Annotated in this window: 46 protein-coding genes, 4 tRNA genes and 3 pseudogenes; 21 read left to right on the top strand and 32 right to left on the bottom strand. The window is 44.6% G+C overall.

Annotation, left to right across the window (positions count from 1 at the left end):
• From FTU82_RS10780 to FTU82_RS10750, 7 genes are all read right to left on the bottom strand, one after another.
• Positions 1–185 (bottom strand): transposase (locus FTU82_RS10780; protein WP_180101332.1); only part of this gene is annotated, 185 nt, incomplete at its 3' end.
• A gap of 72 nt (positions 186–257) precedes the next feature.
• Positions 258–1,451, bottom strand: coding sequence for a heme biosynthesis protein HemY (locus FTU82_RS10775; RefSeq protein WP_180101331.1), 1,194 nt, complete (start codon positions 1,449–1,451; stop codon positions 258–260).
• A 6-nt stretch (positions 1,452–1,457) separates the two neighbouring features.
• Entirely contained in the window at positions 1,458–2,294 is an 837-nt protein-coding gene (locus tag FTU82_RS10770; protein WP_180101330.1) for a hypothetical protein, read from the bottom strand.
• The gene (locus FTU82_RS10765) at positions 2,291–3,070 is read right to left on the bottom strand and encodes a uroporphyrinogen-III synthase (RefSeq protein WP_180101329.1); all 780 of its coding nucleotides are present in this window, start codon (positions 3,068–3,070) and stop codon (positions 2,291–2,293) included. The genes FTU82_RS10770 and FTU82_RS10765 overlap by 4 nt, the downstream gene beginning before the upstream one ends.
• Positions 3,070–3,993, bottom strand: coding sequence for a hydroxymethylbilane synthase (hemC, locus tag FTU82_RS10760; RefSeq protein ID WP_180101328.1), 924 nt, complete (start codon positions 3,991–3,993; stop codon positions 3,070–3,072). Before hemC ends, FTU82_RS10765 begins: the two co-directional genes overlap by 1 nt.
• Before the next feature lie 107 nt (positions 3,994–4,100).
• The gene (locus tag FTU82_RS10755) at positions 4,101–4,841 is read right to left on the bottom strand and encodes a LytTR family DNA-binding domain-containing protein (RefSeq protein ID WP_005095238.1); all 741 of its coding nucleotides are present in this window, start codon (positions 4,839–4,841) and stop codon (positions 4,101–4,103) included.
• 69 nt (positions 4,842–4,910) lie between these two features.
• Positions 4,911–6,065 carry a sensor histidine kinase gene (locus tag FTU82_RS10750; RefSeq protein WP_180101327.1) on the bottom strand — a complete coding sequence of 385 codons (1,155 nt, stop codon included), beginning with the start codon at positions 6,063–6,065 and terminating at the stop codon, positions 4,911–4,913.
• Here FTU82_RS10750 and argH point away from each other — a divergent pair.
• Positions 6,056–7,486: an argininosuccinate lyase gene (argH, locus tag FTU82_RS10745; protein ID WP_171255754.1), complete on the top strand. Its 1,431-nt coding sequence runs from the start codon at positions 6,056–6,058 to the stop codon at positions 7,484–7,486. The genes FTU82_RS10750 and argH overlap by 10 nt on opposite strands.
• 15 nt (positions 7,487–7,501) lie before the next feature.
• Positions 7,502–7,771: an oxidative damage protection protein gene (locus tag FTU82_RS10740; RefSeq protein WP_180101326.1), complete on the top strand. Its 270-nt coding sequence runs from the start codon at positions 7,502–7,504 to the stop codon at positions 7,769–7,771.
• 346 nt (positions 7,772–8,117) lie between these two features.
• Here the strand turns inward: FTU82_RS10740 and FTU82_RS10735 are convergent, their stop codons facing one another.
• The 4 genes from FTU82_RS10735 to uvrC form a co-directional block, all read right to left on the bottom strand.
• The gene (locus FTU82_RS10735; protein WP_180101325.1) at positions 8,118–8,393 is read right to left on the bottom strand and encodes a hypothetical protein; all 276 of its coding nucleotides are present in this window, start codon (positions 8,391–8,393) and stop codon (positions 8,118–8,120) included.
• 41 nt (positions 8,394–8,434) lie between these two features.
• Positions 8,435–9,022 (bottom strand): CDP-diacylglycerol--glycerol-3-phosphate 3-phosphatidyltransferase, encoded by a 588-nt coding sequence (gene pgsA / locus FTU82_RS10730; protein ID WP_180101324.1) that lies wholly within the window; start codon positions 9,020–9,022, stop codon positions 8,435–8,437.
• Positions 9,023–9,129: 107 nt separating this feature from the next.
• Entirely contained in the window at positions 9,130–9,924 is a 795-nt protein-coding gene (locus FTU82_RS10725) for a thioesterase family protein (RefSeq protein ID WP_180101323.1), read from the bottom strand.
• A gap of 115 nt (positions 9,925–10,039) precedes the next feature.
• The gene (gene uvrC / locus FTU82_RS10720; RefSeq protein ID WP_180101322.1) at positions 10,040–11,839 is read right to left on the bottom strand and encodes an excinuclease ABC subunit UvrC; all 1,800 of its coding nucleotides are present in this window, start codon (positions 11,837–11,839) and stop codon (positions 10,040–10,042) included.
• Between the two features lie 224 nt (positions 11,840–12,063).
• On the opposite strand from uvrC, the gene FTU82_RS10715 reads away from it, so the two are divergent.
• The gene (locus FTU82_RS10715; protein ID WP_100534497.1) at positions 12,064–13,125 is read left to right on the top strand and encodes an AAA family ATPase; all 1,062 of its coding nucleotides are present in this window, start codon (positions 12,064–12,066) and stop codon (positions 13,123–13,125) included.
• Between the two features lies 1 nt (position 13,126).
• Here the strand turns inward: FTU82_RS10715 and FTU82_RS10710 are convergent, their stop codons facing one another.
• A complete protein-coding gene (locus FTU82_RS10710; protein ID WP_100534748.1) occupies positions 13,127–13,555 on the bottom strand; it encodes a PH domain-containing protein in 429 nt (142 codons plus the stop codon).
• A gap of 583 nt (positions 13,556–14,138) precedes the next feature.
• Here FTU82_RS10710 and fadB point away from each other — a divergent pair.
• The 4 genes and pseudogenes from fadB to FTU82_RS10690 all read left to right on the top strand — a co-directional run bounded on the left by fadB (position 14,139) and on the right by FTU82_RS10690 (position 18,709).
• Positions 14,139–16,289 (top strand): fatty acid oxidation complex subunit alpha FadB, encoded by a 2,151-nt coding sequence (gene fadB / locus FTU82_RS10705; RefSeq protein WP_005173108.1) that lies wholly within the window; start codon positions 14,139–14,141, stop codon positions 16,287–16,289.
• 12 nt (positions 16,290–16,301) lie between these two features.
• A complete protein-coding gene (gene fadA, locus FTU82_RS10700; RefSeq protein WP_180001412.1) occupies positions 16,302–17,474 on the top strand; it encodes an acetyl-CoA C-acyltransferase FadA in 1,173 nt (390 codons plus the stop codon).
• A gap of 59 nt (positions 17,475–17,533) precedes the next feature.
• Positions 17,534–18,133 (top strand): annotated as a pseudogene (locus tag FTU82_RS16315) (ImmA/IrrE family metallo-endopeptidase); the annotation flags it as partial.
• A 150-nt stretch (positions 18,134–18,283) separates the two neighbouring features.
• Positions 18,284–18,709 (top strand): hypothetical protein, encoded by a 426-nt coding sequence (locus FTU82_RS10690; RefSeq protein WP_180001413.1) that lies wholly within the window; start codon positions 18,284–18,286, stop codon positions 18,707–18,709.
• A 95-nt stretch (positions 18,710–18,804) separates the two neighbouring features.
• On the opposite strand, the gene tehB is transcribed toward FTU82_RS10690, so the two are convergent.
• The 8 genes from tehB to FTU82_RS10650 all read right to left on the bottom strand — a co-directional run bounded on the left by tehB (position 18,805) and on the right by FTU82_RS10650 (position 23,594).
• Positions 18,805–19,671, bottom strand: a complete 867-nt coding sequence (gene tehB / locus FTU82_RS10685) for an SAM-dependent methyltransferase TehB (protein ID WP_180001414.1) — start codon at positions 19,669–19,671, stop codon at positions 18,805–18,807.
• Between the two features lie 213 nt (positions 19,672–19,884).
• A complete protein-coding gene (locus FTU82_RS10680) occupies positions 19,885–20,157 on the bottom strand; it encodes a hypothetical protein (protein WP_180001415.1) in 273 nt (90 codons plus the stop codon).
• Between the two features lie 110 nt (positions 20,158–20,267).
• Positions 20,268–21,017 carry a hypothetical protein gene (locus FTU82_RS10675; RefSeq protein ID WP_074383912.1) on the bottom strand — a complete coding sequence of 250 codons (750 nt, stop codon included), beginning with the start codon at positions 21,015–21,017 and terminating at the stop codon, positions 20,268–20,270.
• A 173-nt stretch (positions 21,018–21,190) separates the two neighbouring features.
• Positions 21,191–21,694 carry a hypothetical protein gene (locus tag FTU82_RS10670; protein WP_074383911.1) on the bottom strand — a complete coding sequence of 168 codons (504 nt, stop codon included), beginning with the start codon at positions 21,692–21,694 and terminating at the stop codon, positions 21,191–21,193.
• Positions 21,695–21,931: 237 nt separating this feature from the next.
• The gene (locus tag FTU82_RS10665) at positions 21,932–22,444 is read right to left on the bottom strand and encodes a hypothetical protein (RefSeq protein WP_225553284.1); all 513 of its coding nucleotides are present in this window, start codon (positions 22,442–22,444) and stop codon (positions 21,932–21,934) included.
• A gap of 283 nt (positions 22,445–22,727) precedes the next feature.
• Positions 22,728–22,803 (bottom strand) — tRNA-Phe (locus tag FTU82_RS10660).
• 136 nt (positions 22,804–22,939) lie between these two features.
• Positions 22,940–23,015, bottom strand: a tRNA-Phe gene (locus FTU82_RS10655).
• A 201-nt stretch (positions 23,016–23,216) separates the two neighbouring features.
• Positions 23,217–23,594, bottom strand: a complete 378-nt coding sequence (locus tag FTU82_RS10650; RefSeq protein WP_005095200.1) for a GNAT family N-acetyltransferase — start codon at positions 23,592–23,594, stop codon at positions 23,217–23,219.
• A 96-nt stretch (positions 23,595–23,690) separates the two neighbouring features.
• Here FTU82_RS10650 and hisB point away from each other — a divergent pair, with 96 nt between their 5' ends.
• The 6 genes from hisB (at position 23,691) to FTU82_RS10620 (ending at position 29,019) form a co-directional block, all read left to right on the top strand.
• Entirely contained in the window at positions 23,691–24,284 is a 594-nt protein-coding gene (hisB, locus tag FTU82_RS10645) for an imidazoleglycerol-phosphate dehydratase HisB (protein ID WP_005095198.1), read from the top strand.
• The gene (gene hisH / locus FTU82_RS10640; protein ID WP_180001416.1) at positions 24,284–24,901 is read left to right on the top strand and encodes an imidazole glycerol phosphate synthase subunit HisH; all 618 of its coding nucleotides are present in this window, start codon (positions 24,284–24,286) and stop codon (positions 24,899–24,901) included. The genes hisB and hisH overlap by 1 nt, the downstream gene beginning before the upstream one ends.
• A gap of 359 nt (positions 24,902–25,260) precedes the next feature.
• Positions 25,261–25,923 carry a 3'-5' exonuclease gene (locus FTU82_RS10635; RefSeq protein ID WP_074383908.1) on the top strand — a complete coding sequence of 221 codons (663 nt, stop codon included), beginning with the start codon at positions 25,261–25,263 and terminating at the stop codon, positions 25,921–25,923.
• A gap of 406 nt (positions 25,924–26,329) precedes the next feature.
• Entirely contained in the window at positions 26,330–27,100 is a 771-nt protein-coding gene (locus FTU82_RS10630; RefSeq protein WP_074383907.1) for a hypothetical protein, read from the top strand.
• A 199-nt stretch (positions 27,101–27,299) separates the two neighbouring features.
• Positions 27,300–28,034: a 1-(5-phosphoribosyl)-5-[(5-phosphoribosylamino)methylideneamino]imidazole-4-carboxamide isomerase gene (hisA, locus tag FTU82_RS10625; protein WP_074383906.1), complete on the top strand. Its 735-nt coding sequence runs from the start codon at positions 27,300–27,302 to the stop codon at positions 28,032–28,034.
• A 64-nt stretch (positions 28,035–28,098) separates the two neighbouring features.
• Positions 28,099–29,019 carry a DMT family transporter gene (locus tag FTU82_RS10620; protein ID WP_180101321.1) on the top strand — a complete coding sequence of 307 codons (921 nt, stop codon included), beginning with the start codon at positions 28,099–28,101 and terminating at the stop codon, positions 29,017–29,019.
• A 63-nt stretch (positions 29,020–29,082) separates the two neighbouring features.
• Here the strand turns inward: FTU82_RS10620 and FTU82_RS10615 are convergent.
• A pseudogene (locus FTU82_RS10615) lies at positions 29,083–30,489 on the bottom strand (NAD(P)/FAD-dependent oxidoreductase).
• Between the two features lie 40 nt (positions 30,490–30,529).
• Entirely contained in the window at positions 30,530–31,861 is a 1,332-nt protein-coding gene (locus tag FTU82_RS10610; RefSeq protein ID WP_074383903.1) for an APC family permease, read from the bottom strand.
• A 96-nt stretch (positions 31,862–31,957) separates the two neighbouring features.
• On the opposite strand from FTU82_RS10610, the gene FTU82_RS10605 reads away from it, so the two are divergent.
• Positions 31,958–32,317 carry a helix-turn-helix domain-containing protein gene (locus FTU82_RS10605; RefSeq protein ID WP_074383902.1) on the top strand — a complete coding sequence of 120 codons (360 nt, stop codon included), beginning with the start codon at positions 31,958–31,960 and terminating at the stop codon, positions 32,315–32,317.
• Between the two features lie 334 nt (positions 32,318–32,651).
• Here the strand turns inward: FTU82_RS10605 and FTU82_RS10600 are convergent, their stop codons facing one another.
• From FTU82_RS10600 to FTU82_RS10590, 3 genes are read right to left on the bottom strand one after another with little or no spacing between them, the layout of a single operon-like run.
• Positions 32,652–33,047, bottom strand: a complete 396-nt coding sequence (locus tag FTU82_RS10600; protein WP_005095179.1) for a hypothetical protein — start codon at positions 33,045–33,047, stop codon at positions 32,652–32,654.
• A 20-nt stretch (positions 33,048–33,067) separates the two neighbouring features.
• Positions 33,068–33,694, bottom strand: a complete 627-nt coding sequence (locus FTU82_RS10595) for a DUF1294 domain-containing protein (RefSeq protein WP_100329475.1) — start codon at positions 33,692–33,694, stop codon at positions 33,068–33,070.
• A gap of 36 nt (positions 33,695–33,730) precedes the next feature.
• Positions 33,731–34,678: a homoserine kinase gene (locus FTU82_RS10590; RefSeq protein ID WP_180001418.1), complete on the bottom strand. Its 948-nt coding sequence runs from the start codon at positions 34,676–34,678 to the stop codon at positions 33,731–33,733.
• A 113-nt stretch (positions 34,679–34,791) separates the two neighbouring features.
• Between FTU82_RS10590 and hisF the strand changes: the two genes are divergently transcribed.
• A complete protein-coding gene (gene hisF / locus FTU82_RS10585) occupies positions 34,792–35,550 on the top strand; it encodes an imidazole glycerol phosphate synthase subunit HisF (RefSeq protein ID WP_180001419.1) in 759 nt (252 codons plus the stop codon).
• A gap of 597 nt (positions 35,551–36,147) precedes the next feature.
• Here hisF and FTU82_RS10580 read toward each other — a convergent pair.
• A complete protein-coding gene (locus tag FTU82_RS10580; RefSeq protein WP_074383899.1) occupies positions 36,148–36,792 on the bottom strand; it encodes a hypothetical protein in 645 nt (214 codons plus the stop codon).
• A gap of 110 nt (positions 36,793–36,902) precedes the next feature.
• On the opposite strand from FTU82_RS10580, the gene FTU82_RS10575 reads away from it, so the two are divergent.
• On the top strand, positions 36,903–37,916 hold the full coding sequence (locus FTU82_RS10575; RefSeq protein ID WP_180001421.1) for an AraC family transcriptional regulator: 1,014 nt from the start codon (positions 36,903–36,905) through the stop codon (positions 37,914–37,916).
• A 101-nt stretch (positions 37,917–38,017) separates the two neighbouring features.
• On the opposite strand, the gene FTU82_RS10570 is transcribed toward FTU82_RS10575, so the two are convergent.
• Both FTU82_RS10570 and FTU82_RS10565 read right to left on the bottom strand, forming a co-directional pair.
• Complete coding sequence (locus tag FTU82_RS10570) at positions 38,018–38,263, bottom strand: hypothetical protein (RefSeq protein ID WP_005095167.1); 246 nt, start codon at positions 38,261–38,263, stop codon at positions 38,018–38,020.
• A 77-nt stretch (positions 38,264–38,340) separates the two neighbouring features.
• A complete protein-coding gene (locus FTU82_RS10565) occupies positions 38,341–39,423 on the bottom strand; it encodes a DNA/RNA non-specific endonuclease (protein WP_180001422.1) in 1,083 nt (360 codons plus the stop codon).
• 265 nt (positions 39,424–39,688) lie between these two features.
• Between FTU82_RS10565 and FTU82_RS10560 the strand changes: the two genes are divergently transcribed.
• Entirely contained in the window at positions 39,689–40,267 is a 579-nt protein-coding gene (locus tag FTU82_RS10560) for a hypothetical protein (RefSeq protein ID WP_180001423.1), read from the top strand.
• 78 nt (positions 40,268–40,345) lie between these two features.
• Here FTU82_RS10560 and FTU82_RS10555 read toward each other — a convergent pair whose 3' ends face one another.
• A complete protein-coding gene (locus FTU82_RS10555; RefSeq protein WP_005095159.1) occupies positions 40,346–42,226 on the bottom strand; it encodes a potassium transporter Kup in 1,881 nt (626 codons plus the stop codon).
• Positions 42,227–42,347: 121 nt separating this feature from the next.
• Between FTU82_RS10555 and FTU82_RS10550 the strand changes: the two genes are divergently transcribed.
• From FTU82_RS10550 to FTU82_RS10540, 3 genes are all read left to right on the top strand, one after another.
• A tRNA-Ser gene (locus FTU82_RS10550) sits at positions 42,348–42,438 on the top strand.
• A 366-nt stretch (positions 42,439–42,804) separates the two neighbouring features.
• Positions 42,805–43,032, top strand: a complete 228-nt coding sequence (locus tag FTU82_RS10545; RefSeq protein WP_005095157.1) for a hypothetical protein — start codon at positions 42,805–42,807, stop codon at positions 43,030–43,032.
• 203 nt (positions 43,033–43,235) lie between these two features.
• A tRNA-Thr gene (locus FTU82_RS10540) sits at positions 43,236–43,311 on the top strand.
• A 76-nt stretch (positions 43,312–43,387) separates the two neighbouring features.
• Here FTU82_RS10540 and FTU82_RS10535 read toward each other — a convergent pair.
• The 3 genes from FTU82_RS10535 to FTU82_RS10525 form a co-directional block, all read right to left on the bottom strand.
• Complete coding sequence (locus FTU82_RS10535; RefSeq protein WP_005173172.1) at positions 43,388–44,236, bottom strand: cyclopropane-fatty-acyl-phospholipid synthase family protein; 849 nt, start codon at positions 44,234–44,236, stop codon at positions 43,388–43,390.
• Positions 44,237–44,239: 3 nt separating this feature from the next.
• Positions 44,240–45,547, bottom strand: coding sequence for an FAD-dependent oxidoreductase (locus FTU82_RS10530; protein ID WP_159138368.1), 1,308 nt, complete (start codon positions 45,545–45,547; stop codon positions 44,240–44,242).
• Between the two features lie 414 nt (positions 45,548–45,961).
• Positions 45,962–46,840: a pirin family protein gene (locus FTU82_RS10525; protein WP_180101320.1), complete on the bottom strand. Its 879-nt coding sequence runs from the start codon at positions 46,838–46,840 to the stop codon at positions 45,962–45,964.
• 308 nt (positions 46,841–47,148) lie between these two features.
• Between FTU82_RS10525 and FTU82_RS10520 the strand changes: the two are divergent.
• A pseudogene (locus FTU82_RS10520) lies at positions 47,149–47,361 on the top strand (hydrolase); the annotation flags it as partial.
• Between the last annotated feature and the right edge of the window lie 127 nt (positions 47,362–47,488).

Here is a 47,488-nt window from a genome sequence, read left to right as displayed (position 1 = left end):
ATCATTAAGCAGCATTGGATGGCTGCGTCGGAGTAGGTTTGATTTCGCCCTTGTTTGCCTTTTGATGGCGCATACCATTGCGTAGCAGGATCAAACCAAATGGCAATATTTCCGCGACTCATGAGTGCTCGGTTATATGCGGGCCAATTGGTTGTGCGGTAGATTTTCTGTGTAGGCTTATTCATTTGGAAATTATATCGCTGAAAAAGCCTTTACAGATAGGTTTGTGCAACAAAGCCATTCTGACATGATGATTCTCAAATTTTAATTTCGATAAAGTTTACATTGGATTCAAATACTGCATTTAACTGCTGGAGCAAGTCTTCACGGTCTTGTAAGGCCGCTTTAATTCTCAAATAACTCATACGAATATCATCAGGATATAAGTCAAGCAAATGCTGGGCTTCCTCTGTATAACCGGTGGCCTGTAACACATGCCATTTTGCAAAACTCAAAATCGGTAATGCCGGATACTTGGTTTCCCAATGCGAAATCTGCTGTGCAATATGATCATAATCCGGGTTCTGCCGTAACAATTGCTGTTGAAACCACAAATAAAATACATCCTGATTAAATTGTTGCTCTAATAAATGAATTGCCATTGTTTCATGTTCGGCACTCATTTCAGGTATTCTGAATAATAATTTCAACCATAATAACTTGACTGTATAGTCACGATCAAATACTTGCTTTTTTAAATCTAAATAACGCTGTTGTAAATAAATTAAATCATCTTGTGTGGCTTGATCATAGGCCAATAATAATTGTTCAAGCCATATTTTTTTTACTTCTTGTTCTAAATGTCCATATTTAGTCGAGCGTAAATATAACCAGGGAAACTGTATGGCAAATACGCCCCATAATGTGGTGAGTCGCTGTTCATAGGCTGGTTTCACCTGTATTAACCATGGTGATAATTCATGCTGATTTAAAAATTCTAAATGAGTCAGTGCTTGCTCACCGTGCTGTTGCGATAAATAAATTTCAATTCGCTGCAATTCTGCCAACTCAAATGCCATCGGGTTAGACTGATTTAAAGCAGTCAAGGCATCTGTATATTGCTGTTGCCCCCAAGATAATCGTGCATCAATAATATGTTTAAGTAAGCCCGACTTGCTAAAAGACTGCTGAATAAAATCCCGTTGATCCTGAGCCGCATTTAATAACCAGATTACAGCCAGTTGTTCATAAGGATGTAAATGGGCAAAACTAAATACGGTTTCATTTTTACGCTGTTCACGGCTGCGATACTGTTTGATCGCGTACCAGAGGCAATGAATCAGAAAACTGAACGTGACCAGTGAGGCCGCCAAGAACCACAGGCTAGTTTGTAACTGCCACTCACGCCAATATAAATAGACATAGCCGGCCCCATGCCCATAACTCAGGATGCTCAGCCCCGCTATACCCAGTAGGCAGATAAATAAATAGGCCAGCAAAATCTGTTTCATAAGCAATTAGCCAACTAAGGTGCGTGTATTTAATAAAGGCGTCGGAGTGACCGGTGTGGCCTTGATTTGATGCAACTGCTGAATCCAGTGCTGACTACGTGCATCCGGCAATTGTTCCAAGACATCAATCACCGCATTCAACGCTTGCTGAAAGGCGACAGATTGATCTTGCTGCAACGTATTTTGTGCAATGAGCAAGCGCAACTGAGCTTCTTTCAATACCAGATGCCGTTGCATTAATACGGTACTCGGCTGCTCTGCAGCTTCGATCTGAATCCAGCGCTGCCAGAAAGAGCGTTGAGTTTCCAAACTTTGAAGATGCGGAGCCTGAATTTCTTTTTCAATTTCAGCATCCATCTGCATCAATACTTCTTTTAATTTATTTTGCTGCACCAAGCGACTATTGACGAATTTTTTCAGCATGTCCTGATCTTTCGCAATCACTTGCTGCAGACTACTGACCAAGGCGGGCGCCAAGACATACTCATCCAACTCATTCTGCAGGTGGTTTAGTTTTTCAATAGCGGTGGCATATTGTTGCTGTTGCAGTGCAAATTCAATCAGATCCAGCTGCTGTTGTACGAGAGTAATATCATTCTGCGTGTCAGCAGTTAGCACTGCAGCTGCTGCCTGAGCTGAGGGAGTGCCTGCATTTTGCTGCTGGGCGGTAAACTGGCGTTTTAATGCCACAAACTGATCATTGAGATTGGCATTTTGCTGCTGCAACTGTTTAACACCTTGATGAAGTCCAGTCTGCGCTGCATTGAGAACATAAAGGTCATAGCTGAGTTTGATGAGCCACACCACACTCAAAATGAAAAATACAATAAATAGTTTCTTCATGCGTTCCCTAGTATCAGTCTCATTTTTTGCAAGATCGTATTCGCCTCTAAATCATCAATTTGCACAAATTCAAACCCTGCCTGATGCTGTTGTTGATATTCCCCAAGAAGAGTGGCCAAACGCGGCCCCAAAACCAAATAACGGGCCTGATGCATTAAATCCGAGTTATCCTGCATTAATGTCAGCCAGTTTAACCAGCTTGCTTCACTGCTGATTAGCACGGCAAAGCGCTGCTGCGCTTCAAGCAATGCCAGGTTTTCTGCCAAAATCATTGCTGTGCTTGCGGGGCATTGCCGCCGATATAAAATAAAATTCAAAATTTTGATATTATTTGCACGCAGATAATCCATCATAAATTGACGACCACCTTCTCCGCGCCAGAAGGCCACAGCTGAGCCAGCAGGCAGTTGCCTTAACACGGGTAATTGCAACATGCCTTCCGAAGTTTCAAGTTCAGGCACATGACTTTGAATACCATAACCAGCTAGCGTCTGCTCAGTGGCTTTACCCACCGCCACCCATTGCACATCTGCCAAGCGCGATAAGGTAATTTCCGCCTGCTGCAAATATTGCATGCCAATCTGGGCGGCAGTCGGACTGACCACCACAATGATTTTGGCCTGATCCAGCTGGCGATACAAGCGTAACAGCTCGTCGGAATAAGGCTGTGCGTGCAATTCCAGCAAAGGCAATTCTAGTACAGAAATCTGCGCTGCCTGTAACTGCTGAGTCAAACTCGCAGCACGCTCACTCGGACGGGTATTAATCAGTAACATCAGTTTGAATAAAGTGCTTTCAGCAACTCGCCTGCACCTTGATCGAGTAAATTTTTGGCCAATTCCACCCCTAACTGTTCAGCTTCTGCAATTTTTCCAGTGTGCTGTGCACGCAGCAAAACCGTTCCATCAACACTGCCGACACGACCTTCGATTGAAATCACATCATTCTGGAACGTGGCATAGCCGGCAATCGGCACCTGACATCCGCCTTCCAGATAGGCATTAAAGGCACGCTCAGCACGCACGCAGGCATCCGTTTCTGCATGTAATAATGGCTGAATCAAGTCCAGTACCGCCTGATCATGGGTACGGCATTCCAGCCCCAGTGCACCTTGACCTACGGCCGGTAGACTGATTTCAGGAGTCAGAGTATGACGAATACGTTCTGCCAGACCTAAACGTTTCAAACCGGCACTGGCCAGAATAATCGCATCATACTGACCGGCATCCAGCTTGGACAAACGTGTACCAACATTACCGCGCAAATCAATGATTTCGAGATCAGGACGCTGTTTTAAAATCTGGGTTTTACGGCGCAAACTGGAAGTGCCCACTTTGGCGCCCTGTGGCAATTCATCAAAGCTGGCATAGGTATTCGAGACAAAGGCATCCAGTGGATCTTCACGCTCACAGATCACCGCAAGGCTCAGCCCTTCCGGCAATGCCATCGGTACATCCTTCATGGAATGTACGGCCAGATCGGCACGGCCATCGAGTAAAGCAGCTTCTAATTCTTTTACAAATAGACCTTTACCACCAATTTTGGCCAGCGGCGTATCTAGGATTTTATCGCCCTGTGTAACAAAAGTGACTAACTCGACCTGCAAACCAGCGTGCAAATCTTGTAGGCGCGCACGGATATGTTCCGCTTGCCAAAGCGCAAGTGGACTTTGTCGAGTTGCAATTTTTAGGGTCTTCATAAATTTCAATAACAGTAAATGAGAACAATAGTCTAAACTTAACCTGCTCACTTTAAAATGCAAGTGAATTTATACAAGTTTCAACTGAATGCTCTCATTGATTCCTGCTATAGCTTTTGAATCCGATCCCTTAAAAATGGCAAATGTCGCCGACTGACCGCTAAACGGTCGTCCAGCTCACGACAACGCACCTGATACTGACCTGAACTGACCACTTCCAGACCATCCAGATAATTCACCGAGATCAAGGCATTACGATGAATCCGGATAAACTGGTTCCCAAACTCCTGCTCTAGCTCCTTTAAGGTTTCATCAATCAGTACACTGCCGTTTTTATGACGTACAGTGACATATTTCTGATCCGCCAGAAAATAATAGATATTTTCAACTGGCACCAATTCGACACCACGATAGGTCTTTGCCGCAATCTGCTGGCGGCTGATATTGATTTCGTCCATATTTTCTTTTTGTTTTAGTTGGCTCATCTGAGCTTGGGTAAGTTTAGTTAAGTGCTCCAAAACCTGTGCCAATTCCTGTTGCATCACGGGTTTAAGCAAGTAGCCTTCGGCATTTGATTTAAATGCATCCAGCGCATGTTGGTCATAGGCCGTACAAAAGATAATTGCCGGCATCGGGTCCAGCTGACGCAAATACTGCGCACAAGCAAGGCCATTCATTTCAGGCATTTGAATATCTAATAGTATGACATCGGGTTCGTATTGGTGAGCCAGATCAATCGCTTGACGACCATGACTTGCAGTCGCCACCACATCATGCCCCAGCTGAGAGACTAAACGTGATAATCGCTCGACAGCCAAAGGCTCATCATCACAAATCAGGATGTCCATTGCTCCTCCTTACCCAGTTAACATGATCAAATACATGATAAAGCTAACTGCGATTTCTTTGATTTATTTTTATTTATATTGATATCGCACTACCGTCGTAAACATCCCTTCGCCGGCAAAGGTTTGAAAGGTCATACTGGGTCCGTAATAAGCTTGCAGACGCTGTCTGACATTTTCTATTGCAATACCATGCCCCTTTTTTAAAGTTTTATTATCCTGCGTATAAGGGTTAGTAATAATGATATTAATTTGATTTTGCAATATTTCAACCAATATGCTTATCGTACTCTTTGTGAGAATTTTTTCAACTCCATGGAAAATACTATTTTCTAACAAGGGTTGTAAAGTTAATAATGGGATTTGTACTTGTGAGTATAAGTCTTTGTTTTCTAACTTCCATTCGATTTGCAGGCGTTCACCCAAACGGATCTGCTCAATCTCCAGATAGCGCTGGCACAGATCAATTTCCTCTTGCAGACTGACCAGTTTCAACTCCTGAAAACTGGCACGAAATAAGCGGGACAGATTCAGCAGCATATGTTCGGCTTTATCCGGATCGATGCTGATCAGGCTAATCACACTGTTCATACTATTGAACAGAAAATGCGGTTGAATCCGCGCTTGCATGGCCTGAATCCGGGCATTCAGTTCACTATGCTGCTGCTGTTCCCATTGTTCACGCAAATACAGGTAGCGAAAACAAAACATACCGAGCAAAACACCCAAACTGAGATGTAACCCAACCTGATCCAGGGCAATTGCCAGGTTTAAGCCCTGAAAATTAAAATTCATTCCAAAATGTATCACAACATTCAGACTGATGGTGGTCAGCACCACAATGGCCTGTAGTAGCAAAAAACCGCAAATGAGCGCCAGCTTAATCCCCATATGCTGAAAGGCCTGATGGAATAATTCCACCAGTGCTGCAAAACATAACAGTACCCAGTTGATATACAGCATATATTGCAGCAGATGCATCGCATTTAAAGCTTGCCACGACTGTGCTTCTGCGAGCGCTAGAATCATGGCCAGAATATTGCCGCCGACAAACAGTTCCAGCAAATAGCGAAGATTGCCAATCTGGCTAAAAAAATAGGAACTTTGTGTTTGCCTGTTTATCGATGCGAAAGATTGAGCAGATGTGACTTCGGCAATAGGCTTTGAATTTGTTATACTCTTTTTCGTTCTACTGCTTTTAATCTGATTGAGCCGACATGACCACATCTTCTAATTCCTCTAATCCATCACAAGCCCAGACTTCGGGTATGTGGGGTGGTCGTTTCTCTGAAGCGACTGATGCTTTTGTTGCTGAATTTACAGCATCTGTTCAATTTGACCAACGTTTTTATAAACAGGATATTGCAGGCTCGATTGCCCATGCAACCATGCTGGCCAAAGTAGGCGTACTGACGGCACAGGAACGCGATGACATCATCGAAGGTCTGACTGCCATTCAAGCCGATATTGAAGCAGGTAAGTTCGAATGGCGCATTGACCTAGAAGATGTGCACATGAACATTGAGTCGCGCCTGACTCAACGTATTGGCATCACAGGCAAGAAATTACACACTGGCCGTAGCCGTAATGATCAGGTCGCAACTGACATTCGTCTTTATGTACGTGATGAAATTGATGCGATTTTAAAATTACTCGAAAAATTACAAAAAGGTATTTTAAGCCTGGCGGCTAAAAACACCGATACCATCATGCCGGGCTTCACCCATTTACAAACCGCTCAGCCGGTGACTTTTGGTCACCACTTAATGGCCTGGTTTGAAATGCTGGTACGCGACTCTGAGCGTCTGATTGATTGCCGTAAACGTGTCAACCGTATGCCACTGGGTTCTGCTGCACTTGCAGGAACCACCTACCCGATTGAGCGTGCTTACACCGCTGAGCTGTTAGGTTTTGAAGCCGTTGCTGAAAACTCTTTAGACGCAGTATCGGATCGTGACTTTGCAATTGAATTTAATGCTGCTGCATCGTTAATTATGATGCACTTGTCTCGTATGTCCGAAGAACTGATTCTATGGACATCTGCTCAGTTCAAATTCGTGAACATTCCAGATCGCTTCTGTACTGGTTCATCCATCATGCCGCAGAAGAAAAATCCGGATGTACCTGAACTGGTACGTGGTAAAACTGGTCGTGTCTATGGTGACCTGATGAGCCTGCTGACTTTAATGAAGGGCCAGCCACTAGCCTATAACAAAGACAACCAAGAAGATAAAGAGCCATTGTTCGATGCAATTGATACCGTTCGCGGTTCACTCATGGCATTTGCCGACATGATTCCTGCACTGGTTCCAAACATTGCTGAAATGCGCGAAGCAGCACTACGTGGTTTCTCAACTGCGACTGACCTGGCTGATTACTTGGTAAAAAACGGCGTTGCATTCCGTGATGCGCACGAGATTGTAGGTAAAGCGGTTGCACTCGGTGTACAAGAATCTAAAGACCTGTCTGAATTGACACTCGAACAGCTGCAACAGTTCTCTGACCTGATTCAAGCAGACGTATTTGAAAAAGCCTTAACTCTTGAAGCCTCGGTAAATGCACGTAACCACATTGGTGGCACCGCGCCTGCTCAAGTGAAAGCAGCCATTGAGCGCGCACATGCGCGTTTGGAACAACTTTACGCATAATTTTGGAGTATGGATATGTCTCGACAAGTATTTTGCCGTAAGTATCAGGCTGACATGGATGGTTTAGACTTTGCTCCATTTCCGGGACCAAAGGGTCAGGAATTGTTTGATACCGTGTCGAAACAGGCTTGGCAAGAATGGCTAAAACACCAAACCACGCTAATTAATGAAAAGCGTTTGAACGTGTTTGAAGCTGATGCGAAAAAGTTTCTAGAAGAACAGCGTGAAAAGTTCTTTAACAATGATGCATCTCTAGAAAAAGCCGAAGGGCTGAAGCCTGAGTAATTTTTAAAGCGTTACTTTAAAAATTATGCAAGACAAGCGCTGAAAGCGCGCTTAGGCTTAAATTAAAAAAGAATCTCCATTATTGGGGATTCTTTTTTTATGTATTGCTCTAAACATTACTCAAGACCAGCGAAGCGGGTAGTTTTGAATGTGAAGAGCTCCCAATGCAGGAACTTTTCACATTAAAGCCCTGCCTTTCTTTTTTACACAAAACAAGAATGAAGTCCGCGTAGGCATAAATCTATCCCCTATCTCAGGGGATTTTTTGACTAATTCTAGCAAATCTTACTAACTCACACTTAGAGCACAAAAACAGATTTTCACTTATTCTATTTCGTTTATCTAGTCAGCCACTATCCTGCTGAAAAACATTCAGATTTGTATCAAAATAATAGATTGTAAAAGCAATATACAGAGTAATCACAAAACACAACATTCTGCTACAAGAAGTCATATGATTTTGTAAAATGGTCTCTCTATAATGAGCTCTAAGAAGATGAGATATCTTTGAATAACTATAATAATAAGCAACAAATACCCCGATTTCATCCCAGTTCTTCCCCCAAAGGCTGGGTATTTTTTTGCCTGCAATTTGCCGATTGGCTTGATAATTTAAGCGCATAAAAAAAGCCCCCTTTCAAGGAGCTTCTCTTTTCATTTCGATTAAGGCTGTTTCAGATATGGCCAAGCCGCTTTCAGATAAATGAACATCGACCATAAAGTGAGTACCACTGCGGTGTATAGCAAGGCATACGCCAGCATTTCCAGTGGTGGCCAGTTCAGCAAAAACACGGTAATCGCAATCATCTGAAAAGCCGTTTTGTACTTACCCACGGTTGATACTGCAACATTGGTTCGTGCACCCAGTTCTGCCATCCATTCACGTAATGCTGAAACAGTAATTTCACGTGAAATAATCACAATCGCAGCAAAAGCCATCGACATCGAAGGTTGCCATTGCACCAATACAATCAGCGCAGCTGCGACCATCAATTTATCTGCAACCGGATCGAGAAAACGGCCAAAAGCAGAGGTCTGGTTTAAAGTTCGAGCCAGATAGCCATCAAACCAGTCCGTCACTGCAGCCACTACAAAAATCGTGGTCAAAATAATATGCCGTGTCATGTCAGAATGGTTGGCTTCAAAGCCCATTGCAGGCGGCCAGTAAGCCACCAATAAAAATACCGAAATAAGAGCGATACGCGCCAAGGTCAAGATATTTGGAATATTCAGGATACGACCTGTAGTCATAGACACCGCCAATTGTTCCCCTCATGTACGATGAAAATGCACACTTTTTTAGAGGTTTGATCCATCATTAATAGGCTTCACTTTATACGAATTGGCTGTCAGTGTCACTAGGCAAACACCGTCACTGTTTGTCTTGCCATCGCAATCAGGCGATTTTCTGCATCCCAGAGATAGGCATGCTCGGTTGCATAACCATCCGCAGCATGATCCGTAAACACTTTATATTTAAACCAATCATGCAGTTGATGCTGAAGCGGATGCACATAGGTCACGCTCCAGGTCAGACTACTCGCGGGTGCCATACTTTTAAACATCGGCAGTACACCAGGTGGCCAGATGTCGAAAATTGCCATCAGGTCAGCGATCAGGAATTCACGATTGCTATGCTTTTCAGGATGAAAACGGCACCAGCCGCCAAAGTCCGGACGTGAGCTGGCACTACAAGGCAGATTGACGTCCGCCCAGGCGATTTCAAAATGGTCATAACATTCTGGCAGGCCATAACCCGCAGGAATCTGAAACAGTTGCTCTGGCGCAGCATAGTCTGGTGCCTGGGCTTGTTGTTGCACTTCAATGCAGGAATCGCGGGAAATACCAAAACTGGCAATCAGAATACTTTGCACCACATCGTCCTGCCATAGCCGTACTTCGATCGTGGTCACCGACTTGCCTTCCCGCAGGATTTCAGCACTCAGTCGTACCTTGGCTTGCTGAATCGGGCCGACAAAAGTCACACTACAACTGAGTAAATGTTGAGCCGGATCATTAATCTGCATGACTGCCTTGTGCATCATCATCGCGGCAGCCAGACCGCCATACAGGGTACGTCCCTGTAACCATCCCTGTGGAAATTCCACCCATTCCTGTTCGGCAATTTGTGCATACAGCGCATGCAAAGACATGTTGACCCCTCGGTGAGTCTGTATCCTCAGTATATTGAGTCAAGCTCGCGCTGCTGTGAATGACCAATGACCCATGCGTCAATGCGCACTTTTGCCCTTGCATTGGCTTGGGAAATTACTCATGCAACACTTTATAAATCATTCGCGCCATGACTGAACCGAGTCCCGGCACCAGTTGCAGGTCTCGCTCTGACGCTTTCAGCACCCCCTGAATCCCGCCAAAATGGGTCAGCAAGTCGCGGCGGCGTTTTGGTCCCAGTCCCGGAATCACTTCCAGTACCGATGAACCGCGTTTTTTATCGCGTTTGGCCCGGTGCTTGGTAATCGCAAAACGGTGCGCTTCGTCCCGTACCTGTTGAATCAGATGCAGCGCCTTATGGTCTTCCGGCAACTGAATCTTGCTGCCATCGGTAAAATGCAGGGTTTCCAGACCGGGTTTACGTCCCTCGCCTTTGGACACCCCAACCATAAAGGCGTCCAGACCCAGTTCCTGCATCACTTCCATAGCCATATGCAGTTGCCCCTTCCCCCCATCAATCAGGAGTAAATCTGGCAACATGGCTTTTTTATAGCGACGGGTTAAGGCCTGACGCATGGCGGCATAGTCATCGCCCGCCTGAATGTCATGGATGGAAAACTGGCGATAATCTCGTTTACGTACCCCACCGCTGTCAAATACCACACAGGAAGCGATGGTGTCTTCACCCATGGTATGGGAAATGTCAAAACACTCGATCCGGTCTACCGGGCGGCCCACCACCTGTTCCAGCTGATGGAAACGTTCATTCAGTTCAAAATGATTGGCCAGCTTGCCCTGAATCGCATGCTGTACATTCATTTGTGCCAGTTCCAGCCATTCCGCGCGGGTTTCTCGTACCTTGGACTTGATCTGGATTTTCTTGTCAAAATGCTGCGACAAGGCCGCTTCCAGTTCCTTGCGATCGGCCACTTCGACATTGACAATCAGCTCGGCCGGAATTTCATCCGCCACCTGAAAATAGAAATTGGCAATAAAATCGGCAAGCATCTGCCCTAGATCATCACTGAGCATATCCGGGAAATAGCTTTTTCCGCCGAGCATTTTACCGTTGCGCACATGCATGATCTGCACACAGGTCACTCCGGCCTGATAAGCAATCGACAAAATATCGGCTTCGCCTTTGAGCTTATAAATCGCCTGCTGTGACTGCACATCTCTTAACAGTGCCATCCGGTCGCGATAGAACACGGCCTTTTCAAATTCCAGAGCTTCGGCTGCCGCTTCCATTTTTGCGATCAGTTCCTGATTCAGCTCCTTGGTATCGCCCTGTAAAAAGCGAATCGAGTTATCCACATCTGCTTTGTAGTCTTCCGGAGAGATAAATCCGACACAGGGCGCAGAACAGCGCTTGATCTGGTATTGCAGACAAGGACGGGTTCGGTTGGCAAAAAAGCTGTTTTCACAGGAACGCACATTAAACAGTTTTTGCAGCACCACCAAGGTATCCCGGGCGGTATAGGCACTCGGATAAGGCCCAAAAAACTTGCCGACCTGATGCTTGCCCTTGCCGCGCCCACTGGCCAGTCGTGGATAAGGTTTATCTGCGGAAACAAAGATATAGACATAAGATTTATCATCGCGCAGCATAATGTTATACGGCGGATGATGCAGCTTGATCAGGTTCTGTTCCAGCAACAAGGCTTCGGTTTCAGAGCGCACCACCAAGGTCTGAATATCATAAATCCGCGCCACCAAGGCCTGGGTTTTGGGATGATCCAGCGTTTTGACAAAATAGCTGGAGACCCGGTTTTTTAGATTTTTGGCTTTCCCCACATACAACAGTTCGCCGTCTTTGCCATACATCCGGTAGACCCCGGGCAGGCTGGTCATATTGGCCAGAATTTTCTCGATATGAGGACGTGCGTTTTCGTTCACCTAAAGCCTATTTTTTACATGCAATCTGCAGATATATGTGATGATTATTCGGTTATTTTCAAGCGAAAACACAAAATTCCCCTCAACTTGACACCCAATTTAAAACTATAGCTCAGCCATCTTTGCAATCTATAGCTTTCTCCGCATGATCTGATTGCTAAAAGCTCTAAATTTCAACCTTTAACTTTGCTATGCTCGAAGGGTCTAGTTTTGAGATGATTCGCATGACCATGCAGCAATCGGGCATCCATATTGTTCAACCATCCAGCTCCACCCATCACCCCTCTGAGCGTGATCGCCGGATTGGCAAACCGCGTTTTCATTTCGAGCCGAATCACGTGATGCAATTGCTGCGTGAACGGATGATTGGACAGGATGCCGCACTGAATGAAATTGAAAAAATGCTGCATGTGGTCAAGGCCGATTTCTCCAGTCCGGAGCGTCCACTCTCGGTCACCTTGATGCTCGGCCCAACCGGCGTGGGTAAAACTGAAACCGTGCGTCTGATTGCCGAAGCGATTTATGGTCGTCCGGATGCTTTCTGCCGGATTGACATGAACACTCTGGCACAGGAACATTATGCCGCGGCACTCACCGGTGCGCCGCCAGGTTATGTCGGTTCTAAAGAAGGTCACAGCCTGTTTGATGAAACGGCGATTGCCGGCAGCCATACCCGTCCCGGCATCATGCTGTTTGATGAACTGGAAAAAGCCAGTAACGAGGTGATTCGTGGTTTGATGAATGTGCTGGATACTGGCAGATTGACCCTGACAGCTGGAACCAAAACTATTGATTTCCGTAACTGCATGATCTTTATGACCAGTAATGTCGGCGCACAGGCGGCACAGCAATATCTGGAAAAACTCAGCTACCTGCCACAGCAAATACAGGCACTGTGCCTGAAACATGTACCCACCCAGCGCATTATTGAAAAAGTCATGCAGCGTAAATTCGATCCTGAATTTCTAAACCGGATTGACCGCAGCCTGCATTATCAGGCGGTACAGCATGATGCCCTGCCACGTCTGGTCGAAATTGAACTGGAAAAACTCAATAAACGCCTGCAACATCAAAACCGACAAGTACATTTATCGGATGCAGCCAAAGCCTATTTCTATCAGGGCTATGATATTCGTTACGGCGCCCGGCATTTGGGCCGCAAGCTGCGTACCGAACTGGAACCGGTTCTGGCGCTGTATTTTTTAAGCCAGCCCGAGCAGTTCAGTCTGCATCTGGACTGTGTCGATGGACAATTTGTGGTTCTGCCTGAGCAAGCAAAAGCTTAAATCATGCAGACTCACTATCCGTTTTATTTGCTTGAATTGCCTGTCTAAAAGCGGTCGGATCTGTAGGTGAAACCAATACAAATTTCTGCACGCCGTCTTCCCTATAGTCAATCCGCAGACGCTTTAAGGACAAGGCCGGTGCAATGATAGAGTGATCTGTCGGCTGGATGGACTGGATGGCGCTCAACGGAATCTGCCAGCTCAACCACAGGCTTTTAATACTCAGCACTCCATTTTCCAGCACATAGCGCGTACTCCACAGCGGCCACCACAGAATAATAATGGTCAGAATGTAGATGGCGGTGTGCAGTGGATATTGCTGCAGGGTACCTTTGGCCTGCATGGTCAGCAGCAGTTGCAGTAACAGGCCACTCATACAGATCAGAAAAGCGACCAGCCACCAGTCTTTTTTGGAACGAAATACCTGCATCGAGATCCCCATATCTATGTGCCTGATCATCATAAACAATTCTGTGCCAGATGACAGAGGTCATATTCAACAGAAGCACTGTTATTTCAGGCCTAGCATCAACATAGGCATGCTGGGGCTGAAATCCTCAGAAAACCCTCGACTAAAACAATCAACTGCAGTTTTATTGCGGCTGATCCGAAAATATCTATACATGCCTGCACGCCATGTACTGAGCGAGATTCAGCCCTGATTTTCCTTGTTCCACAGGCCGATAATTGACTGAATTGACCAAATAGCAGCAAAGCCTGCCCTTGAATATTGTCCACCCTGCTCCATATCAATCAGGCTAATCGATAAAAAATAATGAATTGAAACAGAATCTTTAGTTCAGGCTGTGGTCAAAAACGGCAACAAAAATACAGCGCAGATGGAATCGATTCGGCAAAAATTGATGACCCTTGCGTCACGGCTTGATACAACTTGTTATGTTCTTTTTGGATATAGTTATCGTAAGATTAGCGAAGTCTAAAAGTGCGCGGGATATGCGCATTTGCTTCACAACATCAACTTAGAAGTCCTCCAAAATAAAGGAGATCAGGGCATGATCCACGCTGGCAATGCCATTACCGTCCAAATGCTAGAGGACGGGATTGCAGAATTCCGCTTTGACTTACAAGGTGAGTCCGTTAACAAATTCAACCGTGCAACGATTGAAGATTTCAAGGCTGCTATTGAAGCCGTCTCCCATGCCGATATTCAAGGTCTGATTGTCACTTCAGGCAAATCTACATTTATTGTCGGTGCCGATATCACAGAATTCGGCGATAACTTTGCTCAGGGTGAACAAGCGATTGTTGACTGGGCGATGCCGGTACATGAAATTTTCAACAGCTTCGAAGATCTCGACATTCCTAAAGTGGCGGCCATTAATGGTATGGCACTGGGTGGTGGTTTTGAAATGTGTCTGGTGTGTGACTACCGTGTCATGTCAGAACAGGCGCAAGTCGGTCTGCCTGAAATCAAGCTGGGCATTTTCCCGGGCTTCGGTGGTACAGTGCGTTTAAGCCGTCTGATCGGTATCGACAACGCCGTAGAATGGATGGCCATGGCCAACCCGAAAAAGCCTGCTGCTGCACTAAAAGACGGTGCTGTAGATGCAGTGGTTGCTGCTGACAAACTTAAAGATGCTGCACTTGATCTGGTCAAACAGGCGATTCATGGCCGTTTAGACTGGAGAACCAAGCGTCAGGAAAAACTGGATCCGGTTAAACTCAGCCCGATTGAACAGATGATGGCGTTTAACTCATCGAAAGGCATGGTTTTGGCCAAGGCCAATCCGGCTCAATATCCGGCGCCAAAATTACTGCTTGATTCATTACAGGCCGGTGCGAGCCTGCATCGTGATGACGCGTTAAAAGTTGAAGCTGAAGGCTTTGCCAAAGCTGCAGTTACGCCACAAGCAGGTGCATTGATCGGTTTGTTCCTGAACGATCAGATCGTGAAAAAAACCTCGAAGCGCTACGAAAAAGGTGCGCATCCGGTAAACCAGGCGGCGGTACTTGGCGCTGGGATCATGGGTGGTGGTATTGCTTATCAGGCGGCGAGCAAAGGCACACCAATCATCATGAAAGATATTGGTAATCCACAGCTTGCATTGGGTATGTCTGAAGCGAACAAACTGTTGACCAAACAGGTTGAACGCAAAAAAATGACACCAGCGAAAATGGGTGAAACGCTTGCACGTATCCGTCCGACTTTAAGCCTGGAAGAGTTTAAAGAAGTGGATATCGTGATTGAAGCGGTAACTGAAAACCCTAAAATCAAAGCTGCTGTACTTGCTGATACTGAAAAATCAGTACGTGAGAACACCATCATTGCTTCAAATACGTCTACGATTTCGATCACGCGTCTGGCTGAAAGCCTGCAACGTCCTGAGAACTTCGTGGGGATGCACTTCTTTAACCCGGTACATATGATGCCTTTGGTTGAAGTGATCCGTGGCGCGAAGACCTCTGACGAAGCCATTGCAACGACTGTGGTACTTGCTCAGAAAATGGGTAAAACACCAATCGTGGTGAATGACTGCCCGGGCTTCCTGGTCAACCGCGTATTGTTCCCTTACTTCGGTGCATTTGACCTATTGCTTAAAGATGGCGCTGATTTCCAGCAAATCGATAAAGTGATGGAAAAATTCGGCTGGCCGATGGGCCCTGCTTACCTGATGGACGTGGTCGGTATTGATACTGGCGTGCATGGTGCAGAAGTGATGGCTGAAGGCTTCCCGGATCGTATGAAACCGGACTTCAAAGGTTCGATTCAAACCATGTATGAAAACAAACGTCTGGGTCAAAAGAACGACGTGGGTTTCTACAAGTATGAACTTGACCGTAAAGGCAAAAAAGCCAAAGTGGTTGATCCAACTGCATATGAGCTTGTGGCCTCTGTTGCAACTGTGGAAAAACGTGAATTTGACGCTCAGGAAATCATTGACCGTATGATGCTGGCTTTCTGTAACGAAACGGTTCGTTGCCTGGAAGACAACATTGTCGCGACTGCTTCTGAAGCAGATATGGCAATGATCATGGGTGTCGGTTTCCCTCCATTCCGTGGTGGTCCATGCCGTTACATCGATCAAACCGGTGTAGCTGAGTATGTTGCGCTTTGCAATAAGTATGCGCACCTTGGTAAAGCTTATGAAGCGCCAGAAATGTTGCGTGAAATGGCTGCTAACAACAAAAAATTCTACGGTTAAGGAGCAACGTGAATGGCTACTTTAAATCCACGTGACGTTGTCATCGTCGATGGCGTACGTTCAGCAATGGGTAAAACCAAAAACGGTATGTTCCGCAATGTACGTGCGGACAGCCTGTCTGCTGAACTTGTCCGTGCCCTGATGGTACGTAACGAATTCGACCCGAATGAAGTTGAAGACGTGATCTGGGGCTGTGTGAATCAGACCCTGGAACAAGGGATGAACATTGCCCGTAATATCGCATTACTGGCGGACTTGCCGAAAACTGTGGCTGGTCAAACTGTTAACCGTCTTTGTGGTTCATCTATGCAGTCTATTCATACTGCTGCGGCGCAAATTGCGACTAACCAAGGTGATATCTTCATCATTGGTGGTGTAGAGCACATGGGCCACGTAGGAATGATGCACGGCATCGACCTCAACCCAGAAGCATCTAAGCATTATGCCAAAGCGTCTAACATGATGGGCTTAACTGCTGAAATGTTGGGTCGTATGAACGGCATTACGCGTGAAGAACAAGATGCGTTTGGTGTGGAATCACATCGCCGCGCTTGGGCTGCAACGCAAGAAGGTCGTTTCAAAAACGAAATTATTGGTGTTGAAGGTCACGATGCAAACGGTTTTAAAATCCTATGCGACGTAGATGAAGTGATCCGTCCGGATGCCAACATCGAATCATTCCGTGCTTTACGTCCAGTGTTCGATCCGAAAGGCGGTACAGTGACTGCGGCAACCTCTTCAGCCTTGTCTGATGGTGCTTCTGCAATGTTGCTCATGTCTTATGAGCGTGCACAAGCCTTAGGTCTTAAGCCACGTGCCGTGATCCGCTCTATGGCAGTTGCAGGTTGTGATGCTGCGATCATGGGTTATGGCCCGGTTCCGGCAACGCAAAAAGCCTTGAAACGTGCTGGCCTTGCCATTTCTGATATTCAGACTTTTGAATTGAACGAAGCCTTTGCTGCACAAGGTCTGTCTGTTCTTAAAGGCTTAGGCATTTATGACAAACAGGACATCGTAAACCATAACGGTGGTGCGATTGCGTTGGGTCACCCACTCGGTTGTTCTGGTGCGCGTATTACCACGTCTTTGCTTAACGTGATGGAACAGCAAGATACGCAAATTGGTCTTGCGACCATGTGTATTGGTTTGGGTCAAGGTATTGCGACAATTATCGAACGTGTTTAATTCTTAAATACTCAGATAAAAATAAACCCCGCTTAGTGCGGGGTTTTTTTATACAAAAAAAAGAAATTGATGCCCTTTCTTTTTTTGATGATGAATCAGGCTCACCGTTTATTTTTTTGAATGATACAAAATCTGCCGAACGGGTAAGATTCGATTGTGCGCATGAATTAGGCCACACCGTTATGCACACACATAATAAATATGTCCGCAATGAAGTAGACAATCGCATTTTAGAAACTGAAGCAGATAAGTTTGCTTCAGAATTTTTAATGCCTACTGAAGGTTTTTTAAGTACAGTTCCTTCTTATTTAACGATTGAAAATATGATCGACTATAAGAAAGTATGACGAACATCTTTAAAGGCTATAAATTATAAATCGCATAAATTGCAACGTATAACAGATTGGTTTTATCGAAGTAACTCTATGAAAATTAATACCTTAGGTTATCACATTAATGAGCCTAACGAAACTCACCGTGATGAAAGCGTAATGCTTCCTAAATTAATTTTAACATTAGCTTCAGATCCAAAATTTAGTAAGCAGAAAATGCTCGATGAAATTCGTATATCTGAAAAAGACTTTAATGAACTAACATTTGATTCTTTAATTAAATATGAAGAATCTAAACCTCGACCAAAACTTTATGTCATTAGTTAAAGCTCTTCGGAGCTTTTTTATTTAAACTAGAATGTTATCCCTTTGTAAAATTGGTTTATTTTTCCACCATTAAAATCTTAATTATGAATCGCTTAAATTTTATCTGTGTATGATCAAGCCTCTTTTTTCCTACTTCCTTAAGGGGTTTATATGAACATGCTTAAAACAATGCTTGCGACTGCAATCGTAGCAACTTCTGCATCTGCAATGGCAACTGAAGCTCAAGTAGCACCTGCTGCTACAACCACTACAGTTCAAACTGTTGCTACAGAAGCGGTTGCGCCTGTGCAAGCAAAAGTTGAAGCTGCTCAAGCCACTGCTACAGATGCAAAACAAGCAACTGAAGCGAAAGTTGAAACAGTAAAAGCTGAAACAACTGCTCAAGTAGAAACTGCACAAGCAACCGCAGAACAACAAGTTGAAGCTGCAAAAACAGAAGTAGCAGAAGCAAAAGAAGCAACTGTTGAAACTGCTGCTGAAGTAAAAGAAGCGACTACTGAGAAAGCCGAAGCTGCTCAAGCAGACGTAAAAGCTGAGAAAAAAGGCTGGTTCTCTTGGTTCAAAAAAGCTGCTTAAGATTTTTTGAGCATAAAAAAGATGTCAGCCTGACATCTTTTTTTGTTTTGAACACTCTCATTTTAATTCAAGAGTTTAACAGCAGCTTAAAGCACTTATTCGACCTTTTGCGCTAACATGGTCGCAAAATGCTGTTTAATCCGTTGGCCCTGCGCATCCACCCGATGCAGCTCACCAATATTTTCATTGTATTTCACAATCTTCCAGTCCTCATAATAAGCCCGTAACTCGCCCGGCTTAAAGCTAAATGGAAAATCGGGCTGTACCGGAATCTCTGGCGTATCCATCGCACAGACAATCAGGTTATAACCACCCGGCACGGTGGCCTGCTGCATCTGCGCAATCAAGGGTGCAATGGTTTTGGCCTCGAGGAACATCATCACCACGGTGCAGTAAATGAAGTCATACTGGCCTGTAATACTGGTATCTGTGTTGAGATCACGGCGCTGGATCTGCACGTGATCAATGTGCTCCGTCTGCACAATCTGTCTTAAGGTCTGCAAACTGTTTTCATTGACATCCCAGGCTTCGACATTAAAACCATTCTGACTTAAATACAGTGCATTACGTCCTGTACCGCAACCGACGTCCAGCGCACGGCCACCCTTTAAATAGGGCATGGCCGCCAGCACTTCAGAATGGGTAGGATTCAACTGATATTTTTTGATGAAGTAATCTTCAGGCCGGCAATAAAAACGCAGCTGGCATTCGATATCCTCGCTGGCAGAAACAATCTTGTGCCAAGCCTCAGGTTCAATAAATGGCGGTTGCTGCGCTGGTGTAAACACATGTTCAGATTGCACCGCACCGGATGCTTCCAGCATGGCAAAATGCAACTCACCTTTAAGTAACGTCAGTTTGGCCCAAGTCCCTGCTTTGGTATTGTGCTGATTCTTGAAGCCCTGAGGAATACTCTTTTCTGTCCAGACCGGAAGTTGCTTATAACAAATCAGTTCTTGCATCAATATCGCCCTCCATCTCATGCATGCGCCGCCTGTCATGCTTATAGCGACGGTTTTATTCATTTCAGCATAGCTGGTTCAGGCCGGAATTGGAATCAGCGCTTATTTACGCTGTGCCAATACAGCAGCAAGATGCAGACCAAATCTGGAAAATAAAAAAGCTGCCTCGATCGACAGCTTGAGTTTAGCCAGAGAATGAATAGGGTGACTGGATTAATGCAGTAGTTCTGATTGTAGCCAGCGCATATAATTTTCCTGATCCATAAAATCCGGCGCGCCTCCCAGATCCAGACTGAAATACTGCTGATTAAACTGGATGACAATCTGTTCGGTATAGTGCCAGTCTTCTATCAGCTTGAAATATTGATTCAAGAAAAATCGGCTCCTGCCCTCATTATTCAGACTTTGTAGTTTTGGATCTGTTTTATTTGCGACAAACTCACCGTACATCTGCTGAATATCAGCAAAAACCTGAATTGTTTGCATGACTCACCTGCCTGAATGTTATGTCGTGATCTGTGCGACCCCTCCAACTTAGCAAGCGAGTTTGAACAGCAGATGACAGTCCTATGGCAATCCTGTGATCGCCTACAGGATTATAACTTGTTTTCAACCGCTTTCTGGTTTGCTGTCGCAATCTGTTGCATCTGTTTATTCAGATTTAATATTTCTTTATACAGCGCATTAAACTCTTTCACTGCTTTATCTTCATAAAACATGAAAGTTTTATTTTTCTTTTGCCATTTATGCTTTTTCAATACGGCAAATAAGGCATCTGCCTTGGCCAGACTTTGTTTCTCAATCTCAAAGATCGCATGGGCATTACTTTGCTGTTGATCGGCTTGCAGGTTCGCGGTCAGCTGCTGGCGATAACGGTTTTTAATATCCAGTTGCTGTGCCTTATTGATCAGCTCGGCATCACGCTGCTGAATTTGCTGCTGATAGCTGTTCACAATTTGATGCACTTGCTTGAGCATGGCTTCAGTTTCTTTATAGTCTTGTGCCTGATCTTTGGCCAGACGGTCGATATCCAGAAAATTCTGCCAGTTGGCCGCTTTTAAATCACGCAGGTACTGATTCCGCTCCTCGGCACTGTCGCGCAATTGACCCAGCATGAATTCAGCCATGATGGCATAGTCGCCATCCAGACGGTCATCTTCAAGCTCAAGCTCAATCGGCTTAGACCAGTCCTGTGCTTGCTGCGCAATGCTCTCGGTTTTTTCTTCAAGCACAGTTTCATATTCGAGCAAATCAGCCTGATGTTTTTTCTGGGCAGAGTTTTGATAAAACAGCCCGATAAAAATTGCCAGTGTCACAGCGGCTAAAATCATAAAAACACGCGGCATGCACATGCTCTCCTGCTGCAGGTTATGTATAGATTTCCTTTTTATCAATATGCTTATTTTTTAAACAAAAATCAATTCTTCTATACAAAACCTCTGCAAAGGCACGGACTGTTCCAAAAGGAAATTTGATCACCATTGCTGTTTTAAGCTCGCGCTGTATCGTTTGACTTTATCTAGCAACCATTCGCAGCACACCATTCATTCAGCAGCGTCCGGTCAATATTATTCAGGTTGAATTGTTCTCGGGCAGCCTGAACCGAAGTTGCATTACGGTTAATACCAAATGGCACCAGCATCAGATAAATACCATCACGTGGGTCAGCAGAGCGTAAACCATCCGCAATCGCCTGCACATACTGTTGCAGCCCCGGTGGCAGGCTATCCAGTCGTGCCGGATTGCTGCTAGGTAGAATGTCGAGATCACCCGCGAAATCAGCATTAACCGTGTAGTCCTGCAATTCGCGTTCAATCTTCAGCATCCGCATCTTTAACGCTTTTTTCTGGCTGGATTGTTGTTGCAGGGGAAGCATGAACTCTGTTTCTTCACGCAATTCACGGTCTGCCATCACGGTCAGTGTCGGTAAAGTGACAGATTCTGGTGCGGCATGTGCATTGACCAGATGCAGCACAGAAAACAGGCTTATTAATACAAGGAAAGTTGTGCTAAGGGGACGCATAAGGAAAACCTCCGCATCTTCATTTCAGGGGGAGATACCTTATTGTTCCTTAAACTTGTGTAAATATGATCAGTATTACTGTGAGGATTGATACACGGTCATGTCAGCCTGATCACTGGCGCATATTTCGAGCTGGTTTTAAGCGGGCGATTAGAAATTAATGCTCCTTTTACCGTAAATTTTAGCAATAAAAAATCCCCGACTGGCGGGGATGGATAGGTAGCATTGGACAGTATTTCAGGGCTGTTTCGGTAATTGTATGACAGCAGGTACATTAAGGTGATTTTCAAGCAGGTCGATATTCACCTTGTCCAGATTGATCTGGATTTTCATATTGCGATCTGGCTGCAGGCTGTTACTCCGATCAATGCCAAAATTCTCCAGAATGGTATACAGCCCTTGGGTTGGATCACTGGATTGCAGTCCCTGGGCAATGGTGAGCACGTACTGCTGTAGTGCCGGTGACAATGAATCTAAATCAGGTGCTTTTATGGGCTGGATCTCGAGGTTTGCCACCACATCAGGATTGACCATAAAATTCTCTGCATCCCGGGTACCACGAATCACCTGATGCTGTAAGGCACGCAGATTCTTTTCTTCCTGTACAAAAGGTACATAGCCGGTTTCATTACTCATTTCAGGTTCAGCCATCACGGTCAGGGTTGGTAGCGTCACCACCGCTTGCTCGTCCTCGGCTTGCGCTCCGATGCTGTAAACACCGAGCATGAGTCCGAATATAGACATTTTCATGATATTCATTGGTTTGCCTTTCCCCTATTATTGATGGCCCAAATACTGCAACTGACGATGATCCAGTCTATTTTCAATATTCTTATCTACTAGATTACATTGATTAATTGGATAACTCATGCTTGCTCAGATGAATGGCAACTCATGTGAATCATCCCGGAAATAGCAGAGCACAGACTCATCGTCTGAAAGCCGAATAGTGAGGCAAAACCACTGTTTTCAGCTGAAAGACAAAATGACAGGCGAAAAAAAACCTCAAACAATGTTTGAGGTTTTTTGAATATGGTGGCGAGACCCAGGATCGAACTGGGGACACACGGATTTTCAATCCGTTGCTCTACCTACTGAGCTATCACGCCGATGCGGTGTATTAAGCCGTATCTGGCTGCATTAGTCAATCAAAATTATAAAAAAAATAATTGAATGACTGAATTTTGGTCTAAAAAAAATCCCTGATGGGATCAGGGATTGAAAACTTTAAAATGTTTTAAAATATGGTGGCGAGACCCAGGATCGAACTGGGGACACACGGATTTTCAATCCGTTGCTCTACCTACTGAGCTATCACGCCGATGTCGCGTATTAAACAGTTTCAGCTTTAAATCGTCAAGAGCGCAGAGAATAATTTTCATCAAATGTTTACTTTTCCATCAACTCGCATCAATTTGAGTCATAAATTAAACAGTTTTTACCAAAGACTTCACCAATAAAACAAATCTGCGGTCTTATTTACAAAAAAGCAGCCCGAAGGCTGCGACTGCTTGATCTATTTTTAGATTTTTTCCAGATTGGCCAGACAACGATGGATGGCACCACACCCCGGCACAAAATTCTTGACCCCTTTTTCTTCTTCCATGCGGCAGACTTCACTGACCAGCCTTTCTGCAACGCCACGCCCGCGGTTGGCCGGATGCACCACGATATTTTCCAGAATCCGGCTTTCTCCCTGTCCGGTGCACCAGATTGCCCCGATAATCTTGGTATTAAATTCTGCACTATAAACTGAGGTATACTGTGTAAGGTTTTGCTCTAGTTGTTCCATGGCATCTGCCCCATCGCTAAATTCAGGGCTAGTGTCATACAGTCGCTCAAGCTGGCTGCGCACTTCATCATTTTCTAAAGAAGTATAAGCATGTACGGTAATAGGCATTGATAAACCCTCCTGAGCAATCTAATATGCAGTGACGTCGTCACGGCGAAAATATTTTCTACATCAATCATTTTGACGTATTTGAGGAACGTGTCTATGACAGATCGTATCAGTGAAGTGGTAAGAAATACCAACGAAACCAAAATTCGAGTTCGTTTGAATCTCGACGGTACTGGTCAAGGCACCTTAAACACGGGTATTCCATTTTTAGACCATATGATTGATCAAATCAAGCGTCATGGTTTGTTTGATATTGATATTCATTGTGAAGGCGATCTGGAAATTGATGACCATCATACCGTAGAAGACTGTGGTATTACCTTGGGTCAGGCTTTTGCACAAGCGCTGGGCGATAAAAAAGGCCTGAAACGCTACGGTCACTTTTATGCACCACTCGATGAATCTTTAAGCCGTGTTGTGGTGGATCTGTCCGGTCGTCCAGGCCTGTTTATGGATATTCCATTTACCCGTGCCATGATCGGCCGTTTTGATGTGGATTTATTCTCTGAATTCTTCCAGGGCTTTGTCAATCATTCATTGATGACCGTGCATATCGACAACCTGAAAGGCAAAAACAGCCATCACCAGATCGAAAGCGTATTTAAAGCTTTTGCGCGTGCGCTGCGTATGGCCTGTGAAGTGGATCCGCGTGCTGCGAACACGGTCGCTTCAACCAAAGGAACGCTGTAATGACCCGTATTGCCCTTCTTGATTATGGCATGGGAAATTTGCACTCTGCAGCAAAAGCACTCGAACATGTCGGTGCCACGGTTGATGTGACCAATGATCCCAAATTGATTGCGCAAGCAGACAAAATTGTCTTTCCGGGTGTAGGCGCCATGCGTGACTGTATGCAAGGTATGCATGAAGCAGGTATCGATGAAGTGGTACGCAATGCAGTGTTTAACAAACCGGTACTGGCAATCTGTGTCGGTATGCAGGCCTTGATGCAGCATTCTGAAGAGAATGGTGGCACAAATGCGCTGGGTATTTTCAAAGGTGCGGTCAAGCATTTCCCGGAAATGGCCGGTCTAAAAGTGCCACATATGGGCTGGAATCAGGTACATCAGGCCAATCCAGACCATCCGATGTGGAACAATATTGAACAGGATGCGCGGTTCTACTTTGTACATAGCTACTATGTCGAGCCACAAGATTCAGAGCTGGTAGCTGCCAGCTGTACCTATGGCATCGAGTTCTGTACCGCAATTCATAAAGAAAACCTGTTTGCGACCCAGTTCCATCCGGAAAAGAGCCATACCGCAGGTTTGCAATTACTGAAAAACTTTGTGGACTGGAAAATCTGATTTTCCTTTCACTTAAAAAGCTCGCAGATTGCGGGCTTTTTTATTCGTTCAGATTAATCTACCACCAGAATCATGACTATTTTTTAGTCACTAGAATTATTATTCTGCTTAGTCAAGCCCTTATATTTAAACAATAATTAAAGCATATGGGAATAAAATAATGTATCAATACTCTCACACTCGTGAATCAGCCTTAAACCCAAATGGATGTTTTGACCGCCTGTCTTATCTGGCTGGAACATGCTGATGACCTTGTCGCTCCTGATCCTCATTCCGCTGGTCAATCTAGGCTTTATTTTTGCTTAAACGTAGAAAAGTAATTAAGCTGAGTGCCCAAGCCCAGTGAACTATTGATAATTATGGAAGCGCTCCAGCCGACAATACTGCCGAGCAAAGAACAGATCCAGGCCTTTCCTGTATTTCAAAATCTTCCCATGCAGCAGATTCAACTTATTCATAGTCTAGAACAATGTCTGGCTGTTGAACAGGAGCTGAAAAGCTGTGCACTATTTGGCTTTGATTCTGAATCCAAACCGACCTTTAAAGTCGGTGAAATCTCTACCGGGCCACATCTAATTCAGCTGGCCACTCTAGACAAAGCCTATTTATTTCAAATGAACCCGGCCATCTGGGCTTTTCTTGCACCAATTTTTGCCAATCGTGATCAGATCAAGGTTGGTTTTGGCCTGAAAAATGATGCGCATCTGTTTCGTAAACGAGGCATAGAACTGAATAGCGTGATTGAGCTGTCGAAATGCTTCGGTCATTTTGGTCTAAAAAATCCGGTCGGACTGAAAAATGCCATCGCCCTGTTATTTGGACTAAATTTCCCTAAATCGAAACGGATTAGCACTTCCAATTGGGCCAGTAAAAACTTAAGTGCAGCCCAGATTGACTATGCAGCTGCAGATGCCTATGCGCCAGTGTTGGTATTTGAAGAATTGCTGCGCCGAAATCTACTCCCCAAAGAGATTCCGAATACATCACTGAAATTACGTCTACGCCCTTCGTCAAGGCTTTAATGTCTTCAGCACACCGCAACAATGTAACTTTGTGTAAATCAGATTCTGCCCCAAAAGTTGGCAATATTAAGACTGCTTAAATGCCCATCCCAAGTGAATTTAGCAACTTTCAGCGTCTCTTTAACTTGGAACTTAACTTCAGATAGAATCATGCCCAATCTTGAGGCATAAAATCTCAAAAAGCACCATAAAATTCAAATTAATTTACTGATTTTATTTACATTTTAAAACAATAACCATTTTCAAACTTAGCAATTTGAATATATTCAACTTTTTATAATTTCTTTATTTTTCATGATCTATTTGCAGTTTCTCCGTTCTGTTTTTTATTAAAAAATTTGCTAAAACATGAGCCATCTTATTCATCATCCGATCAGGATGTGCATGTTCTAGAGGGTTAATACACATGTTCAGTTTATTGAATGAAAAAATCAGTGGCGTGCTGAGTCTGGCACTGCAAGGGATTACGACAGCACTGGGTGTGCTGACTAAAACGGTGATCACCGTGGTAGATGAAGTGGTATCAACCGTATCGGATCTGACTGCGCCTCTTAGCGCTCAGCTCGGTGCACTGCCCGTTGTCGGAGATCTGCTATCGACCGTCCTGAATGTCAGCACTGGTCTGGTCAGTGGCGTCAGCGCAGGTGTACATGCCATCTCGGACCAGTGGATTGCAGGAGACTTAGCAGGCGGTGTTAATACTGCCTTGAATGGTACGACTGATCTGCTGGGTCAGGGTCTAGGGGGTGTATCTGACATTCTGGACAGTGTGCTTGCCGCTACGGCTCCATTGACTGCTCCATTGGCTAACTTACCGATCCTGGGTGATGTGGTGACCGCGATTGGGCAGACTGGCAGCAATCTAAGTGGTCTGGTCGATGAAACCGGACAATATGTGGCAGCAATCAATCCACTTGAGCTGATTAACAATACCCTAGAAAATCCGGTCGCCAGTGTCGGCGGCGTAATTCAGGATGTATCGGGCACACTGGATGCCCTGCTCAATGACCTGGTTCCGGTCACGGACGTCGCGACCAGCCTGCCAGTTGCAGGTACGGTGGTCGGTTTAGTGGGTGAAACTGTCAGTACAGTCAATCAGGGACTTTATGAGTTGGGAGCGCAGCTGGGCCAAGTCAATTCACTAGACCATCTGTCTCAAACTTATAGCTATGTCTAATCAGTGTGCCAGTGAAAATAAAGCAGATCGTATGCGCAGTCGCTGAATCATTAAAAGGATAAAAATAAATTACCTGACTGCGACCTGTCTTCGGACAGGTTTTCTTTATTGATACTGTTTAAGAGTTAGAAATTTCGACTTTATTTGCTAAGATGAACTCACTCAAATTCATTCTAAAGATTAAGCAAGGAGCGAAAGCATGCTGATCATCCCTGCAATTGACCTGAAAGATGGCAAATGTGTCCGTTTAAAACAAGGTCGTATGGAAGACGATACCGTATTTTCTGACGATCCGGTCGCAACAGCACAGCATTGGGTAAATGAAGGCGCTCGCCGCTTGCATTTAGTGGATTTAAACGGTGCTTTCGCAGGTACGCCTATCCATAAGCCAGTGGTTGAAGCCATTGCCAGAGCGCAGCCAGATTTACCGATCCAGATTGGCGGCGGTATCCGTTCGATGGAAACCATCGAGCATTATCTGCAAGCAGGCGTATCTTTTGTGATTATTGGTACCAAAGCAGTTCAGGATCCTGAATTTGTAGAAGAAGCATGCAAAAAATTCGCGGGTCATATCATTGTCGGCATTGATGCCATGAATGGCATGGTGGCAACCGATGGCTGGGCCAATGTGACGGATGTCAAAGCGACAGATCTGGCCAAGCGTTTTGCCGATGCAGGTGTATCCAGCATTGTCTATACTGATATTGCCCGTGATGGCATGATGCAGGGTGTGAATATTGAGCAAACCGTAAATCTGGCACAATATTCAGGTTTACCTGTGATTGCTTCAGGCGGCGTAACCAATATGGATGACGTCCGTAACCTGAAAGATCAGCCGGGCATTCTAGGTGCCATTACTGGTCGTGCCATTTACGAAGGTACATTAAGCCTGCGTGAAGCGCAGTTATTGCTAGATGAACAACAGGCGCTATAATTAAGCCTGCTGCACAAGAGGTCTTCGGGCCTCTTTTTTATTTGTTATTTTCCGATCTCCTGATATGTCGACCCTCATCTCCACTTTTCGCTCTCCCGCTCTGGCAGCCAAACTTCCGCAGCTTGCTTTAATTCTGATTACCCTGATCTGGGGCGGCAGTTTTATTACCGTACAATACGGGCTGAATTTTAGCAGTCCGATTATGTTTGTTGGGCTGCGTTTTGCTGCAGCTGCCATTGCCGTGACCCTGATCTCATTAAAATCTTTAAAAGGTATGACCCTCAAGGAGATTATTGCCGGCGCGGTGATTGGGATCATGATCGCCATCGGTTACGGCACCCAAACCGTGGGATTGCAAACGATTAGCAGCAGCGAGTCTGCTTTTTTAACCGCCTTGTATGTTCCACTGGTACCAATCCTGCTCTGGCTGCTGTTTGGTCAAAAACCACAGGTGATGACCTGGATCGGGGCATTGTTTGCCTTTATCGGGTTAGTGTTTTTGACTGGTAATGGCTTTGCAGCAATTCAGCTCAGTTTTGGACAAACTTTGACTTTACTTGGCTCCATTGCCATTGCCCTGGAGATTATTTTGATCAGTTATTTTGCTGAGCAGGTGAATGTACGCCGGGTCACAGTGCTGCAACTGATTTTTGCGTCCTTGTTCTGCTTTATGATTGCACCTGTTTTAGGTGAATCTCAGCTACCTGAATTTCACTGGCATCTGGCAGGCATTTTAGTCGGTTTAGGCATTGCCAGTGCGATGATTCAACTGGTCATGAACTGGGCACAACGTAGGGTAGATCCATCACAGGCAGCAATTATCTATGCCGGTGAACCGGTATGGGCAGCACTTTTTGGCCGACTTGCAGGAGAACGCTTACCTGCACTGGCACTGTTGGGCGGATTGATGGTGGTACTGGGCGTAATTGCCAGTGAATGGAAACCGAAGTTTTTAAAGCGGAAAGTAAAAGAACAAATCACTTAATTTCCTCTTTTTAATCCCCCCTAAATTCCCCTTTTAAGAAAGGGGAATTTTTTATATTTAATTTTAGAAAGATACCATCTTGCCCGGATTCACCAATGCTCCCAGTCCATAGGCAGTTTTGGCAATTGGAATCACCACAGGGGCAAGTGTGCGACCAAACAACATATCCTGATGCTAAATAGTGGTCAGCATATTGAAATCATCTGCCTTGCCACAGAAATCATCTGCAATCGCTTTACCGATACGCACCGTTTGCGCCACACCATGCCCACTCCAGCCTTGCACGGCATAAATCGGGAATTTATGGCCAAATTTACGGCTGTCGGCTGCACCATTCATGGTCAGATCCGTGGTTCCACTCCAGACAAAATCCAGCTCAACCTGTTTTAATTGTGGGAATACATGCTGAATTCGACCTAACAAATACTGATGGGTTTTTTCAGGACTCCAACACGAACCTGTCCCTTCACCACCAAATAAAATTCGGTTTTGAGACACACCCCGGTAATAATCAATCTGGAACTGGGTGTCGTAGACAGGCGCATCGGTTGGCAATAGCTCTTTTAAATTTACTTCTAAAGGCGCTGTGGTACATACATAAGTATAAAATGGAATTGTGGTTCGATTGTTCTTTTGCAGCAGTTTAAACGAAGCATGATGTACGCCCATGACCACACTCTTACGCGCTTTTATTACGCCACTTATGGTCGTGACATAAATCCCATCTTCACGCTCTTCTACTGACACCACTTCAGTTTGCTCAAACACCTGTCCACCGTTTTGGCAGAAGCCATAAACCAGTCCACGGTTCAGTGCGAGTGGATGGATATGTCCCCCCAGCGAGTCAATTAGACCACCACAATAATTCTCTGAAGCAATATGCTGTTTCAGCTCATGCTCACCGACAATTTTGGTGTGGTCTTCACCTAAAAATTTACGTGCATCTGCCCCTTGAGTTAAACCAACCAAGTGCCCTTCATGCACTGCTGCGGTAATATGTCCACGTTTACGCTGTAGCTCAAGTTGGTATTTTGCTGCAATGTCATCGATTAAAGACATCGCTTCAGTAGAGCTAAAGTGCCAGAGTTTTTTCGCATCTGCATAGCTGAAATGCTCAATCATTTCTGACGCTTCCCAACGCGCTAGCCCTGGTGTGAGCTGTCCACCATTACGTCCTGAAGCAGCGCCACCAATGCGATTTTTTTCTACCAAAATGGTATCTATGCCATGTTCAGACAGATGGAGTGCTGTCGATGCTCCAAGTAGCCCACCACCAATCACCACCACATCACATTCAAGATCGGCATTTAAACCTGGAAACGCATGCCCAGTTTCGAGTGAGCTTTCATAGTAATTGGCAGGATGTTCAAAATTGCCATGTTTGGGATTAATCCAGTTCCACTCTTTGCCACTCTGTGTATTAATACTGGCTTTAAACTCGACATCTTCAATAAATTTTGGCTTATTCATTTCATCTTCTCACTATTACTTCAATACAATTGATTCGATCTTAGTAAGCACTACTAATCACAATATTCTGTTTACGCAAACGCTTATACATATAGAGCAGCACACCTACTGCGAGCCAAATACAGCCACAGATCAAGGCTGACATTTCCAGGTTGATCCATAAACCCAACATCACGCCCACCGAAAACAGGGGCAAAACCAAGTTAAGGAAGATATTTTTTAAGCCTTGACGCTGTTTGTCCTGAACAAAGAATTTTACAAATACCGAGAAATTCACTGCAGTAAAGGCAATCAGGGCACCAAAACTCACCATACTCACCACTGTCGCAAGATCAAGGCTGATGGCGAGGAGTGAAGTTAAGCCAATGAACAGCACGGCATAAAGTGGTGTACCCAACTTGTTATGCACTTGACCGAATGTGCCTTTATGGAAAATTCCGTCACGTCCCATGATATGGATTAAACGCGAGGCACTGGCATGAGTCGCCAAACCTGAAGCAAAGGTATTCATGATTTGCGCGCAGAGGAACACCGCCTGAAACAGTGCCCCACCGACATACATCACAATTTCAGGCAATGCTTCATCGGGGTTGTTAAAGCGGACATTGCTGGGGAAATACAACTGGATAAACCACGATGCCGAGAAGAAAATCACCCCGCCTGTCAACGTGGTCAGCATTACAGCACGTGGAATATTTTTTTTCGGGTCTCTAGTTTCGTGTGACATCGTCGTCACGGCATCAAAGCCCAGAAACGAGAAACATAAAATTGATGCCCCGGTAATTAACGGCAATATACTGCTATCGCCGTTCAATAATGGCGTCATGGTCAGGACGTGATGATAACCTTGCTCCGTACCAATACCCTTGATCACCAGATAGATAAACAGCAGCATTAAAATCAAGGGAGCCACCACAAAAACCAGGCTTAAGTTCGCCAAGATATTAATGCGGAAACAGTTAATCAGGGTCACCAAACCGGTAAAGATACAGACCCACACCCAATATGGCACGCCTGGAATCAGAGCTTCCAAATAGATCCCGGCCAGTAAAGCATTCACGAGCGGCAGCAATATATAATCCATTAAGGCACACCAGCCAACAAAGAAACCGGCTTTCGGCCCGCAAGATTCCGCCGTATAAGTATAAGCCGAGCCCGGTTTTTCTGTCTGGCGACTAAATCGCGCATAGCTGAATGCCGTTAACAGCATGGCACCTAAGGCAAGGATATACGCGAGTGGAACACGTCCCTCAGTGATGCCGGAAACAATCCCAAAGGTATCAAAAACAACCATCGGGGTCATATATGCCACACCAATGATCACGACCTGCCACAAAGACATTTTTTTGAAAGCAACTTGTGCTTTTTCCATTGATGTCACCTGAACATTATTTATTTTCGTTATTTGTTCAATTGCAATGACTATGCCATATAATAAAAATATAAATAAATTGAGTGAGGATAGAAAATGCCAAAGTACAATTTAGAAACTCGAATTGCAGCCATTCAGATGTATAAAAAGACCGATTACAAGGTGGCTGTCTGTAAAGAATTTGGCATCTCTCGGGTGACTCTGGATGCATGGATCCGCCTTGAAGAAGAAACTGGCGACTTGGTCCAGAAACCTGTAAAAAACCGCGGCGCACCGGGCCATATTAAAGATTGGAATGAATTTCAAGTGTTTGTAAGATCTGTAAAATTTCAAAATATTAGTGATTTGGTTCCAATATTTGAACAGCGCTTTGGTTATGCAGTTTCTTATGCGGTTCTGGTGCGTGCTATTCATGTTTTAGGCATGCGTCGCCGTCGTGGTCGCTTTTATTCTTAAGTTAAAAATGAGCCCGACAATAAAATAATTTGACCTGTTAAATTTAAAAAAATAAATGTACATTAATGTAAGTTTATTTTATTAAAAACGTAAATTATATTTATTAAAAAAGTAAAGTTTAAATATTAAAAATGTAAATTTATAAAATTAAAAATGTTTAGCAATGTTCGTCATTATGTTCAATGATGATAAGAATTGCTCCCTAAAATGGAGCAAGCTTGAATAAAAGTGGTGCGAGTTGGTAATTTTTTCAGCCTATGCAGACAGATGGAATCCGTTCTATTGCATGAGGCATAAAAAAGCAGCACTTTGGCTGCTTTTTCTACAATAAAATTTAGGATTTATACATCGGTCGATTGTCATTCAAGCGCATGATGCCACGAATCGCCCGATACACAATCCAGATCCAGGCCAGAAACACCACTAACAAACAGAAAGCGGATGCGCCAAATGCCACGCCTGCAAACAGGTTCGGATCTTCGCCAGTAAAGAACAGAAACAAAAATGGAATAAAGGCAATGATATTCCAGACCAGATACCACCAGAAACTGCGGATCTGCCAGGTGAAGTGGCTTTCAAAAATTGAACCACGCACATCGCGACGTTTGACATAGTTAATGATCAACGCCACGACAGCCAAGAGGCCAGCACTAAAAATGGCCACAATATATAAAATGTACAGTGCAAAAGTCAGTGTGCGATTTGGGTCTTTATCAATGGAATAGTTCACGTCCCCTCCTGATCTTTCCCCTAAATATTTAAACTGTTAAATGGGGAAATTAGCCATATAATCAAAATGATGTTAAAGGCTATAGTACAAAAATATATCTGCCGGAACGGTTGTTTTTGTGTTTTATGTCGCAGTTTTTGCTGGGCTAACCAGGCTGCTGGCCAACCACCTAAAAAAGCCACCAGATGCAGGGTATTTTCCGGAATACGTTGCTTACCCGATTGCGCCGCTTCCTTGTCCTGCGCATACAACCAGTAACTCAATGCATTCATCAAACTGATCAGCAACAAGACCAGTCCGCTGAGCAGACCGCCCAAAGTCAATGCGGTCAGCAACAGAATATAAACCACACAGGCAATCTGCATCGGTTGTAATTTCTGTGACTGCTGTTGCTTGGAGGGTTTGAATTTAGCCTGAGACGTTTTGGTTTGCGATGCTTTCAGATACATGACCTGCTGTGCTTTGTATCGTCCGCGCTCATCTAAAATGACCGTGTAATCTAAGGCACAGCCGACGATCGGACGCGGACCTTGCTTGGCAAAGTCCTTGATATGCAGAAATACGCGATCTTTGGCCGAATCATTGGGCTGAATAAAGCCATAACCCTTGTCATCAAACCACTCTACTAAACGTCCCTGATCGCGCATATCCCCTGTCCTTTTGTCTTTATAAATTTTAAATATTTAAGCTGTAGCGAATTTTAATCGCTCAATCAACATATTACGCATCTCGACTGGATTTTTTTGCAAAATATCTTCGCCAGTACGACCCAGTGCCGCGTTACGCTGTGCCACCTGTAAACGCATCATCCAGAAACGTCCTGCGGCCATGGCCAAGTACAACTCTAAACATGATTTTTCATCTGCTGTTAAGGGGCGGACGCATTCATAGGCATTTAAAAAGGCAATGGCTTTTTCTTCGTTTAAAGTGACATCCGGATAGTTGGTGCAAAAGTCATTTAAAGTAATCGCGATATCAAATAAAAATTCATCTTTATTCAGTTCATAAAAATCCAGAATACCGTTGAGTTGATCACCCTCAAATAAGGTATTGTCCCGGAACAGATCGGAATGAATAAAGCCACGTGGACGATCTGGATAGACTGCTGTTAAAGCGTCATACAGGCCTAAAAGCTTGCCGAGCAACACTTTATCGGCCGGACTTAAACTTGGTTTGATTTCTTGGGACACGGCCAGCCAATACGCATGATCACGCACGAAATTTCGTTCTAATTTGAAGTCCTGCAATGCCACATGCATTTTTGCCTGCGCCACTGCAATTGCTTCAACTTGTGCCACGGTCGATGGCATGGGATGCTCACCCAATAGGCGCGGTGCAATCTGTGCCGGTTTATCTTTAATACTATGAATAGCCTTGCCTGAATGCGATAAAGGCACCGGAACGGCCAAGCCTGCTTTGCCCAAATGTTGTAATACAGGCACAAGTTCCCCTGCCGCCTGTTCATCCATATCCTCAAACACGGTCAGCACATAGTGTGCGTCTTCGCAGACCAAAAAATAGTTGGTATTTTGAATACCGCCTTGAATCGGAATCAGATCAACCGCCTTTAAACCGTAGGGCGCTGCAAAATCCTGAACTTCCTTTAAAGTCAAAGTGGTATAAACCGACATAGAAAACCTGCGAAAAAACTTACATAATTTTGCTAGAATACCGTTTCCATCTGCCAAGGTGTAGCGCTTGCGTGGGTGAGTTTCATAATCGGCTGTAATAATTGGAAAAATTTATGCTAGCTAAACGTATTATTCCTTGCCTCGACGTTGATAATGGTCGTGTGGTCAAGGGTGTTCAATTCCTTAATATTCGTGATGCAGGTGACCCAGTTGAGGTCGCACGTCGTTATAACGAACAAGGTGCCGATGAAATTACTTTCCTTGATATTACCGCTACACATCATGGACGCGACACCACTTACCGTACTGTAGAACGTATGGCTGAATCGGTTTTCGTCCCCCTGACGGTCGGTGGCGGTGTGCGTAAAGTCGAAGATATCCGTTTGCTGCTCAATGCTGGTGCAGATAAAGTCAGCATCAACTCGGCAGCAGTATTTAATCCGGAATTTGTCCAGGAAGCATCACAACGTTTTGGCGCACAATGTATCGTGGTCGCCATTGATGCCAAAAAAACCGGCGAAGATAAATGGGAAATTTTCACCCACGGCGGCCGCAAACCGACCGGCATTGACGCCTTGGAATGGGCAGAACAAATGGCCAATTACGGCGCAGGTGAACTCCTGATTACCTCAATGGATGCTGACGGCACCAAAGCCGGTTATGACATCGCCCTGATGCGTGCCATCAATGACCGCGTCACTGTACCGACTATTGCCTCTGGCGGTGTAGGAAATTTACAACATCTGGCAGACGGGATTATTCATGGCGGTGCTGATGCGGTACTGGCAGCGTCAATTTTCCATTTTGGTCAACATACCATTCCTGAAGCCAAAGCCTATATGGCAGCGCAAGGCATTGAAATGCGCCTTTAATTCAAAAACGAATTCCTATTTAAAAAAAGAGCATCACAACGATGCTCTTTTTTATTTCTACAGGATAAGCCTAGGCAATAAATCATTTGGAAAATATTCTCATCATCTGTGGTACATCCGGGTTTGCTCTAATGATGACTGCTTTGAAAAAGTATATCCATCGTTCTGTGGATTAAAGTAGAACAGCAAACACGACAAAAAAGAGTTAATAGAAAAGGACTTGTATGTTCAAAATGATGTTTAGGGATTGTTATTGATCAATAGCCGCCGGACAAGGCGAAGCTTTCCAGTGCTGAGCAGCTTAAATATAAAGGACGTTATTTTCTTTCAATATTCACCCCAGTATGAGGATGAACAAGATCGCTCTATTTTGACCGATATTCAAAAGTAAAAATTAAATAAAAAAAAGGAGTCTCGCGACTCCCTGTAAAAACCAAGATTAGACCACAGCGCTTGGTATTCAAAATAATTCATTACACCTAAAACATATAAGTATGTGGCTTCACTCACCAACAACCGTGAATATAGGCCAAATCAAAAGGACAATATTGACAATACATCTGCATTTTATTGACAAATCACGACAAGAACCGGGTTTTAGCGATTTAATGGCCTATTTAAGTGATTGGTCGCAGGATTTTTAGCAATTTTAGCCGGAGTTTCTGCCCACTTGGCTGGAAAATAACGGTCTGCCCAATAGTTCAGTTTTTTCGAGATCGGTGCAGGCAATACCATACCTAAAGGGTTCTGCTCCTGTAAATCTGCGGAGGAAATCACCCGGGTACCCAGCAGATAGTCGAACCAGGGTTTGGTCACACACCAGTTGGCATCCTGATTACTATTCATGTGATGATCATAATGCCAAGGCAGCTTTTTTTTGGCCCATTCTGGCTCCAGATGGGCACGACGATGCCGATAATAATAATTGCCTGCACTATATAATACGGCCAGCGTCATCCCTTTGGAAAAAGGATAAAACGTCAATCCAAAGACTGTAGCAACCACGGCAAGAGAAGCAATTTCATTGCGGGTACGCCAGTTGTTCAGTCCTTCTACATAACCGAAATCGGAAAATTCCGTTTTACGCACAATGCGGTGATGTTCCCAATGCGAACACATGCTTTCTGGAACCGGACTATAGCGGCTCTGTCCTTGGCGGTGAATTCCATGTAACACATATTTATGCGCAAACCATTCAAATCCATTGGCAACGACGAGTCCTGCCAGAAAACCTTTCCACATGATCTTTTACCTCTTGGTCTATTTTTCAATATAGGCTAAGTAAAAGACTAGATATTGACCAAAATATTCAATATGATTGACAAAATACGACAAAATAAAAGAATTAAAAAATGCTGGTTCTAAAAAACTACGTAGGCTCGATATACGGTGGTTTAGGACATTTACTTTTGGACTATTATCAGCTGAAACAGCTCGAAGTCCCTGAGAAATTATTGGCCATTCAAAATCTGGAACGCTTTGATTTTACTCTGTGGCGTGATCTGCTGACAACACTTGATCAACAGCTGCAGCGCCCGGCTTTGGGCCTGGAAATTGCGCAACTGGTCGAGACTAAACATCTCGGGATTATCGGTTATCTGGCACTTTCCAGTGACACGCTGGGTGAAGCCTTCATGCGCTATCATGACTACCATCGCCTGATCTATGATGGTAGCCCGCTACAAATCCAGGGGCAAGGAGATCATCTTTCGATTGCCTGGGGTGAGGTTCCTTTTAAGATGAGTACGCAACTGACCGATGAAATCGCGATTGCACTCATGATCGAATTTATTAAATCGAATATTCTGGATAATAATCATCTGCATCTGCATGAAGTGCATTTTCAGCATCCAACACCCAAAAATATAGCATTGTATGAACAGTATTTCCGCTGCAAGGTTCGTTTCGGTCAAGCCAAGACTCAAGTCCTGATGCCGGTCAGCGAGCTGTCTACGCCTTTAAAACAGGGTGATCAGACCCTACAAAAGCTTCTGAAACAACAAGCTGAAGCTTTACTGGAAAAATTCCCCAATTCCACCCAAGTTGACCAGCAGTTACAGCAGGCGATTCTGGTGGGCCTGCAAAAAAACCAGTTCCAGATTGAACATATTGCCCAGCAAATAAAATTCTCTGTCCGTCAGTTACAACGACATTTGCAAAAGCAGGGTAAAACCTATCAGCAATGCATGCAGGAAATCCGCTCTATGATGGCAATGCAATATCTGAAAGATCCGCATTTAAACTTACAGGAAATTTCCATGCTGCTTGGTTACTCCGAGCAGAGTGCATTTCAGCGGGCATTTAAGCAATGGACCCAGCTGACGCCACAACAATGGCGCTTAGAATCTTTGGCTCAGACAGCTTGAGACGCTGCAATGCTGAGACTAAAAACAGTAAAAAGCCCAATAGGAATATTGGGCTTTGTGTCTGGTTCCAGATGGAACATTCTCCAACAAATGAAAAAATCTTATAAAAATGGATTTTCAATTTCGTCCAGATCATCCCGCTGCAGCTTTTCTGGCAGATCTACAGTATTTTCCAGTTGCTGCACCACATCATTTACAAAAGCCTGCAAAACCTTGGCAGCCTTAAGACCTTCCTGATCCTTGGTGATCTGCAAGTTTCCATACAGGCTGACGCAATCCAGATCATTTTCCAAGGTCAGATCATGAATGGCGTGGGATTCACTGCCATTTTCAAATGCTTTAAACATATCCTCTCCACCTGTCTTTGTTATTTTCAATAATGGGCGAGATCGATGCTACTCGAATCCCACTTTTTTCAGCAAGTTTATTTCAATAACTGCAAAATATATTGCAATAGCGCATCTATCAGCTGTTTTACAATCGTATTTTGGGTGTCGTTATCGATTGCACCACCAGTCGCTGAGGATGTCGAGGTATTTGAACCTGAAGATTTAAACTCACGTTGCAGTGCCTGCAAGTTTTCTTTAGAGACGTCTTCCGCACACTGGCTTTCTGCATCCCAGTTAGAATATTCGATTTTCTGATTGGCTTTGACCGCCTTGGCCGTCAATGGCAAACGATAGGTATTGCGCTTCTGCTCTTCGGTCAATTGTGGGAACAGGTTAATTCCGAGCTGTTCCTCCAGATAACAGACACTAACAATACGCACTTTGAGCGAATTATCATTCGGCGCATAATAAGCACCAATCGCACCGGTTTTCGGCAGGTAAACTGCCTTATACACCGCCGTCGGTACAATCACGCCATTACCAATGGTTTTTAGTTTTTTCGCCGCAAATACCGGCCCGGTAACCACATAAACATCCTGCTTCTGTTTGGTTACAATGGCACGGGTCGCTTCTTCCAGTTCACGCCAGACCTGCTGATTGTTTTTCGGTGCTTGCGGCACCATATTGGCCAGTGAGAAACTGTCTGACTGTGCAGCCTTATTGGGCATATCCGCATTTGGTGCCATATGCCCGCGATCATAACCGGAACCACGATAATCCGCCAACGTCGCCCGATGCGCAGGTTTAACCTGGGTCTCTTCATGAAAATTATCTTGACGCGGAATTTTCTGGCTTAAGCGTGCCGGTGTGAGTGCTTCAGCCACCCAAAGTGGGGTTTTCGAAACACCGGAATAACCGACGTTAAAGCCATTAAAGCACAGTGAATAACTGTCTTTTTTCAGGCTGTCTTTCATCAGATACGGCGGAACATCACGATAAAACTGTGTCAGACAGGCGGAATCGGATGAAGATGGCAGAGACACCCATTGACTGATTTTTTCCTGACCAAAGGCGATGGCAAAACTACTCGAAGCCACCACACCCAGAATGACTTTAGTACTATTGTTACTTAAAAACTGAAAAAGAGAGTTCTTGGATTTACGCTGCTTCTTGGCCATTATTACACGTACTTTTTAGATCAATACCGATTTTTCCCGAGCTTAACAAGCTGTGTATATGAAGTATATCTTGACCCCGCCATTCGCTTAACAAATAAACAATAATGGCTTAAAAGCCACGAAAGCTGTAACAAACTGTCTATTTTTTATTTCATTTTAAATGAGGTTTCGCAGTCTTTGAGTAGCTTTGATTGGAGCTGCCGGATGAGTATGTAAAGCTAAGCGCCTATCCCAATTCGTACAATTATTAGCAGTGGTGTCAATCATGAATTCCAAACTCTCTAAAATATTAGGTTTAGGATTATTCACAAGTGTAATCAGCGCAGGCGCATTTGCCGAGCCACCGGTTCAACCGGGTGAAACACTTGAAAGCTTGTCTAAAGCTAAAATTAGTACCACGGTGAATGGTCAGCAAGCGTCTTTGGAAACTCTCGTCAACTCTGGTCAAGTGCGCCTGGTCGATCCGCGTACCGCAGCGCCACAGCAATCAATGCCAAATACCCAGCCAGCGATGCCAAATGATCCGTCCATGATGCAGGCACCAGGTAATTCAGACATGGTTTCGCCACAACCTCCTGTGGCAGAACCGGGTATGAATCAATCAGACATGCCGGCCAATCTGGCTGAACCGGCCAACAGTACCGAAGTCGAAGCAACCACATCTATGGCTGCGCCAGAACAACAGCCTGTGCTTGAAGAGCAACAGCAAGCTGCTGTAGTTGAAGCCAATGCAATGAATGCACAAACTGAAATTGCAGCTCAAGCCGATGCAGAACCAGTGCTGATGGAGCAGCCTTTGAATGCTGCACCTGAAGTGCCGGCTGCCGTAGAACTTGAGCAATAATCCGAAGCTCAGTTATTTACTGTTTCTCCCATAAAAAACCAGAGTGTGTCTCTGGTTTTTTATGCTTTTTAATTTTATTTACATCTGAATCTGGGTGCCCAGCTCGACCACACGGTTGGGTGGAATCTGATAGAAATCACTGACCGGACTGGTATTGCGCTGCATGGAAATAAACAGTTTTTCCCGCCACGGTGCCATACCCTCACCCACAGTATGCATAATCCGTTCACGTGAAATAAAGAAACTGATCTGCATCAGATCATATTCAAAACCCCATTTTCGATAAGCCTGTTGTAAAGCTACTGGAATATTGGGCTGATCCTTAAAACCATAATAGATAAATACCCGATAAAAATGCTCACTCAATTGTTCCAGTTCAACCCGATCTTGCTTAGCTACAAAGGGAACATCACGGGTAATGACCGTGAGCATAATATTACGTTCATGCAAGACTTTGTTGTGCTTGATATTATGCAGCATGGCATGCGGGACAATATTCGGTGTACCCGTCAGGAAAATGGCCTCACCTGGCACATATTTGGTACCTTCCCCCATTGAGATACTTTTAATAAACAGATCAATCGGCAAGGCATCCTGTTCCAGACGCTTCAAAACCAAAGCGCGTCCATCTTTCCAGGTCATCAAAATGGTAAACAGCACGGCACCAATCAGAATCGGCACCCAGCCACCCGAGGTGATTTTTAAAGAAGTTGAGGCTACAAAGACCAAATCCAGAGCCAAAAATGGCACAGCAAACAATGCCACTTTCCAGACCGGCCAACGCCATAAACCATAAGCCAGAATCGAGATCAGAATAGTACCGCAGAGCATGGTCATGGTCACTGCAACACCATAAGCACTGGCCAGATTGGCACTATTTTCAAACAGTAAAATCAGGATCAAGACCGAAATAAACAGCAGCCAGTTAATAAAGGGCAGATAAATCTGGCCACGTTCGACTGCCGAGGTATGCTTGACCGATAGACGCGGCAAATAACGCAGTTGAATGGCCTGATTGACCATCGAAAATACCCCGGTAATCACCGCCTGCGAGGCAATGACCGCTGCAGCCGTGGCCAGTCCAATCATCGGGAATAAAGCCCATTCTGGCAGCAGCATATAGAAAGGATTGGCCAGCGCTTCTGGACTGCGCAACAACAATGCGCCCTGTCCGGCATAATTCAGCAATAAACAGGGCAAGACAATAATAAACCAGGCCAGACGAATTGGCAGACGACCGAAATGCCCCATATCGGCATAAATTGCTTCCCCCCCGGTCATGGTCAGAATCACCGCGCCCATGGTCAGGAAAGCCACGTAGGGCTGATCAACCACAAAGTGATATGCCCAGTACGGATTCACCATCCAGAGGACAGACGGGGTCTGGATAATGCTCCACAAACCAAAACCGCCAATGGACAGGAACCAGAGCATGGTTAAAGGCCCGAAAAATTTCCCCATGGTGGCTGTACCGTGGCGCTGCACCATAAACAGCCCCGCCAGAATTCCAATCGATAGCGGTACCAGCCATTGATTGAAAATAGGTGTCGCAATACTCAAGCCTTCAATGGCAGACAGCACAGAAATTGCCGGAGTAATAATACCGTCACCAAAGAATAGCGATGCACCAATAAAACCCAAGGCAATCAGGAAAATTTTCTTTTGATCGGCAATTCGTGTGGTACGCAGATTTAATGCCAATAATGACATGATCCCGCCTTCGCCGTTGTTATCGGCACGCATGATGACCGTGACATATTTAAAGCTGATGGTGAGCATCATGCACCAGAAAATCAGCGACAGGATCCCGAGTACAGAGGCCTCGCTAATGGCGAGATGTGCAGTGAGGAAGCATTGGCGCAGTGCATAGAGTGGACTGGTGCCAATATCTCCGAAAACGACCCCAAGCGCAGCCAGTGTAATCACCGGGAGAGCTGCTTTTTGTGCAGTGCTTTGCATATATTGTCTTCGTTTTTAACAAGCATTTTTGCGAATCATAGCACCACATTAAAAGTTTTTCTGCAAATCAATTGTTTCAGCTTGGCACAGCTGGTTTTTTTCGCTATTATCCTCGGCCTATGGTGAGGTGTCCGAGTGGCTGAAGGAGCACGCCTGGAAAGTGTGTAAACGTTTATAGCGTTTCGAGGGTTCGAATCCCTCTCTCACCGCCAGAATTTAAAAACTCGAATCACATGATTCGGGTTTTTTTATTGCCTGAAATTCAAATTCGCATCTGCTTAGAATCATTAAACAATCCATCACCACCATGATTAAAGTTACTATGACCTAAGGAATATGGCTGTTCTAAGACGATTATTCCACCATATTTAAATTTTTCTTAAGCTTCCGTGCTTTTCTAGGTTCAATTTAAAAACTGGCATAAAAATAGCTTAATTCTATTGTCATCAAAGCTATGTTATGGTGCCTACAGAGGTGCTGAGAGGAGAATAAAAACCATAAAATAGAAAGAAATACAGGATTGATCGAGCCATTTAAACTTAAAGCTAAATAGATACACTGCTATTCGGAGAGCGAACATGAATAACAGCGCAAACTATGCAAAACAGATCAAAAATGCAAAACGTGGCGGTTATACCCCAACCATTGCCAAAGACATCAATAAACATAAAATTCAAAAAGCTCTGAGACTCATCGAACAGTGGAGAAGCCTCGCTCAAGAACTCAAACCTCAAATGCAGTTTGATATGGCCTTTACTTTAGAGGAATGTGCACAAGAATTAGACCAGATCCTAAAAAAGCGATAATCCCTTTTAAGCGATTGACCCATACTAAACCCTGTACATTCACCCTCGCCCATATCTGCCTATATGGGCGTTTTCTTGATCTTTCGATAAAAGACAGTTTAGATAGAATGAACCGGAAAAACGGTAAATCGTACCAAAATAGCTTGAACGGTTATTTTTTGGCTTGCGTAGCGAATGAATTTCTGTAAAATGCACTCCACCATGCCGGCATAGCTCAGTTGGTAGAGCAACTGACTTGTAATCAGTAGGTCCACAGTTCGAATCCGTGTGCCGGCACCATATCCTAGCCTCGCTTTTTAGTGAGGCTTTGATGTTTCTGAGCCTTATGTTTTAAGCTAAGTATTCTTGACTGTTTCTAGTCCTTCGATTGTGCCGTTACCTGCACATATCTCACGATCCCTTCCTGATATAATTTTTGACATAGCTTTGCTGTCATTTGAATTTTAAAATGATCCAAGCCTGAGCCTTGAATATGATGACCGGCTTGTTTTGAATTCAAAGTTTTTTGTACATAATCCGCAAAGCCAGAAAATACCGGCTCGGATAGATCCTGAATCTGAATATTTTTAAATTCAAAACGATCCAGACACGCATACAGTGCACCAACAGACATTAATTCTTTTAAATTTATATCGGCAGATTTCAGTAACAGCTGATATTTACGCTTTTGAAATGAATTCAAATTTTGCCAACGTTCCGATAACACCAGATGATGAAAACCAATTCGTGCATTTGGCTTTAAAACACTGCTGATTTGTTGCAAAAGTAACGGAACCGGACTGTGATAAGCTGCATCCAGACACAGCACCACATTAAAACGCTGGGAAAATTGTAATTCGTTTAAACGCAGAAACGAGGCCTGATAGATGGCATTCAGTTCTGGCAGATGTTGCTGAATAGTGGCCACGCAAGCCGCTTGTAATTCGACACCGGCTAGATATTGCACTCGGTAGTGCTGTTGCCAGTGCAATAAACTTGCACCCTGACCACAGCCCAGATCCAGTAATTTATCTTTTGAATTCAAATTGACACACTGCGCGAGCTGATCGGCCAGCGTGCGACAGGCAGCAACATAATCCTGCTGTCCTGCCTGCCAATAGCCCAAATTACTCCAAGGCAATTGCGCCTGATCCCCCAGCGCCGCTGCATGAATTGCATATTTATGCTGAGGAAAGCGCTGACGCAGTGCCTGAAGCCATTGCATCAATTAATAACCCAGTTGCGGAGCAACCTCGACCACAGGTTTTAAACCCTGAAACGGTAAAGGCGCACCGAAAATTTCCGCAATCTTCATCGCTGAGGTCACAGCCGATTCCAGAATGGGCAAACCGTCACATGACCATGAACCGCAGAAAAAGACTTTGCGATTGGCTTCCAGATGACGCTGCTGTAATTCCTTGTTCAGCGCCACGGTATTGGCATCGACCACCGCACGCGTCAGCATGACCGAGGTAATCACCTTTTTCGGGTCAATCTCGGTCACCGGACGCCAAGTCTGGAACACTGCCGACTTGCCGACCAGAGAAGGTTCAATCGAGTTGAGCCACACTGTAAATTGCTGACGGGTAAACTTACGATCCATCATATAGCTGAGCACAGCCCAGTCTTTACGTTTTGGCGGCATCACGCTGGCATCGGTATGAATCACCAGTTCACCCTGTTCAAATTTGAATTTCTTCAATAATTCAATTTCACTGGCAAACTGGGTTGGATCCAGGAATTGCTCAATTTTAGTGGTTGGCGTCGCGACAATAACCCGATCAAACAGTTTTGAATAACCGGCCGCATTTTCAACTTTGACCTGATCGCCCTGCTCTTGAACCAGTGTAATCGCTGAACCATCTTCAATATGAATACCTTCAACCAGTTTGTCGACCAGCGCCGGTGTTCCGCCTTGCAGGCGTAGTAAGGCATCGCCATCAGTCAATTGACGCAGGAAAATCAATAAAGGTTTCGCCGGCCATTCACCAATGGTTTTCGGATTGCAGGTACAAATGGTATACAGTACCGGCATTACGGCGCCATGCCAGAACACTTCTTCAATCTCGTTACGATTGATAAATTCTGCCAGGCTGATGTCCTGATTTTTCGACTTAAAAAATTTGGTTAATGCCACTTTGAGCTGCAACAGGCCCTTGACCAGACGCCAGCCGTACTGCTGCAAGCCTTTACGGTTATTGATAATTGGAATATTGCCGATACGGCTACGCGATGTGGTCAGCCAGGTTTCAGTTTTATCTTCAAATAACCAGCTGCAGGCCATATAGGTACGCACCGGATAAGTTTTAATGCCCAGATGCGTGGCCAGACTCAGGGTATTTTTCCACAGATAAGGATTCATCACACGTAAAGGTGCATCAATCAGCCCCCCTTCAAATTCAAGGCTATGACTGTCCATGCCACGACCTGGAAGTGCTTCAAAAATCGTGATGTGATGTCCTGCATCCTGGAGAATTCTGGCTGTTGCCAGTCCGGCCATGCCACTACCAATTACTGCGATATCCAAACTGATCATCCGTCATTGAAAAACTACAGAAATTATGTACCATGCGCCAATCAAACAGGTTATTAAAATCTTCCAGAATATATGTTTTTCGTAAAGGCAATTGGACGGGATAAAATCTGCTTTTCACTATTTTTTTGAACAGGTTACAAAATTCACCAAACTCAGGATTTTATTCATATTTTTTCCACATAACCAGAAAAATCACTTTAAAAACAAACATCTTAATTAACCATTTTTATAACCTTTGGTTGACAAACGCCCTTGAAAAATCTATGATTCACAGCATAATAAAACCATAAACCCATCAGATTCCACCAAGATGAGTTTATGCGTAAATTATTTAAAACGACAAGAAACTACAGCGCCTTATAAAATAAAAGCCTCTGCGAAAGCAGAGGCTTCTTTGTTTAACCGCTCGGTGTACTATTCAGCCTGCACCGCAATTTCACCAAATTTACCCTGATTAAAATCTTGAAATGCCTGCATAATTTCTTCCTTGCTGTTCATTACAAACGGGCCATAACCTTGAATGGGCTCATTGAGTGGCTCGCCTGTCAGTAACACAAACTGGGTATCCTGATAGGCTTGCAACTGAATCGCCGGATCTCCATCACGGGCAAACATTATAATTGAGCTGTCCAGGACTTTCTGGCTCGCATTGACCACCAGCTCACCCTTCAGCACGACTAACAGTGCATTATGTCCGGCAGGGATATGCAATGTGGTTTCATATTCCGCTTTCAGTTCACCATCCCAGACATTGATCGGACTAAAAGTATGAGCAGGACCTTGATGACCAGCAAACTCACCTGCAATCACCCGGATATGCCCCGCCTCTTCATCCATTTCAATCCGCGGAATAGCTGCCGCAGTGATCGCCTGATAACGTGGTGTGGTCATCTTGTCTTTGGCCGGCAGATTGACCCAGAGCTGTACCATTTCAAAGAGACCGCCATGTTTGGCAAAATCTGGAGAATGAAATTCCTCATGGACCACACCTGAGCCTGCGGTCATCCACTGCACATCACCCGCCTGAATCGTGCCGCCACCGCCACTTGAATCTTGATGTGTCACGGCCCCCTGATAGGCTAACGTCACTGTTTCAAAACCGCGATATGGATGTGAACCCACGCCATGTTGTACAGTCGTCGGATCAAAATGATAGGGCGCAGCATAATCCAGCAACAAAAACGGACTGATCGCCTGACCTAAACGGTCATAGGAAAACAGATTTTTGACCGGAAAGCCATCACCGACCCAATGCATGTTTTGATTACGGTAAACACCAATTACTTTTTTCATCTTTTAACTCCTATTACGATAGGATGAACATGCAGCCATTTTATGCCGGGCCAAGATGCGCTGATAGTCCTAAGCTGGAATACAGTATCTTATATATAAGACAATCTTTGCTTTAACTTCCCGAATTCAACACAAATAAACTAAAATTTTGGTCTAAATTTTTAATTATCCTATTTTTAAGATTATTTATCCCAGAATTTGGGCTTATTTTGTCCTGTTTTTAGCTCTAATATAAAAATCACCACGTCCCGGAACAGCCTGGGTTTGATCCAAGATGGGATGCTAATTTTATAGAGAGGAACAGAGAAATGGCAAAACCTTATGTACGTTTAGACAAAGACAATGCAGCCGTATTACTTGTAGACCATCAGACTGGTTTGTTGTCACTGGTTCGTGATATTGACCCAGATAAATTCAAAAATAATGTATTGGCGCTTGCGGCAGCAGCAAAATATTTCAATTTACCGACCATTTTGACCACCAGCTTCGAACAAGGCCCAAATGGTCCGTTGGTTCCTGAGCGGCTTTGTTGCACAAAGATTTGAAATGCAAAGCGCCCCTAATTGAGCCAAATTTAAGGCGTAACTTGGGTAAGTGGTCGACCTAATTCCGTAAATCTGTTGAGGACTGCTACACGTGCATGAATTT

Source organism: Acinetobacter sp. YH12151, from assembly GCF_013418355.1.
GTDB lineage: Bacteria > Pseudomonadota > Gammaproteobacteria > Pseudomonadales > Moraxellaceae > Acinetobacter > Acinetobacter pseudolwoffii.
This window is presented reverse-complemented; position numbering and strand designations above follow the sequence as displayed.

What these genes read in the sequence shown, in the direction of transcription:
- FTU82_RS10775 (WP_180101331.1), bottom strand. Translation starts at nt 1,451, where the DNA reads ATGAAACAGATTTTGCTGGCCTATTTATTTATCTGCCTACTGGGTATA.
- FTU82_RS10770 (WP_180101330.1), bottom strand. Translation starts at nt 2,294, where the DNA reads ATGAAGAAACTATTTATTGTATTTTTCATTTTGAGTGTGGTGTGGCTC.
- FTU82_RS10765 (WP_180101329.1), bottom strand. Translation starts at nt 3,070, where the DNA reads ATGTTACTGATTAATACCCGTCCGAGTGAGCGTGCTGCGAGTTTGACT.
- hemC (WP_180101328.1), bottom strand. Translation starts at nt 3,993, where the DNA reads ATGAAGACCCTAAAAATTGCAACTCGACAAAGTCCACTTGCGCTTTGG.
- FTU82_RS10755 (WP_005095238.1), bottom strand. Translation starts at nt 4,841, where the DNA reads ATGGACATCCTGATTTGTGATGATGAGCCTTTGGCTGTCGAGCGATTA.
- argH (WP_171255754.1), top strand. Translation starts at nt 6,056, where the DNA reads ATGACCACATCTTCTAATTCCTCTAATCCATCACAAGCCCAGACTTCG.
- FTU82_RS10750 (WP_180101327.1), bottom strand. Translation starts at nt 6,065, where the DNA reads ATGTGGTCATGTCGGCTCAATCAGATTAAAAGCAGTAGAACGAAAAAG.
- FTU82_RS10740 (WP_180101326.1), top strand. Translation starts at nt 7,502, where the DNA reads ATGTCTCGACAAGTATTTTGCCGTAAGTATCAGGCTGACATGGATGGT.
- FTU82_RS10735 (WP_180101325.1), bottom strand. Translation starts at nt 8,393, where the DNA reads ATGCGCTTAAATTATCAAGCCAATCGGCAAATTGCAGGCAAAAAAATA.
- pgsA (WP_180101324.1), bottom strand. Translation starts at nt 9,022, where the DNA reads ATGACTACAGGTCGTATCCTGAATATTCCAAATATCTTGACCTTGGCG.
- FTU82_RS10725 (WP_180101323.1), bottom strand. Translation starts at nt 9,924, where the DNA reads ATGTCTTTGCATGCGCTGTATGCACAAATTGCCGAACAGGAATGGGTG.
- FTU82_RS10715 (WP_100534497.1), top strand. Translation starts at nt 12,064, where the DNA reads ATGACCATGCAGCAATCGGGCATCCATATTGTTCAACCATCCAGCTCC.
- FTU82_RS10710 (WP_100534748.1), bottom strand. Translation starts at nt 13,555, where the DNA reads ATGCAGGTATTTCGTTCCAAAAAAGACTGGTGGCTGGTCGCTTTTCTG.
- fadB (WP_005173108.1), top strand. Translation starts at nt 14,139, where the DNA reads ATGATCCACGCTGGCAATGCCATTACCGTCCAAATGCTAGAGGACGGG.
- fadA (WP_180001412.1), top strand. Translation starts at nt 16,302, where the DNA reads ATGGCTACTTTAAATCCACGTGACGTTGTCATCGTCGATGGCGTACGT.
- FTU82_RS10690 (WP_180001413.1), top strand. Translation starts at nt 18,284, where the DNA reads ATGAACATGCTTAAAACAATGCTTGCGACTGCAATCGTAGCAACTTCT.
- tehB (WP_180001414.1), bottom strand. Translation starts at nt 19,671, where the DNA reads ATGCAAGAACTGATTTGTTATAAGCAACTTCCGGTCTGGACAGAAAAG.
- FTU82_RS10680 (WP_180001415.1), bottom strand. Translation starts at nt 20,157, where the DNA reads ATGCAAACAATTCAGGTTTTTGCTGATATTCAGCAGATGTACGGTGAG.
- FTU82_RS10675 (WP_074383912.1), bottom strand. Translation starts at nt 21,017, where the DNA reads ATGCCGCGTGTTTTTATGATTTTAGCCGCTGTGACACTGGCAATTTTT.
- FTU82_RS10670 (WP_074383911.1), bottom strand. Translation starts at nt 21,694, where the DNA reads ATGCGTCCCCTTAGCACAACTTTCCTTGTATTAATAAGCCTGTTTTCT.
- FTU82_RS10665 (WP_225553284.1), bottom strand. Translation starts at nt 22,444, where the DNA reads ATGAAAATGTCTATATTCGGACTCATGCTCGGTGTTTACAGCATCGGA.
- FTU82_RS10650 (WP_005095200.1), bottom strand. Translation starts at nt 23,594, where the DNA reads ATGCCTATTACCGTACATGCTTATACTTCTTTAGAAAATGATGAAGTG.
- hisB (WP_005095198.1), top strand. Translation starts at nt 23,691, where the DNA reads ATGACAGATCGTATCAGTGAAGTGGTAAGAAATACCAACGAAACCAAA.
- hisH (WP_180001416.1), top strand. Translation starts at nt 24,284, where the DNA reads ATGACCCGTATTGCCCTTCTTGATTATGGCATGGGAAATTTGCACTCT.
- FTU82_RS10635 (WP_074383908.1), top strand. Translation starts at nt 25,261, where the DNA reads ATGGAAGCGCTCCAGCCGACAATACTGCCGAGCAAAGAACAGATCCAG.
- FTU82_RS10630 (WP_074383907.1), top strand. Translation starts at nt 26,330, where the DNA reads ATGTTCAGTTTATTGAATGAAAAAATCAGTGGCGTGCTGAGTCTGGCA.
- hisA (WP_074383906.1), top strand. Translation starts at nt 27,300, where the DNA reads ATGCTGATCATCCCTGCAATTGACCTGAAAGATGGCAAATGTGTCCGT.
- FTU82_RS10620 (WP_180101321.1), top strand. Translation starts at nt 28,099, where the DNA reads ATGTCGACCCTCATCTCCACTTTTCGCTCTCCCGCTCTGGCAGCCAAA.
- FTU82_RS10610 (WP_074383903.1), bottom strand. Translation starts at nt 31,861, where the DNA reads ATGGAAAAAGCACAAGTTGCTTTCAAAAAAATGTCTTTGTGGCAGGTC.
- FTU82_RS10605 (WP_074383902.1), top strand. Translation starts at nt 31,958, where the DNA reads ATGCCAAAGTACAATTTAGAAACTCGAATTGCAGCCATTCAGATGTAT.
- FTU82_RS10595 (WP_100329475.1), bottom strand. Translation starts at nt 33,694, where the DNA reads ATGCGCGATCAGGGACGTTTAGTAGAGTGGTTTGATGACAAGGGTTAT.
- FTU82_RS10590 (WP_180001418.1), bottom strand. Translation starts at nt 34,678, where the DNA reads ATGTCGGTTTATACCACTTTGACTTTAAAGGAAGTTCAGGATTTTGCA.
- hisF (WP_180001419.1), top strand. Translation starts at nt 34,792, where the DNA reads ATGCTAGCTAAACGTATTATTCCTTGCCTCGACGTTGATAATGGTCGT.
- FTU82_RS10580 (WP_074383899.1), bottom strand. Translation starts at nt 36,792, where the DNA reads ATGTGGAAAGGTTTTCTGGCAGGACTCGTCGTTGCCAATGGATTTGAA.
- FTU82_RS10575 (WP_180001421.1), top strand. Translation starts at nt 36,903, where the DNA reads ATGCTGGTTCTAAAAAACTACGTAGGCTCGATATACGGTGGTTTAGGA.
- FTU82_RS10570 (WP_005095167.1), bottom strand. Translation starts at nt 38,263, where the DNA reads ATGTTTAAAGCATTTGAAAATGGCAGTGAATCCCACGCCATTCATGAT.
- FTU82_RS10565 (WP_180001422.1), bottom strand. Translation starts at nt 39,423, where the DNA reads ATGGCCAAGAAGCAGCGTAAATCCAAGAACTCTCTTTTTCAGTTTTTA.
- FTU82_RS10560 (WP_180001423.1), top strand. Translation starts at nt 39,689, where the DNA reads ATGAATTCCAAACTCTCTAAAATATTAGGTTTAGGATTATTCACAAGT.
- FTU82_RS10555 (WP_005095159.1), bottom strand. Translation starts at nt 42,226, where the DNA reads ATGCAAAGCACTGCACAAAAAGCAGCTCTCCCGGTGATTACACTGGCT.
- FTU82_RS10545 (WP_005095157.1), top strand. Translation starts at nt 42,805, where the DNA reads ATGAATAACAGCGCAAACTATGCAAAACAGATCAAAAATGCAAAACGT.
- FTU82_RS10535 (WP_005173172.1), bottom strand. Translation starts at nt 44,236, where the DNA reads ATGCAATGGCTTCAGGCACTGCGTCAGCGCTTTCCTCAGCATAAATAT.
- FTU82_RS10530 (WP_159138368.1), bottom strand. Translation starts at nt 45,547, where the DNA reads ATGATCAGTTTGGATATCGCAGTAATTGGTAGTGGCATGGCCGGACTG.
- FTU82_RS10525 (WP_180101320.1), bottom strand. Translation starts at nt 46,840, where the DNA reads ATGAAAAAAGTAATTGGTGTTTACCGTAATCAAAACATGCATTGGGTC.